The organism is Microvirga vignae (assembly GCF_001017175.1).
Lineage (GTDB): Bacteria > Pseudomonadota > Alphaproteobacteria > Rhizobiales > Beijerinckiaceae > Microvirga > Microvirga vignae.
Window position 1 is genome coordinate 1 of the sequence record NZ_LCYG01000003.1, and the last position, 57671, is coordinate 57671.

General features: G+C 62.2%; 50 protein-coding genes and 2 pseudogenes (1 of these 52 running past the window's edge). 32 read left to right on the top strand and 20 right to left on the bottom strand.

All coding sequences use genetic code 11. The features are described from left to right. Nucleotides 1–265: 265 nt before the first annotated feature. Nucleotides 266–1897, top strand: a complete 1632-nt coding sequence (locus AA309_RS00345; protein WP_047186997.1) for an alpha-D-glucose phosphate-specific phosphoglucomutase — start codon at nt 266–268, stop codon at nt 1895–1897. 23 nt (nt 1898–1920) lie between these two features. On the opposite strand, the gene AA309_RS00350 is transcribed toward AA309_RS00345, so the two are convergent. Further along, nucleotides 1921–2334: a VOC family protein gene (locus tag AA309_RS00350; protein ID WP_047187075.1), complete on the bottom strand. Its 414-nt coding sequence runs from the start codon at nt 2332–2334 to the stop codon at nt 1921–1923. 354 nt (nt 2335–2688) lie between these two features. On the opposite strand from AA309_RS00350, the gene AA309_RS00355 reads away from it, so the two are divergent. Next, complete coding sequence (locus AA309_RS00355) at nt 2689–3069, top strand: hypothetical protein (protein ID WP_047186998.1); 381 nt, start codon at nt 2689–2691, stop codon at nt 3067–3069. Here AA309_RS00355 and AA309_RS00360 read toward each other — a convergent pair. Further along, nucleotides 3009–4127 carry a LacI family DNA-binding transcriptional regulator gene (locus tag AA309_RS00360; protein ID WP_052954409.1) on the bottom strand — a complete coding sequence of 373 codons (1119 nt, stop codon included), beginning with the start codon at nt 4125–4127 and terminating at the stop codon, nt 3009–3011. The two genes, AA309_RS00355 and AA309_RS00360, sit on opposite strands and share 61 nt — an antisense overlap. Before the next feature lie 331 nt (nt 4128–4458). Here AA309_RS00360 and AA309_RS37530 point away from each other — a divergent pair. From AA309_RS37530 to AA309_RS00395, 8 genes and pseudogenes are all read left to right on the top strand, one after another. Then, nucleotides 4459–4884, top strand: a pseudogene (locus tag AA309_RS37530) (ATP-binding cassette domain-containing protein); the annotation flags it as partial. 324 nt (nt 4885–5208) lie between these two features. Further along, a pseudogene (locus tag AA309_RS37535) lies at nt 5209–5910 on the top strand (ATP-binding cassette domain-containing protein); the annotation flags it as partial. Continuing rightward, nucleotides 5907–6905 carry an ABC transporter permease gene (locus AA309_RS00370; protein WP_047187000.1) on the top strand — a complete coding sequence of 333 codons (999 nt, stop codon included), beginning with the start codon at nt 5907–5909 and terminating at the stop codon, nt 6903–6905. The pseudogene AA309_RS37535 and the gene AA309_RS00370, both read left to right, overlap by 4 nt. Nucleotides 6906–6972: 67 nt before the next feature. Further along, complete coding sequence (locus tag AA309_RS00375) at nt 6973–7923, top strand: substrate-binding domain-containing protein (RefSeq protein ID WP_047187001.1); 951 nt, start codon at nt 6973–6975, stop codon at nt 7921–7923. A 127-nt stretch (nt 7924–8050) separates the two neighbouring features. Continuing rightward, complete coding sequence (locus AA309_RS00380) at nt 8051–9109, top strand: sugar phosphate isomerase/epimerase family protein (RefSeq protein WP_047187002.1); 1059 nt, start codon at nt 8051–8053, stop codon at nt 9107–9109. Between the two features lie 13 nt (nt 9110–9122). Further along, nucleotides 9123–10298, top strand: coding sequence for a Gfo/Idh/MocA family protein (locus AA309_RS00385; protein ID WP_047187003.1), 1176 nt, complete (start codon nt 9123–9125; stop codon nt 10296–10298). A 165-nt stretch (nt 10299–10463) separates the two neighbouring features. After that, nucleotides 10464–10871 carry a Fur family transcriptional regulator gene (locus tag AA309_RS00390; protein WP_047187004.1) on the top strand — a complete coding sequence of 136 codons (408 nt, stop codon included), beginning with the start codon at nt 10464–10466 and terminating at the stop codon, nt 10869–10871. A gap of 200 nt (nt 10872–11071) precedes the next feature. Then, a complete protein-coding gene (locus AA309_RS00395) occupies nt 11072–11524 on the top strand; it encodes a Fur family transcriptional regulator (RefSeq protein ID WP_047187005.1) in 453 nt (150 codons plus the stop codon). A gap of 259 nt (nt 11525–11783) precedes the next feature. On the opposite strand, the gene AA309_RS00400 is transcribed toward AA309_RS00395, so the two are convergent. Then, on the bottom strand, nt 11784–14867 hold the full coding sequence (locus AA309_RS00400) for an efflux RND transporter permease subunit (RefSeq protein WP_047187006.1): 3084 nt from the start codon (nt 14865–14867) through the stop codon (nt 11784–11786). Between the two features lie 11 nt (nt 14868–14878). Further along, complete coding sequence (locus AA309_RS00405) at nt 14879–16012, bottom strand: efflux RND transporter periplasmic adaptor subunit (RefSeq protein WP_047187007.1); 1134 nt, start codon at nt 16010–16012, stop codon at nt 14879–14881. A gap of 143 nt (nt 16013–16155) precedes the next feature. Here AA309_RS00405 and AA309_RS00410 point away from each other — a divergent pair, with 143 nt between their 5' ends. After that, nucleotides 16156–16725 (top strand): TetR/AcrR family transcriptional regulator, encoded by a 570-nt coding sequence (locus AA309_RS00410; protein ID WP_047187008.1) that lies wholly within the window; start codon nt 16156–16158, stop codon nt 16723–16725. An 11-nt stretch (nt 16726–16736) separates the two neighbouring features. Here the strand turns inward: AA309_RS00410 and AA309_RS00415 are convergent, their stop codons facing one another. Genes AA309_RS00415 through AA309_RS00425 form a run of 3 tightly spaced genes read right to left on the bottom strand, consistent with a single transcriptional unit; the run spans nt 16737 to nt 19953 of the window. Next, on the bottom strand, nt 16737–17909 hold the full coding sequence (locus tag AA309_RS00415; RefSeq protein WP_047187077.1) for a CaiB/BaiF CoA transferase family protein: 1173 nt from the start codon (nt 17907–17909) through the stop codon (nt 16737–16739). Between the two features lie 5 nt (nt 17910–17914). Beyond that, nucleotides 17915–18721, bottom strand: a complete 807-nt coding sequence (gene dapB, locus AA309_RS00420) for a 4-hydroxy-tetrahydrodipicolinate reductase (protein ID WP_047187009.1) — start codon at nt 18719–18721, stop codon at nt 17915–17917. Between the two features lie 32 nt (nt 18722–18753). After that, nucleotides 18754–19953, bottom strand: coding sequence for an acyl-CoA dehydrogenase (locus AA309_RS00425; protein WP_200901912.1), 1200 nt, complete (start codon nt 19951–19953; stop codon nt 18754–18756). A 145-nt stretch (nt 19954–20098) separates the two neighbouring features. Here AA309_RS00425 and AA309_RS00430 point away from each other — a divergent pair, with 145 nt between their 5' ends. Then, the gene (locus tag AA309_RS00430; RefSeq protein ID WP_047187011.1) at nt 20099–20995 is read left to right on the top strand and encodes a LysR family transcriptional regulator; all 897 of its coding nucleotides are present in this window, start codon (nt 20099–20101) and stop codon (nt 20993–20995) included. Here AA309_RS00430 and AA309_RS00435 read toward each other — a convergent pair. Next, nucleotides 20986–22173: a multidrug effflux MFS transporter gene (locus AA309_RS00435; protein WP_047187012.1), complete on the bottom strand. Its 1188-nt coding sequence runs from the start codon at nt 22171–22173 to the stop codon at nt 20986–20988. The genes AA309_RS00430 and AA309_RS00435 overlap by 10 nt on opposite strands. 480 nt (nt 22174–22653) lie before the next feature. Between AA309_RS00435 and AA309_RS35005 the strand changes: the two genes are divergently transcribed. The 6 genes from AA309_RS35005 (at nt 22654) to AA309_RS00460 (ending at nt 28690) form a co-directional block, all read left to right on the top strand. Further along, the gene (locus tag AA309_RS35005) at nt 22654–22800 is read left to right on the top strand and encodes a hypothetical protein (RefSeq protein ID WP_160310376.1); all 147 of its coding nucleotides are present in this window, start codon (nt 22654–22656) and stop codon (nt 22798–22800) included. 305 nt (nt 22801–23105) lie between these two features. Next, on the top strand, nt 23106–24707 hold the full coding sequence (locus tag AA309_RS00440) for an ABC transporter substrate-binding protein (RefSeq protein WP_047187013.1): 1602 nt from the start codon (nt 23106–23108) through the stop codon (nt 24705–24707). A 65-nt stretch (nt 24708–24772) separates the two neighbouring features. After that, nucleotides 24773–25783, top strand: coding sequence for an ABC transporter permease subunit (locus AA309_RS00445; protein ID WP_047187014.1), 1011 nt, complete (start codon nt 24773–24775; stop codon nt 25781–25783). Further along, on the top strand, nt 25780–26691 hold the full coding sequence (locus tag AA309_RS00450; protein ID WP_047187015.1) for an ABC transporter permease subunit: 912 nt from the start codon (nt 25780–25782) through the stop codon (nt 26689–26691). The genes AA309_RS00445 and AA309_RS00450 overlap by 4 nt, the downstream gene beginning before the upstream one ends. A gap of 2 nt (nt 26692–26693) precedes the next feature. Continuing rightward, complete coding sequence (locus tag AA309_RS00455; protein WP_047187016.1) at nt 26694–27710, top strand: ABC transporter ATP-binding protein; 1017 nt, start codon at nt 26694–26696, stop codon at nt 27708–27710. After that, nucleotides 27707–28690, top strand: coding sequence for a peptide ABC transporter ATP-binding protein (locus tag AA309_RS00460; protein WP_047187017.1), 984 nt, complete (start codon nt 27707–27709; stop codon nt 28688–28690). Before AA309_RS00455 ends, AA309_RS00460 begins: the two co-directional genes overlap by 4 nt. A 95-nt stretch (nt 28691–28785) precedes the next feature. Here AA309_RS00460 and AA309_RS00465 read toward each other — a convergent pair whose 3' ends face one another. Beyond that, entirely contained in the window at nt 28786–30810 is a 2025-nt protein-coding gene (locus AA309_RS00465; RefSeq protein WP_047187018.1) for an AI-2E family transporter, read from the bottom strand. A 98-nt stretch (nt 30811–30908) separates the two neighbouring features. Between AA309_RS00465 and AA309_RS00470 the strand changes: the two genes are divergently transcribed. Both AA309_RS00470 and AA309_RS00475 read left to right on the top strand, forming a co-directional pair. Beyond that, complete coding sequence (locus AA309_RS00470) at nt 30909–31772, top strand: dienelactone hydrolase family protein (RefSeq protein WP_244470209.1); 864 nt, start codon at nt 30909–30911, stop codon at nt 31770–31772. A 164-nt stretch (nt 31773–31936) separates the two neighbouring features. Next, a complete protein-coding gene (locus tag AA309_RS00475; protein ID WP_047187019.1) occupies nt 31937–34006 on the top strand; it encodes a M3 family metallopeptidase in 2070 nt (689 codons plus the stop codon). A 299-nt stretch (nt 34007–34305) separates the two neighbouring features. Here AA309_RS00475 and AA309_RS00485 read toward each other — a convergent pair whose 3' ends face one another. The 3 genes from AA309_RS00485 to AA309_RS00495 form a co-directional block, all read right to left on the bottom strand. After that, nucleotides 34306–35316: an aldose epimerase family protein gene (locus AA309_RS00485; RefSeq protein WP_047187021.1), complete on the bottom strand. Its 1011-nt coding sequence runs from the start codon at nt 35314–35316 to the stop codon at nt 34306–34308. A 4-nt stretch (nt 35317–35320) separates the two neighbouring features. Continuing rightward, complete coding sequence (locus tag AA309_RS00490) at nt 35321–36202, bottom strand: SMP-30/gluconolactonase/LRE family protein (RefSeq protein WP_047187022.1); 882 nt, start codon at nt 36200–36202, stop codon at nt 35321–35323. 77 nt (nt 36203–36279) lie between these two features. Then, on the bottom strand, nt 36280–37515 hold the full coding sequence (locus AA309_RS00495; RefSeq protein ID WP_244470210.1) for an amidase: 1236 nt from the start codon (nt 37513–37515) through the stop codon (nt 36280–36282). 111 nt (nt 37516–37626) lie between these two features. Here AA309_RS00495 and AA309_RS00500 point away from each other — a divergent pair, with 111 nt between their 5' ends. From AA309_RS00500 to AA309_RS00535, 8 genes are all read left to right on the top strand, one after another. After that, nucleotides 37627–38832 (top strand): ABC transporter substrate-binding protein, encoded by a 1206-nt coding sequence (locus AA309_RS00500; RefSeq protein ID WP_047187023.1) that lies wholly within the window; start codon nt 37627–37629, stop codon nt 38830–38832. A gap of 48 nt (nt 38833–38880) precedes the next feature. Beyond that, nucleotides 38881–40728, top strand: a complete 1848-nt coding sequence (locus tag AA309_RS00505) for an ABC transporter permease (RefSeq protein ID WP_047187024.1) — start codon at nt 38881–38883, stop codon at nt 40726–40728. Next, nucleotides 40725–41519 (top strand): ABC transporter ATP-binding protein, encoded by a 795-nt coding sequence (locus AA309_RS00510; protein WP_047187025.1) that lies wholly within the window; start codon nt 40725–40727, stop codon nt 41517–41519. The genes AA309_RS00505 and AA309_RS00510 overlap by 4 nt, the downstream gene beginning before the upstream one ends. Beyond that, on the top strand, nt 41516–42229 hold the full coding sequence (locus AA309_RS00515; protein ID WP_047187026.1) for an ABC transporter ATP-binding protein: 714 nt from the start codon (nt 41516–41518) through the stop codon (nt 42227–42229). Before AA309_RS00510 ends, AA309_RS00515 begins: the two co-directional genes overlap by 4 nt. A gap of 132 nt (nt 42230–42361) precedes the next feature. After that, the gene (locus tag AA309_RS00520; protein ID WP_047187027.1) at nt 42362–42676 is read left to right on the top strand and encodes a 2Fe-2S iron-sulfur cluster-binding protein; all 315 of its coding nucleotides are present in this window, start codon (nt 42362–42364) and stop codon (nt 42674–42676) included. Nucleotides 42677–42749: 73 nt separating this feature from the next. After that, nucleotides 42750–43793 (top strand): NAD(P)/FAD-dependent oxidoreductase, encoded by a 1044-nt coding sequence (locus AA309_RS00525; RefSeq protein ID WP_047187028.1) that lies wholly within the window; start codon nt 42750–42752, stop codon nt 43791–43793. A gap of 67 nt (nt 43794–43860) precedes the next feature. Next, entirely contained in the window at nt 43861–45099 is a 1239-nt protein-coding gene (locus AA309_RS00530) for an allantoate amidohydrolase (protein ID WP_047187029.1), read from the top strand. Continuing rightward, nucleotides 45096–45536 (top strand): GNAT family N-acetyltransferase, encoded by a 441-nt coding sequence (locus AA309_RS00535; RefSeq protein ID WP_150117338.1) that lies wholly within the window; start codon nt 45096–45098, stop codon nt 45534–45536. The genes AA309_RS00530 and AA309_RS00535 overlap by 4 nt, the downstream gene beginning before the upstream one ends. A gap of 155 nt (nt 45537–45691) precedes the next feature. On the opposite strand, the gene AA309_RS00540 is transcribed toward AA309_RS00535, so the two are convergent. Next, the gene (locus AA309_RS00540; protein ID WP_047187081.1) at nt 45692–46207 is read right to left on the bottom strand and encodes a GNAT family N-acetyltransferase; all 516 of its coding nucleotides are present in this window, start codon (nt 46205–46207) and stop codon (nt 45692–45694) included. A 77-nt stretch (nt 46208–46284) separates the two neighbouring features. On the opposite strand from AA309_RS00540, the gene AA309_RS00545 reads away from it, so the two are divergent. Beyond that, nucleotides 46285–46590, top strand: coding sequence for a hypothetical protein (locus tag AA309_RS00545; RefSeq protein ID WP_047187030.1), 306 nt, complete (start codon nt 46285–46287; stop codon nt 46588–46590). A 49-nt stretch (nt 46591–46639) separates the two neighbouring features. On the opposite strand, the gene AA309_RS00550 is transcribed toward AA309_RS00545, so the two are convergent. The 5 genes from AA309_RS00550 to ugpB form a co-directional block, all read right to left on the bottom strand. Then, complete coding sequence (locus tag AA309_RS00550; RefSeq protein ID WP_047187031.1) at nt 46640–48271, bottom strand: HAL/PAL/TAL family ammonia-lyase; 1632 nt, start codon at nt 48269–48271, stop codon at nt 46640–46642. Nucleotides 48272–48641: 370 nt separating this feature from the next. Continuing rightward, nucleotides 48642–49721, bottom strand: a complete 1080-nt coding sequence (locus AA309_RS00555) for a sn-glycerol-3-phosphate import ATP-binding protein UgpC (RefSeq protein WP_047187032.1) — start codon at nt 49719–49721, stop codon at nt 48642–48644. A gap of 118 nt (nt 49722–49839) precedes the next feature. Then, complete coding sequence (gene ugpE / locus AA309_RS00560; protein ID WP_047187033.1) at nt 49840–50685, bottom strand: sn-glycerol-3-phosphate ABC transporter permease UgpE; 846 nt, start codon at nt 50683–50685, stop codon at nt 49840–49842. Further along, nucleotides 50685–51566: a sn-glycerol-3-phosphate ABC transporter permease UgpA gene (gene ugpA / locus AA309_RS00565; RefSeq protein ID WP_047187034.1), complete on the bottom strand. Its 882-nt coding sequence runs from the start codon at nt 51564–51566 to the stop codon at nt 50685–50687. Before ugpA ends, ugpE begins: the two co-directional genes overlap by 1 nt. Nucleotides 51567–51688: 122 nt before the next feature. Then, complete coding sequence (gene ugpB / locus AA309_RS00570; protein ID WP_200901913.1) at nt 51689–52996, bottom strand: sn-glycerol-3-phosphate ABC transporter substrate-binding protein UgpB; 1308 nt, start codon at nt 52994–52996, stop codon at nt 51689–51691. 207 nt (nt 52997–53203) lie between these two features. Here ugpB and AA309_RS00575 point away from each other — a divergent pair, with 207 nt between their 5' ends. Then, nucleotides 53204–53950 carry a hypothetical protein gene (locus AA309_RS00575; protein ID WP_150117339.1) on the top strand — a complete coding sequence of 249 codons (747 nt, stop codon included), beginning with the start codon at nt 53204–53206 and terminating at the stop codon, nt 53948–53950. Between the two features lie 104 nt (nt 53951–54054). Here AA309_RS00575 and AA309_RS00580 read toward each other — a convergent pair whose 3' ends face one another. After that, the gene (locus AA309_RS00580; RefSeq protein ID WP_047187037.1) at nt 54055–55263 is read right to left on the bottom strand and encodes an NAD(P)/FAD-dependent oxidoreductase; all 1209 of its coding nucleotides are present in this window, start codon (nt 55261–55263) and stop codon (nt 54055–54057) included. Further along, the gene (locus AA309_RS00585; RefSeq protein WP_047187038.1) at nt 55260–55688 is read right to left on the bottom strand and encodes an Lrp/AsnC family transcriptional regulator; all 429 of its coding nucleotides are present in this window, start codon (nt 55686–55688) and stop codon (nt 55260–55262) included. The genes AA309_RS00580 and AA309_RS00585 overlap by 4 nt, the downstream gene beginning before the upstream one ends. Before the next feature lie 256 nt (nt 55689–55944). On the opposite strand from AA309_RS00585, the gene AA309_RS00590 reads away from it, so the two are divergent. Beyond that, nucleotides 55945–57078 carry a saccharopine dehydrogenase family protein gene (locus AA309_RS00590; protein WP_047187082.1) on the top strand — a complete coding sequence of 378 codons (1134 nt, stop codon included), beginning with the start codon at nt 55945–55947 and terminating at the stop codon, nt 57076–57078. A gap of 225 nt (nt 57079–57303) precedes the next feature. Then, on the top strand, nt 57304–57671 hold the 5' portion of the coding sequence (gene amaB, locus AA309_RS00595; RefSeq protein WP_047187039.1) for an L-piperidine-6-carboxylate dehydrogenase. 1180 nt of this gene lie beyond the right edge of the window; the window shows 368 of its 1548 coding nt (coding positions 1–368); its start codon is at nt 57304–57306; its stop codon lies off the right edge, out of view.

Sequence of the window (57671 nt, forward strand, 5' to 3'; positions counted from 1 at the left end):
GCCACTGACCCCCGCAGCCGAGAGCAGTAGCCGAGACAGCAGCCGAGACAGGCCCGGGACACCACCCCGGGCCTTTTCTTTTATTAACCATGCGTGAAGAAATGCCCTACCCACCGGTCGCCATAGGATCTTCATCTTACCTTCATCTCGGCAGTGGCATCTGAAGGCCGCGGCCCTAAATTGGGTTTCTGATCCGATTTCAGGGTCGCACCGAGACTTCAAGGACAGGCCGGCCAGAGCCGATACAAGGAAGTGGCAAGCACCGATGGCGATCACCCGCGTTCCGACCACCCCGTTTTCCGATCAGCGCCCCGGCACGTCGGGCCTGCGCAAGAAGGTGAAGATTTTCCAGCAGCCTCGTTATGTGGAGAATTTCATCCAGGCGATCTTCGACAACGTGGAAGGCGCGAAGGGTTCGACCCTGGTGATCGGCGGCGACGGACGCTTCTTCAACGAGGAGGTGGTTCAGACCGCGCTCAAGATGGCGACGGCCAACGGCTTCGGACGCGTCCTCGTCGGACAAAAAGGCTTGTTGTCCACGCCAGCCGTCTCCTGCGTGATCCGCAAACACAAGGCCATCGGCGGTCTCGTGCTCTCGGCCAGCCACAACCCCGGTGGGCCCGACGGCGACTTCGGCATCAAGTTCAACATGTCCCATGGCGGACCGGCACCGGAATCCTTCACCGAGGCGGTGTTCAAGCGCGCCAGCGCGATGACCGAGTACAAGATCGTCGAGAATCCTGATGTCGATCTCACGCGCATCGGTGGAACGAAGATCGGCGACACCATCGTCGAGGTGATTGATCCGGTGGCCGATTACGTGGAGTTGATGGAGAAGCTCATCGACTTCAACGCCATATCGCAGCTCTTCCGCTCCGGCTTCCGCATGCGCTTCGACGCATTGAACGCCATCACCGGTCCCTATGCCAGAGCCATTCTGGAAAGCCGCCTCGGCGCGCCGGCCGGCACAGTGGTCAACGGCGAGCCGAAGCCCGATTTCGGCGGCCATCATCCTGATCCGAATCCTGTCCATGCCCATGACCTGATGGAGCTGATGATGGGCCGGGACGCACCCGATTTCGGCGCAGCCTCCGATGGTGACGGCGACCGCAACATGATCGTGGCGCGCAGGCTCTTCGTGACGCCGAGCGACAGCCTTGCGATCCTCACGAGCCACGCCCATCTCGCGCCGGGCTATGCGAAGGGTCTTTCGGGCGTCGCGCGCTCCATGCCGACGAGCCGCGCCGCCGATCGCGTGGCGAAAAAGCTCGGCATCAACTTCTTCGAGACGCCCACCGGCTGGAAGTTCTTCGCCAATCTCCTCGATGCAGGACTGATTACGATCTGCGGCGAGGAGAGCGCCGGCACGGGATCCAACCATATCCGCGAGAAGGATGGGCTCTGGGCCGTGCTGCTGTGGCTCAACATCCTGGCCGTGACGAAGAAGCCGGCGGATCAGATCGTGCGCGAGCACTGGGCGACGTATGGCCGCGACTACTACACCCGCCACGATTACGAGGAGCTCGAGACCGCACCGGCGAACGAGCTGATGGACAATCTGCGCGCCAGGCTTGCGACCCTTCCCGGTCAGCGCTTCGGCGAGCTGACGGTGCAGGAATGCGACGACTTCGCCTACACTGATCCGGTCGACGGCTCCGTGACCCCGAAGCAGGGCATCCGCATCCTGTTCAAGGAAGATGCGCGCGCCGTCTTCCGGCTGTCGGGCACCGGCACGTCCGGCGCGACGTTGCGCGTCTATCTCGAACGCTTCGAGCCGAACGCTGAGCGCCACAATCTGCCGACAGCCGAGGTGCTCGCTCCCGTGATTGAAGCCGCTAACGCGATCGCGGAAATAGAGCCGCGTACCGGCCGTGACGAGCCGAGCGTCATCACCTGATACTTCTCATGAGCTTTGGGCGATCAATAGGTCGCCCAAAGCCCTGGCGTTGCCAGTTCCAGCACGTGTCCGTCCGGATCGTGGAAATAGACGCTCGTGCCGCCGCGCGACCAGGTAACCTTGCTGGCAATCGGAATGTCGCGTGCGCGCAGTCTCTCCTCCCAGGCGACAAGTTCTTCACCTGAGATGGCGAAGCCAATATGAAGCGGCCCCTGCCCGTCATGACCGGGAATAGTCCCGCCGGGTGTCGTCATGTCCTGGGCTGACGCTCCACGCAGGAAAAGAAGCAGCACGCTTCTCCCGCCGACATCGAAGGCGCACATGCGCTGGTTCTCGAACAGGAGCGGCAATCCGAGATCGCCCTCATAGAAAGCTCGCGCTCGTGTCAGGTCGTCCACGTAGAGGGCAGTTTCGAGAACGGAGTTCAGCTGAGGCATCGGCAGCTCGCGAAGCAATGTTGCATCAATTTTGATCAGCCCTATTTTAAGGCGCGCCGGCTTCCCCTTACAGAGCCAGCTTTTTCATAGGCGAAAAAATGGGCAGTTTTGCTGACCTTTTAATCTTGCGAACTTAATGAGCAGCTCCTAGTTATTGCAGTGCAGCACGGCGATTGGCGTTGCCCTGCTGCTGCCCTTCTTGGGCGTTTCCTCCCTAAACTTCGGGCCGCTGTCACCAGCGGCCTTTTTTCTTGGGTTCAGAACGGGTTGAGGCCGGAGGTCTCACCTCAGGAACCTCGAGGAACCTCGCGCACTCCCCGTGGTTTCCCATCAAGAGAGTCCGGGAGAGTTTCGATGTCCACCCGTTCAGACGACCCAAATCACAGAGACATTCCGCGCACGCACACCATCAAGCCGATGGACGCGCCGCCCATGAATGCGGGCTCGACCTCGGCGCAGCTGAAGGGCGACATCGACAGCGGGCGCACGGGTGACAAGAACGAGGTGTTCGACCCAGCGCTTTCCCCTCTCGGCACGGATGACGAGGCCGCCGGTGTTTCACCGAGCTCAGATCAGGTCGATCTCGCGCGCCATCAGGAAAGCGTGGCCCGCTGGCAAAATGGCAATGATAGGGACAGCTACGCCCACCAGCACTCGCGCAAGGCACTTTATGCCTATGTCGGCTTTATCGCCCTCGTTCTCGTGCTCTTTGCCGGCGCCTTCTCGATGTTCTGAGGCGACGCGACACTGTCGCGGATGATCAGTTCGGTTTCCAGGCGAATGCGCTTGGGCGACGGACGGCCCTGCAGGAGATCGATGAGGACCGCGGCCGCCATCTGCCCCAACTCCCGCCGCGGCTGATGGATCGTGGTCAATGCAGGTTCAGCCACGGCCGCGAACTCGATGTCGTCAAAACCAGCCACGGATATATCTTCCGGAACCTTCAGCCCTGCGGACAGCAGCGTGCGCATCAAACCGATCGCCATCTCGTCGCTGGTGCAGAAAACGGCTGTCGGGCGCGTCGAACGCGCCACAAGATCCTGACCAGCCTTCACACCGGATTCGATGGTGTAATCGCCTGGAAGAACGAGCGCGGGATCGAAAGGAAGGCCCGCTGCCTTCAAGCCATCCCTGTATCCAAGGAAGCGCTCTTTCTCGAGGACATTGCCGGCGGGGCCGCTGAGATAGGCGATCCTCCGGTGGCCCGACGATGCGAGATGCTGGGTCATGCGGTTTGCCGCGGCGCGGTTGTCGATCTCGATCTGGGGAATGTCGGCTGAGGGAATAGCTTCGCAGAGTGCCACGAGCGGAATGCCGATCTTGGCGGGCATTCCCTCTCCCTCCCGGGTCTGCCCGAAGAGATGACCGTTGAGGAGAATCGCGCCATCGACACGCCCCGCGGCGGTGAAGGCTGCGAAATGCGCTTCCTTCTCGGGCGAGCCGTCGAGATCGCTGATGATCATGCCGTAGCCCGCCTCGAACAGCCTCTCCTCGATGCCGCGCAGGATCTTGGAGAAGAACGTGTTCGACAGGTCCGGCAGGACGACGAGCACCATGTAGGTCTTTTGGGAGCGGAGCGACCGTGCGGCGGGATTGGGCACGTAGCCGGTCTTGGCGATAGCCTCCAGCACGCGGGCGCGCGCCTCCGGCGATACCCGCTCCGGCGTGGCCAGCGCCCGGCTCACCGTGGCCGTCGAGACATCGGCGAGCTTGGCCACATCCTGGATGCGCACCGCGCGGTGGCTTGCAGCGCCGTCCTCTTCCTGTCTGTCTGAGACCCCGCTCTCGTCCATGAGACTCCCCTACCTTGGTTCTGTTTGACAGAACCTTCCGTTTCGGTAAAGTTCTGATGTAATCGTTTACATGGTGGCATTGCCAAAGAATGGCATGCTCCTAGTTCGATAAGACAAGTCCCGCCAGAGGACCACGCGAGAAATCGGAGGAAACGAATGCCAGCACGCACCTTATTCGGCTGATCGCCACTCCTTAAGAATTGCCTGAACCACCGCTGTCGCGACCGCGTCAGCGAACGGTGTCGCTTACCCGGAGCCGCGCATGGATTCCGTTCTTCGCGCAGAGAACATCTCGAAATCCTTCGGACCGATCGAGGTCCTGAGCGGCATTTCGCTCGATCTGCGGCCTGGCGAAATTCATGCAGTCATCGGCGAGAACGGCGCGGGCAAGTCGACCCTCATGCGCATTCTCTCCGGGCATCTCGCCCCCACGAAGGGCAATCTCTATCTCAACGAACAACCGATCACCTTCGCTGGACCGACGGATGCGGAAAGCCATGGCATCGTTCTGGTGCACCAGGAGATCCTGCTCGCCGAGGATCTGACGGTTGCGCAGAACCTATTTCTCGGCCGTGAGATCAAGCGCTTCGGCTTCGTGGACGACAGGACGATGCGTGAGCGCACGCGCGGCATCCTGGCGGAACTCGGCACGAGGATCGATCCGGATCACGAGGTGCGCCGCCTCTCGATTGCCGACCGTCAGCTGGTGCAGATCGCGCGTGCTCTTCTAGTGCCGCACAAGGTCGTGGCCTTCGACGAGCCGACCGCCGTTCTCACGCCGATCGAAGCCGAAAGCCTCTTCGCCATCATCCGCAGGCTGCGCGAGCACGGCGTGGCGGTACTCTATATCTCCCATCGCCTCAACGAGGTAAAGGCCATCGCCGACCGGGTGACGGTTTTGCGCGATGGGCGCCATATCGCAACGCGCGACATCGAAGGTCTCGAACCCCTCGGTATGGCTCGCCTCATGGTCGGGCGCGACATGTCCAAGCTCTATCCCGACAAGCCGGCCACCGCGTCCGATCAGGTCATTCTGTCGGTCCGGGACATGGCCGTGCCCGGCTATGTGGAAAACGCCTCCTTCACCTTGAAGCACGGTGAGATCCTCGGCTTCGGCGGGCTGATCGGCGCCGGCCGTACGGAGCTTTTTGAAGGCCTCGTCGGTCTGCGTCCGAGCCTGGGTCAGATCACTCTCCGTGGCGAGACCGTGCATTTCCGCGATGCGCGCGAGGCCATGGCGGCGGGGATCGTCTATCTCTCCGAGGATCGCAAAGGCAAAGGCCTGCTGCTGCAGCAGAACTTGAGAATCAACCTGTCCCTCGCGGCCCTCGACAAGTTCACCCGCGGCTCGCTCATCGATGTCGGTGCAGAAGAGAAGGCGCTCGACGGCGCGATCAAGGATTTCGACATTCGCACCAGAAGCCGGGACCTCCTGGCGGGCCAGCTCTCCGGCGGCAACCAGCAGAAGCTCCTGCTCGCCAAGATGATGCTGCTTCAGCCGCGCATCATCATCATCGACGAACCCACACGAGGCGTCGATATCGGCACCAAGGAACAGATCTACCGTTTCATCGCGGGGCTCGCCGAGAACGGCCTTTCCGTCATCGTCATTTCATCGGAGATGCAGGAACTCATCGGCCTCTGCCACCGTGTGATCGTGATGCGCAACGGGCGCGTCGCGGGCGAGGTCGCGCAAGCCGATCTCTCCGAGGATTCCATCGTTTATCTCGCCACTGGCGTTCATGAAGAAAGGGCGGCGGAAATCGCCGCAGGCCACGCATGACCGAAACCGTGCTTCGCACCGGCGCCGAGAAGCGCAGACTCAAGATCGACATGCGGGCGCTTTCGCCCTTCATTGCCCTTGTCGTGCTGGCGATTGCGGGGGCGCTCATCAATCCCGACTTCCTGACCGCATCGAATATTCTCAACGTCGTCACGCGCTCGGCCTTCATCGCCATCATTGCAGTCGGCGCCACCTTCGTGATTGCCGCCGGCGGCCTCGATCTCTCGGTCGGCTCCATGGCGGCCCTCACGGCGGGCGTCATGATCCTGACCCTGAACTCGCTTGGCGGCGCCGATGTCGGCACGCTTGCCATCGGCATGCTGGCGGCCATTGGCTTGAGCGCTGCGTGCGGCCTCGCCAACGGACTCATCGTCACGTTTGGACGCATCGAGCCCTTCATCGTCACGCTCGGCACCATGGGCATCTTCCGCTCGCTCGTGGTGTGGCTGGCTGCGGGCGGCACCATCACGATGCGCAATTTCGAGCTGCGCGAGCTCTATCGCCCGGTCTATTTCGGCAGCATCTTCGGCATCCCCGTGCCGATCATCGCCTTCCTGGTCGTCGCCGCCATCGGCGCCTTGATCCTCTACCGCACCTCCTTCGGGCGGCATGTGGTGGCGCTGGGCTCCAATGAGGATGTGGCGCGCTATTCCGGCGTGCCGATCTGGCGCGTGCGCACCCTCGCCTACATCATTCAGGGCATCTGCGTCGGCATCGCCGTGCTGGTCTATGTGCCGCGCCTCGGCTCCGCCACGCCGACAACCGGCCTGCTGTGGGAATTGCAGGCGATCACCGCCGTCGTCATCGGCGGCACGGCACTCAAAGGCGGCGTCGGCCGCGTCTGGGGCACCGTCGTCGGTGCGGTGATCCTCGAACTCGTCGCCAACATCATGGTGCTGTCGAACTTCGTCTCCGAGTTCCTCGTGGGTGCGGTTCAAGGTGCCATCATCATTATCGCCATGCTCGTACAGCGGTCAGTCCACCGCGGGCGATGAACCGGGGTGAAGTCCACCGGACAAAAAGGACGAAGGGCTTGAAACCAAACCCCTCAGGGAGGAACAGATGAAAACAACGCTTCTGAAAATCGCAGTCGCAGCCGGTCTCATGACCGGGGTCGCGACAGGAGCGATGGCACAGCAGAAGAACGTGACGATCGCCGTCTCGATTCCGGCCGCCACCCATGGCTGGACCGGCGGCGTGGTCTATCACGCGCAGGAAACCGCCAAGCAGCTCGAGAAGGGCTATCCAGGTCTCAAAGTGATCGTGAAGACGTCGCCCGATGGCGCAGCCCAGGCGAACGCCCTTGACGATCTGATGGCTCAGAAAGTCGACGCTCTCGTCGTCCTGCCCTTCAACTCGGACGAACTGACGAATCCGGTCCGCGAAGTGAAGAAGCGCGGCACGCTTGTGACGGTTGTCGACCGTGGCCTGAAGGACGCATCGATCCAGGACATCTATGTCGCCGGCAACAACCCTGAATTCGGCCGCGTGGCGGGCAAGTATTTCGTCGACAACCTGAAGCAGGGCAACGTCGTCGTATTCCGCGGCATTCCCACCGTGATCGACGAGGAGCGCGTGTCCAACTTCGAGAAGGCCCTCGAAGGCTCGGGCGTGAAGGTGATCGACAAGCAATACGCCAACTGGAACCGCGACGACGCCTTCAAGGTGATGCAGGACTTCCTCTCCAAGCATCCGAAGATCGACGCCGTGTGGGCCTCCGACGACGACATGGCGCTCGGCGTCATGGAAGCGATCCGTCAGGCTAAGCGCGAGGACATCAAGTTCGTTCTCGGCGGCGCCGGCATGAAGGACATGATCAAGAAGGTGATGGACGGCGACAAGATGATTCCGGCCGACGTGTCCTATCCGCCGTCGATGATCTCCACCGCCATGGGTGTCACGGCTGCGCATTTCTACACCAACGCGCCCATGCGCGGCACCTACGTGCTCAACGCTCAGCTGATCACGAAGGACAATGCCAAGGAGCACTACTTCCCCGACTCGCCGTTCTAAGCGGCTCAACGCCCTCGCCCCTCTGCATCGGGGGGCGAGGCAACGGCAAGCTGCACGCCCACGCACGCGTCTGCAGCTTTCCCTTGCCTGTTTCGATTGTCACAGCCGCCACCTTGGGAGTTCACCCATGAAGACCATGAAGGGCCCGGGCCTCTTCCTCGCCCAGTTCGCAGGTGATGAAGCGCCGTTCAACTCGCTCGATTCCATCTGCCGCTGGGCCGCCTCCCTCGGCTACAAAGGCGTTCAGATCCCCACCTGGGATGCGCGCCTTTTCGACCTGAAGAAGGCTGCCGAGTCGGAAGCCTATTGCGACGAAATCCAGGGCGTCGTCCGCTCTCACGGCTTGGAGATCACGGAACTCTCCACACATCTGCAAGGCCAGCTCGTTGCCGTGCATCCGGCCTATGACGAAGCCTTCGACGGCTTTGCGGCACCGGAGGTTCGCGGCAACCCGAAGGTGCGGCAGGCCTGGGCGGTCGAGCAGATGCTGATGGCAGCAAAAGCCTCGAAGCGCCTGGGCCTCAAAGCGAGCGTCACCTTCCCCGGAGCGCTCGCCTGGCCCTTCATGTACCCTTGGCCGCAGCGTCCGGCCGGTCTCATCGAGACGGCATTCGAAGAGCTTGGCCGCCGCTGGAAGCCCATTCTCGACGCCTATGAAGATGCGGATTGCGACGTGGCTTACGAAATTCATCCCGGCGAGGACATCCACGACGGCGCAACCTTCGAACGCTTCGTCGATGCTGTGGGCGGGCACAAGCGCGCCTGCATCAACTACGACCCGAGCCATTTTCTGCTGCAGCAGCTCGACTATATCTCGTTCATCGATCTCTATCATGAGCGCATCAAGGCGTTTCACGCGAAAGACGCCGAGTTCAACCCTTCCGGACGCGTCGGCGTCTATGGCGGGTATGAAAGCTGGATCAACCGCGCGGGCCGCTTCCGTTCGCTGGGGGATGGACAGGTGGATTTCAATGCCATCTTCTCCAAGCTCGCGCAGTACGATTACGAGTCCTGGGCCGTGCTGGAGTGGGAATGCGCTTTGAAGCATCCGGAGGACGGTGCGCGGGAAGGTGCGGAATTCATCAAGGCCCACATTATCCGCGTGACGGAGAAAGCCTTCGACGATTTCGCGGCTGGCGGAACGGACGAAGCGGCCAATCGCCGTCTGCTTGGCATCAGCGCTTGAGGGAGGTGACGCCATGACCATTGCAGGATCGCGCGATCAAAAGCTCAACCGCCGCCTTCGCCTCGGCATGGTCGGCGGCGGACGTGGCGCCTTCATCGGCGCGGTGCACCGCATCGCCGCCCGTCTCGACGACCGATGGGAGTTGTCGGCCGGTGCGCTCTCCTCGGATCCAGAGCGGGCGCGCCTTTCGGGCGAGGATCTGCTTCTGCCATCCGATCGCATCTATGGCAGTTTCGAGGAAATGGCGCAGCGGGAGGCGGCGCGGGAGGACGGGATCGATGCGGTTGCCATCGTCACGCCGAACCATGCGCATGCTTCCGCAGCCGAAGCTTTTCTGAAAGCCGGTATCCACGTGATCTGCGACAAGCCTCTCACCACGACGCGTGAGGAGGCTGAACGGCTTGCGGAACTCGCGAAAGAGTCGGGCCTGATCTTTGCCGTCACCCACAACTATACGGGCTACCCGCTGGTGCGGCAGGCCCGTGCCATGGTGGCGGAAGGAGCGCTCGGCGCCATCCGCGTCGTGCAGGTGGAATATGCGCAGGACTGGCTTGCGACGCGGCTTGAAGAGACCGGCAGCAAGCAGGCCGAGTGGCGCACCGATCCCTCCCGCTCAGGCCCTGCGGGAGCGGTGGGTGATATCGGCACGCATGCGTTCAATCTCGCCGAGTTCATTGTCGGCGATGAGGTCGCTTCGCTCTCTGCCGAACTGCACACCTTCGTGGAAGGAAGGAGGCTCGACGACAACGCCCATATGATGCTGCGCTTTGCTTCAGGTGCGAAAGGCATGCTCTGGTGCAGTCAGGTGGCGGCGGGCCTGGAGAACGGCCTTCGCATTCGCGTCTATGGCGCGGAGGCGGGTCTCGAGTGGCACCAGGAAAATCCGAACGTGCTGCTCTTCTCGCCTCTCGGTGAGCCACCCCGCATCATCCGTCGCAACGGCTATGGCGCCAGCGAGGTGTCGCGAGCCGCCTCGCGCATTCCGGGCGGACATCCCGAAGGATATCTGGAGGGTTTCGCGCAGCTTTATACGGATGTGGCGGAGCAGATCGGCGCGCGGATCGAGGGCCGTGAGCCCAATCCCTTCTCGCTGCAGGTACCGACCGTCGAGCACGGCGTGCGCGGCGTGCGCTTCATCGAGGCGGCGGTCCGATCGTCGCAGGAAAGGGCGGCCTGGGTGGATATTTAAGCCTTACCCATGCCCGCAATCCCGCCGCAGCCGGCGGGACTGCGGGTGTGCCCGGCAGGAAGATGGACCCTCGTAAGGGCGGGTTGTTGTCTCCTGCCTTGAAATCAGTCCCGTAATCATGACGTATAGGATCGACCAAACCTTCTTTGGAAAACCGATCCCGTCATGGCCGCGAACCATCACCACCATGCCCTTGAGGAGCTGAACGACACGCAAAAGCGCGTTCACCGGATCCTGACCGCTGCTCAGAATCCCCTTTCGGCCTATGAGGTGCTGGACAAGATGCGCGCCAAGGGTGCGGTCACGCCGCCGACGGTCTATCGCTCCCTCGACAAGCTTATCGAGAAGGGCTTGGCCCACCGGCTTGAGAGCCTCAATGCCTATGTGGCCTGCAAGCACCCCCATCACCACGAGATGGCGGCCTTTGCCATCTGCGAGAGCTGTGGCCTTGTCACGGAATTCAGCGATCCGAACATCAATGAACGCCTCTCGCAATGGAGTGAGGATCACTCGTTCTGTTCCAAGAAAGTTACCGTAGAGATCCGCGGCCTCTGCGAAGCCTGTTCAAAGTAACATTATTCGTTGGAACTTGCTACCGGATCTATGTTATTATAGATCGTAACATGCTTCTTTGAACGACTTGTCTGCCAAATCGCCAGCTTCCGCAAAGGAATATGCAGAATTGCAAGAGGTTATTGCAACGATAGCACATTGTCCGCCAGACGCTTGCCCTATATGAATATGTAGGTTTTGAAATAACAGGAGCGTCGCCCATGAGCACCCGTGCCCTCAGGAAAGAAGAAGAAGAAAACCTCCTTCGCCGTGCAGACGATCTGTGCCGTCAGAACAATCTTCGGCTGACGCCGATCCGTGAGCGGGTTTACCGCGAGCTGGTTCAGAGCGGCGGCCCCGTGGGAGCCTACGATCTCGTAGACCGTCTCAGCAGCGACAAGAAGCGCCTGGCTCCGGTCACGATCTACCGTGCTCTCGACTTCTTGCGCGATGCGGGCCTCGTTCACCGCCTCGCCACGCAGAACTCCTACGTGGTCTCCCATGGTCAGCCTGAAGTGAACGCCATGAAGATCATGTTCGTGGATTCCAAGACGGGCGAGACCATCGAGGTCCACTCCACGGAAGTGGCCGAAGCCGTTCGCAAGGCGGCCGAGCAGGCCGGCTTCAAGTCGATCTCGCCCTTCATGGAAGTTGAAGGCGAACTGGCCCGCTAGAGCATCGGACCCAAAAGTGGAATGCACTTTTGAGTCCAATGCTCCCTTGTTTAACTGCGCATCGTTGAAAGCGGAAAACCGGGTTCAACTTTTCGCTGACGTGGCCCTTCGGGTCACTGGCGCGAACCTTCGGTTCCGCAGGATGCGCCAAGGCCTGTTTCACTGAATACGAGAAAGGCGAAGGCCCTGGTCGCCTCCGCCTTTTCTCTTTGGGCGGCATCATGAAAAAGGTGGGGCAAAGCTGCCCGACCTTTTCTTTCTACTCCGCTGCCAGAGCCTGATGGTGAGCGCGTGTCTCGCTCGCCCTCCCGCTCCGCACGGTTTCCCTGGATATGTAGGTGTAGAACATCGGCACCACGAAAAGTGTGAAGATCGTGCCGATGGACATACCGGCTGCAATCACGAGACCCATGGAGAAGCGGGCCGCCGCACCCGCGCCGCTGGCATAAAGCAGCGGAGCGACGCCAAGCACCATGGCGGCCGTGGTCATGAGAATCGGGCGCAGACGGACGCGGGCGGCTTCCTGAATCGCCTCACGTTTGCTGACGCCATGCTTCGCCTTCAGATCGTTGGCGAATTCCACCATCAGGATGCCGTGCTTGGTGATCAGGCCCACCAGGGTGATCAAGCCCACCTGGGTGTAGATGTTGAGCGTCGCCAGACCGAGATTCAGGAAGATCATGGCGCCGAATACGGAGAGCGGAACCGACATCATGATGATGAACGGATCACGGAAGCTCTCGAACTGCGCCGCCAGCACCAGATAGATCACGATGATGGCGAGACCGAAGGCGAGCAGAATCGAGCTACCTTCCTGCACCTCGAGACGGGACTGGCCGGCATAATCCTCATAGAAGCCCTGAGGCATGACCTCCTGCGCGATGGAGCGCAGGGTGGCCAGACCTTCGGATGTGGTCACGCCGGGCAGAGGCAGCGCCGAGATGGTCGCGGCATTGAGCTGATTGAACTGCTCGATGGATGCCGGCGCGGCGTCCGTCGTGATGCTTACCAGAGCGGAGAGCGGCACCATGGAGCCGTCGGACGCCCGCACATAGTACTGGCCCAGCAATTCGGGGTTCAGACGATCAGACTGACGAACCTGGCTCACCACGTCGTAGCTGCGATTGTCTCGATCGAACTTGGAGATCGGAGCGCCGCCGACGAGCGCGCCGAGCGTGGTGCCGATCTCGCTCACCGGCACGCCAAGGGCCGCCGCGCGGTCGCGATCGACCGTGATGCGCGCACGAGGCGTCTCGTAAGAAATCGAGTTCTGCACGACGATGAACTTGCCGGACTTCTGCGCGCGCTGACGCACCTGCTCGGCAACCTCGTAGGCCTGCGACGGATCGCCGATGGTGCGCAGCACGTACTGGATCGGCAGGCCGCCGCCTGCGCCCGGGAGAGACGGAGGTGCGAAGACGAAGGCCTGGACACCGCCGTTCTGATCCAGAAGATTCTGGATCTCCTGCTTGGTCTGCGCTCCCTTCTTCGCGCGCTCGTCCCACGGCTTCAGCTTGAAGCCCACGAAGCCGCCGCCGCCGCCATCGATGCCGACGATGAGGAAGCTCGCGTCGATCTCAGGAATCTTCTCGGCAGCCCCCGTGAACTGCTTCGAAAATTCCTGCGTGTAATCCGCGGTCGCGTATTTCGGCGCGTTGACGAGACCGAGATAGGCGCCCTGATCCTCTTCCGGCGCGAGTTCCGAGGGGGTCTTCGAGAACAGGAAGCCTGTCGTCGCAAGCAGCACCAGCACGATGATAAGCGTGACCCAGCGATAATCCAGCGAGCCCTTCAGGCGACGCCCATACCAGTTCTCGAGTCGCGTGAACGTACGGTCGACGAAGCTCGCGAACCGGCTCTGTGCCGCGTGAGGCTTCAGGAGCTTCGAGGACATCATGGGCGAGAGCGTCACCGCGATGATGCCCGAGATGATCACCGAGCCGGCCAGCGTGAAGGCGAACTCGCGGAAGAGCGAACCCGTCAGGCCTTGCGTGAAGCCGATGGGCGCATACACCGCCGCCAGCGTGATCGTCATGGACACGATGGGAAGGAAGATTTCCTTCATGCCTACGATGGCCGCATCGACGGGTTTGAGTCCTTCCTCGATGTGACGGTGGATGTTCTCCAGCACCACGATGGCGTCGTCGACCACGAGACCGATGGCGAGCACCATCGCCAGCAGGGTCAAGAGGTTGATCGAGTAGCCCAGCGCAAAGAGGAAGAAGCACACGCCGACGAGCGAGAGCGGGATCGTGACGATCGGGATCAGCACCGATCGGAAGGAGCCTAAGAACAGCAGAATCACGATCACGACGATGAGCGCAGCTTCGCCGATGGTCTTGAACACCTCTTCGATGGAGGCCGAGATGAAGTCTGACGCATCGTAGACGATCTGCACCGTCATGCCTTTGGGCAGGGTCGGACGGATGCTTTCGATCTCCTTGGTCACTTGATCGGCAACCGTAAGCGGGTTGGCAGACGGTGTCGGCGTGACGCCGATGAAGGTGCCTTCCTTGCCGTTGAAGCTCACCTTCACATCGGTGCTTTCCGGACCGAGCTCCACATCGGCCACGTCGCGCAGACGCACGACCTGATCGCCATTCGAGCGGATCGGCAGCGCGCCGAAAGTCTCGGGCGTCTGCAACGTGGTCTGCATCTGCAGCGAATAGGCCACGTATTCGTTCTGGGTCTTGCCGGGTGCAGCGAGGAAGTTGTTGGCGCCGATGGCCTGCACCACGTCGCCCGCGGTCACACCGCGTGCAGCGAGGCGTACGGGATCGATCCAGACGCGCATGGCGAAGTCGCGCCCGCCCAGGATTTCGGCGTTGCCGACGCCTTCGAGCGTGGCAAAGCGCGGCTGCACCACGCGGGTGAGGAATTCCGACACCTGTTCGGGATTCATCTCCGTGCTTGCGAAGGTGATGTACATGAGGGCGAAGGTCTGGCCTGTGCCCTTCACGATCACCGGATCCTCAGCCTCGGAAGGAAGCTGCGCGCGCACCTGCTGCACCTTGGCGGTGACTTCGGTGAGCGCCGCGTTCGGGTCCGTGTTCAGGCGCATGCGCACGGACACCGTGCTCACGCCGAGGCGGCTCTGCGTGGTGACGTAATCGACACCTTCAGCGCTCGATACCGACTTGGCGATGGGCGTGCTGATGAAACCCTGGATCAGGTCGGCGCTCGCGCCCGTATAGGCCGTGGTGATCGTGATCGTGGTTTCCTCGACCTCAGGATACTGACGCACCTGAAGGCTCATCAGACCCTGCGCACCGAGCAACAGGATCAGGAGGCTCACCACCATCGACAAAACGGGGCGGCGTATGAAAAGTTCTGTGAAACTCATGGCGTTTTTGCCTATTGCCCGTTTGCGAGCTTGGTCGCGTCGAGCTTCGTCACGTCAATGGTGTTGTCGATCTTCACCGTCGAGCCGGCCTGCAGCTTGTTCTGCCCCGAAGCCACGACCTGCTGACCGGGCGTGATGCCGGAGAGGATCTCGAGCGTGCCCCCGCGGCGGCGGCCGGTTTTCACGAAAACCTGTTTGACCACCTGAACCTGGTTGCCGGCCCGTTCTTCCTGCTCGATCGTGTAGACGTAGTCGCCGTAGAGGCTGGTGATAACCGCCGTCTGTGGCACCGTAATGACGTTGGGCTGCTCCGGCAGGATCACTTCGACGTGGAGGAACTGCCCCGGCAGGATGGCCCTGTTCTTGTTGTCCTCGATGAGAGCCTGCACTGAGACGAGGCGCGTCTTCGGATCGACGCGCGGATCCTTACCTGTCACGCGCCCCTTGTAGGGAAGATCTGCCTCGCTCACGCCCACTCGCACGTCCTGGCCGAGCTTGACGTCGTCCGCCAGCTGTTCAGGAACCGTGAAGTCGACCTTCATGGAATCGAGATCCTGGAAGCTTGCAATCACCGATCCAGGTTGGAGATATTGTCCGACATCGACCCGCGGAATGCCGATCACACCCGAGAAGGGCGCCTTCAGGGCCTTCTGCTCAAGGGTGGCTTCCAAGCGCGCAAGGCGCGAACGCGCCGCAGCAAGCACGGCGCTCGCCTGATCGAAATTGGCTTCGGTGCCGAAGCCGCGCGACGACAGCGTCTTGGCGCGTTCGAAGGCGCTCTCGGCCGTCTTCACAGCCGCCTGAACGTCCTGAATGTCCGCGCGCTCGACGGTATCGTCGAGTTGGACGAGAACATCGCCCTCGCGGACGTTCTGGTTGGCCTTGAACTTGATTTCCTTGACGATGCCAGCCGTCTCGAAGGCAAGCTCGACGCCGTTCGCCGCCTTGGCGGTGCCGATAGCAGCAATGCTCGGCGTCCAGCTCCTAGCCTCCACCTTGGCAGCCGATACCGTTTGCGCCGGGGGCTTCATGTTGGCAAAGAACTGAGTGATCATCTTGTCCCGGAAGATGTTGAACCCGATCAGCCCGGCACAGAGCAAGATCGCGAAAAGGAAGACGAGACTGACTACGATGCGCCGTTTCATGGGCTTTTTCCGAGAGTTAGGACCCGCAAGGCGGGCTACAGACTTGTAAGATGAAGGTGCGGCATTAGCGCAACTTACTATTGACGCGAATGCCGTGGCATCATTTATATACCGACTGGACGGTTTAGTTGCAAGAGTTGCCAATGTTGGGAAATGTCCGAGGCCGCAAGAGTTCCCGCGAGAAGATTCTCGACGCGGCCGCGGAACTTGTTGCCGAGATCGGCGCCGGTCGCCTGACCCTCGATGCCGTGGCCGAGCGGGCCGGGCTCAGCAAGGGCGGGCTTCTCTATAATTTCCCCAGCAAGGATGCGCTGCTGCAGGCCATGATCCAGCGCATGATCGACCAAGTATCGGATGCCAAGGAAAGCCTGCGCGCTCAGATGGCGCCCGGCCCTAACCTGGAAGCGCGTCTTGTCGCAACCACTCTTCTCAATATGTGCTGCGGCGGCAAGATGCAGGAGGTCGCCACAGGGCTCATGGTAGCCTCAGCGGAAAACCCGCGCCTGCTCGATCCTGTCCGTGGAGTTATTTCTGCAACATTGGAACAGGTGAAGGCGAATTCCGATGATCTGGATGCCGCGCTTCTGGGTTGGCTGGCAGTGGAGGGACTGAGCAATCTCGAGATGCACAATCTCAGCCCCTTCTCGGATCAGGACCGCGAGCGGATCGTGCAGGCGATCAATCGCCTGCTCACGAAGGGCATCGCGAAATAGGCCCTTAAGCTTTAAGCCATCCAGGATGGATCGTTCAGCACTTCATCCGTATGCTCGCCGAGACGCGGCGAGGGACGCGCGGCCGCCATCGGCTCTCCGTTCATGACGATGGGCGAACGCACGGACGGAATCGCGCCGCCTTTCGCAACGGGTGAAGGCAGATCGATCTTCATGCCGCGCGCGACCACCTGAGGATCAGCGAACACATCCGCAACCGTGTTGATCGGACCAGCCGGCACGCCCTGCTTTTCGAGGGCAGACAGCAAAGCCTCGCGCGTTGATTTAAGCGTAAGCTCGGTGAGGAGCGGCACGAGTTCGGCGCGATGCCGCACGCGGCCCGCATTCGTGGAGAAGCGCTCGTCCTGCGCGAGCTCGGGGTTCCCGAGAACGGCCACGAAGCGGGAAAACTGACCATCGTTGCCCACGGCCACGATCACGTGACCATCAGCCACCGGGAACACCTGATAAGGCACGATGTTGGGATGCGCATTGCCCATGCGCCGGGGAGACTTGCCGGAGGCGAGATAGTTCATCGCCTGATTGGCGAGCACGCTCGTCTGCACGTCGAGCAACGCCATGTCGAGATGCGCACACTCCCCCGTCTGATCGCGACGGCGAAGGGCCGCGAGAATGCCGACCACCGAATAGACGCCGGTGAAGATATCGACGTAAGCGACGCCGATCTTCTGCGGCTCTCCTTGAGGATCGCCGGTAAGATCCATGATGCCCCCCAAGCCCTGGATCATGAAGTCGTAGCCCGCACGCGACGCATAAGGCCCGTTCTGTCCGAAGCCCGTGATCGAGCAATAGACGAGGCGTGGATTGACGGCTTTCAGACTCTCGTAATCGAGACCGTACTTCTTTAGCCCGCCAACCTTGAAGTTCTCGATCACGACATCCGCATGAGCCGCGAGCTTGCGTACCAGCGCCTGTCCCTCGGCACTTTCGAAGTCGACAGCGATCGAACGCTTGCCGCGATTGCAGGAATGGAAATACGCTGCCGACAGATCGCCGCCATCGGCCGCCTCGACAAAGGGGGGGCCCCAGCCGCGCGTGTCATCGCCCGCACCCGGCCGCTCCACCTTCACCACATCTGCGCCGAGGTCGGCGAGGAGCTGTCCCACCCAGGGACCAGCGAGAATGCGGGCGAGTTCGAGGACTTTGAGACCTGCAAGCGGTTTCATGAAAATCAATCCATCACGGCATCGAGGCCGCGCTTCAATCCAACGAAAGACGAGACGCGGCGGGCCGCCAGAAGCGTACCGGCAACGTAAGGCGCAGCCGATGAGCCTGCATCGTGACGGATCACGAGCCGCTCATTGTCGGCACCGAACACGGCCTCGCATGAAAGCACGAAGGAAGGCATGCGCAGCGAATGAACCTGCACCGGCTCCCTTGCGCCGAGAGCACCACCACGCGTTTCGCGCACACCGGTGAGTTCGTTCACCGGCTTTGAGGTCGCAGACTGGCGCACTTCGCTCAAGAGTTCCGCCAACTCGCGCGCCGTGCCCGAAGGCGTATCGGGCTTCTTCGCCGAAGCGTAGTCGATGACCTCCATATCGGGCACGTAGCGCGCAGCTTCGAGAGCAAAGCGGCGCAGCAACGTCGCGGTGATGGAGAAGTTGCCGGCCGCAAGAACGCCCCGCCCGGCCTTGAGCGCATGCCCATCGATCTCCGCATAATCTTCTGCGGAGAGACCCGACGTGCCGATCACCACATGATGGCCCTGCGCCAGCGCCGTCAAAGCGTGCGCCTTCACGGCGCCGGGCTTGGTGTAGTCGATCACCACGTCGGACGGCGCTTTCAAGGCCTCTTCGAGCGTTGCGCTGATCGCAACGCCAAGGCGGGGAAGACCGGCAGCTTCGCCGGCGTCTTGGCCCGCAGCGCTGCGGCTGACCGCGCCTGCGAGCTCCAGATCGTCCGAGGCCGCAATCGCAGCCACCAGTGCCTTGCCGACCCAGCCCGTCGATCCTGCCAGGGTGACCCGAAGAGGCATCGCCCTTTCCTTTCTGAGAAGAATGCCTGCTCTTAGAAGAACGCCTGCAGACCCGTCTGCGCGCGGCCCAGGATGAGAGCGTGCACGTCATGCGTGCCTTCATAGGTGTTTACGGTCTCCAGGTTCTGCGCGTGACGCATCACATGGTATTCTTCCTGGATGCCGTTGCCGCCGTGCATGTCGCGGGCCATACGCGCGATATCGAGCGCCTTGCCGCAATTGTTGCGCTTCACGAGCGAGATCATCTCGGGAGCCATGCGGCCCTCGTCGAACAGACGGCCGACGCGCAGCGAGGCGTGAAGGCCGAGGGTGATCTCGGTCATCATGTCGGCAAGCTTCTTCTGCACGAGCTGGGTCGCTGCGAGCGGCTTGTTGAACTGCTTGCGGTCGAGCGTGTACTGGCGGGCGCGGTGCCAGCAATCTTCCGCCGCACCCATCGCGCCCCAGGAGATGCCGTAGCGTGCGCGATTGAGGCAGCCGAACGGCCCCTTCAGGCCCGACACGTTCGGCAGCAGCGCATCCTCGCCCACCTCGACGCCGTCCATGACGATCTCGCCCGTGATGGAGGCGCGCAAGCTGAGCTTACCGCCGATCTTTGGCGCAGAGAGGCCCTTCATGCCCTTCTCCAGCACGAAGCCACGGATCTCGTTGTCGTGGGCTTGCGACTTTGCCCACACCACGAACACGTCCGCGATCGGGGAGTTCGAGATCCACATCTTCGAACCCTTCAGGCGATAACCGCCGTCGATCTTCTCGGCGCGAGTCTTCATGCCGCCAGGATCGGAACCCGCATCCGGCTCGGTGAGGCCGAAGCAGCCCACGAACTCGCCCGAGGCGAGCTTGGGCAGGTACTTCCGGCGCTGCTCCTCGGAGCCATAGGCATAGATCGGGTACATCACGAGGGAGGACTGCACGCTCATCATCGAGCGGTAGCCGGAATCGACGCGCTCCACCTCACGGGCGACGAGACCGTAGGCGACATAAGACGCGCCGGCGCAGCCGTATTCCTCAGGGAGGGTCACACCCAAAAGGCCGAGTTCGCCCATCTCGTTAAAGATCTCGCGATCCGTACGCTCTTCCCGGTAGGCCTCGATCACGCGCGGCAGGAGCTTTCCCTGGGCATAGGCGCGCGCCGTGTCACGGATCATGCGCTCGTCGTCGGTGAGCAGCTCATCGAGGAGCAACGGGTCTTCCCACTTGAGCTTTGCGATTTCCTGATGTGCACCTGCCATGATGAGCATTCCTCTTGTGAGCCGACGCGGAAGGCTGTTCCGGAGCGCCGGGTAAACCTCTTGAATTTTGCCGGAAAATCGCGCTGGACAGGCCCGATGTAAAGCGACATCTTCGCAGCAGGTTATTCGGAATTGGAATGAACTAGTGCTCCGTCGCGGCTTCCTGCCCAATATCGGCAATCTTCTCGCCTTCGAGGCCACGGCCCGGCATGGCAGCGTCTCGCGCGCCGCCGAAGAGCTGAACCTGACCCAAAGCGCCGTCTCCCGGCAGATCCAGCAGCTGGAGGATTCGCTCGGCGTTTCCCTCTTCAGCCGCTCCCGTCAGCGGGTGGTGCTGACCGATGTGGGACGTCTTTATGCCTCCCAGGTACGCGGCACGCTGACTGAACTCTCGGACGCCACCCATCAGGCCATTGCGCTCTCAGGCACAAAGGGTGTTCTGAACCTCGCGACGCTTCCGACCTTCGGCACCCGCTGGCTCATTCCGCGCATTCCGCATTTTCTTAGCCTTCACCCGGACGCGACGGTGAATTTCGGCGTACGCCTCGTGCCCTTCGATTTCGCCACCGAGCCTTTCGATGCCGCCATCCACTTCGGCGAGCCGCATTGGCCTGGCGCGATCTGCGAGTTGCTTCGACGGGAGGAGGCCGTGCCCGTCTGCAGCCCGGCCTATCGGGAGCACGAGAAGATTCGGTCTCCTCAGGATCTCGCCCGCGCGACGCTGTTGCAGCAGAGCACCCGGCCGACCGCCTGGGCCGAGTGGTTTGCGAGCGTGACCGTGGAAGCGGGCAATTCGATCCGTGGTCCGCGGTTCGAGCAATTCGCCATGGTAGCGCAAGCCGCGGCCGCAGGACTCGGCGTCGGGCTCATTCCGAACTTCCTGATTGCAGACGAGCTTGCCTCAGGGCGCCTCGAGGTTCTTTTCCCTCAAAGCATCCTGAGCGTCGGCGCCTATTATCTCGTCTATCCCGAACACAAGGCGGAAGCGCCTCTGGTGCGTTCCTTCCGCGATTGGATTCTTGAAGAAAGTCATCAGGGATAGGCGCGCTTCGGCTTCAAGGTGCGCATGCTTAAGATAAAGGCGGCCCAGCCACAGAACACGATGGCCCCCGCCATGGACAGCGACGTTCCGTTGTAGAGCGCGCTCGTGAGCGCAATCATCACCGCACCCGTGCTGAGCTGCAGCGTGCCCATGAGCGCCGATGCGGTTCCGGCAATCGGTCCATGCTCTTCCAAAGCCAGAACCGCTGTCGAGGGGATGACATAGCCGAGGCAGCCGAAGGAAAGGAACAAAAGGCCCCAGAGGACATAGGCATTGTCGATGCCGGCCAGTGTCAGAATGAACAGCAGGCTCACCAGAGCGACGAAGCCGGAAATGGCCGTGCGCACCAAACGCTCGGCACCGAACCGGCGCATGAGAATGCTGTTGAACTGCGCGCTGCCGATGAAGGCGATCGCGTTCGAGGCAAAGATCATGCTGTAGTGCGAAGGCGAAAGACCGTAATGCTCAATGAAAATCACGGACGAGCCGGCAAGATACGCAAAGAAGCTCGCCTGGCTGAAGCCGCCTGTGAAAGCGATGCCTAGGAAGCGGCGGTCTTTCAAAAGAGTCTTGTAAGTGGAGAACGCTTGGCCGATGCCTCGTTGCCCTGCACTCTCGGGTCGCGTCTCCGGCAGCAGAAAAAAGAGCACGGCCATGCCGGCCAGACCGATCGCCGCGATGGCCCAGAAGATGTAGCGCCAGCTGTAGAACGCCGTCAGCGTGCTGCCGGCGAGCGGAGCGAGGATCGGCGATACGCTGAAAACCAGCATCGTGGTCGCCATCAGGCGAGCGGCTTCGTGACCGGTATGCAAGTCGCGAATGATCGCCCGTGGAATCACCATGGCGGCGCAGGAGCCGACGCCCTGCAGGAAGCGAAAGGCGATGAGCATTTCGACGTTCGGCGCGAAGCTGCAGCCGATGCTGCCGAGGACGAAGAGCCCCAAGCCCGCATAGAGGGGCGGCTTGCGGCCGAAACGGTCGGAGAGCGGCCCATAGGCCAGCTGGCAGACGGCGACCGCCAGGAAGAAGCTCATCAGGCTCATCTGCACGGCGCTGACATCGACTTGAAGCTCGCGGGCAATGGCCGGGAAGGCAGGCAGATACATGTCGATGGCGAAGGGTCCGATAGCGGACAGCATTCCGAGGACGAGCGCATTGCGCAGAAAGGCGGATCGCATGGCAAAGGCTTTCGTGGCCTAAAGCTTACGGGAAGCTGGATTGAGAAAACGGCCCGGCAAAAAGGGCATCAACTCGGGCAAACAACGTCTCGAGGGCGTGCCCGGGTCGATGGTCGAAGGCCACGCGGCGAAGGACACGATCTTGCTTTTATGTCCCAGGCGCCACCCGTCAAGCGGGCCCATCCAAGTTTCGTGGGACAATGTTCCACCAATTGGACGATTACTTACCCTTCGTTAGCTATGTTTGGCCATGTCTGGTTAAAGATTCACCGGATGCGCAAGCCCATCCCGGCGGCCAGGCCGGCCGTTCGAGCATCGAACCCAAAAGTGGACTTGCACTGTTGGGATCGATCCGATGCTCAGTCTGTAGAGGTGCGCATCGTTGGTTGCGACGCGAAGGGCCGCGCTAGCGAAAAACCGGGTCCACTTTTCCGCACGATGCGCTAGCAAAAGACAACCGCCTCAGCCGAGGCCCTCGCGGTGGTTGAGCGGCTGGTGCGCAACTCGAACGAACCGGGTCTCGTGCTGATCCTCGCCTGGTACAACTGCCACCACGGCATCCCGCGCGGGCTCTTGAGCTGGAAGCCGGGTGACGAGCCTCCCGCTTATGGCCTCGCCCTCTCCTGACCAGGGCTCCCCCTTGCTCCCAGGCCGAAGCTGCTGCCGATCAAGCACCCTGACCGTTCGGAAGAGCCCTCAATTTGTCTGTGGCTGTGGATGGAACAGGCTCCCGACCGCCCCGAAGCCCACAGAATCGCGGAAATTTGAAATGGCCCGGTTTTTGAAAAAACTGCGTGAAAACGGCACGAAATGGTAAATTTCTTCTAAAAATTAGCCAAGGTTGCCGGGATAGATTGACATTTTTGGGGCTTCGCACCTTAACTCCGTCACAGAACGGCCACGTGTAGTGCCGTCTCAGAGGACCTAGATAAATGAAGAAATCAGCCCTTTTCGCAGCCATCTGCGTTCCGGCTTTCCTGGCAGCAGCCCCGCTGGCCGCCAAAACCCTCGTGTACTGCTCCGAGGGCAGCCCGGAGAACTTCTACCCTGGCATCAACACGACCGGCACCTCGTTCGACGTGAACGAGCACATCTACGACAACATCGTGGATTTCGAGCGCGGCGGCACCCAGGTCGTTCCCGGCCTCGCTGAGAAGTGGGACATCTCTGCTGACGGCACGGTCTATACCTTCCACCTCCGCAAGAACGCCAAGTTCCATTCCAACAAGAACTTCAAGCCGACCCGCAACCTGAACGCCGACGACGTCCTGTTCATGTTCGAGCGTCAGTGGAAGGAAGAGAATCCTTACTTCAAGGTCACGAGCCCGAACCACTCCTACTTCACCGACATGGGCATGCCCAAGCTGCTGAAGTCGGTCGAAAAGGTGGACGACTACACCGTGCGCGTCACGCTCAATCAGCCCGAGGCACCCTTCCTGTCGAACCTCGCCATGCAGTTCGCCGGCGTGCAGTCGAAGGAATACGCCGACGCCATGCTGAAGGCCGGCACCCCTGAGAAGATCGACCAAGAGCCGATCGGCTCCGGCCCGTTCTACCTCGTCCAGTATCAGAAGGACGCCATCGTCCGCTTCAAGGCCTTCCCCGAGTACTGGGGCGGCAAGGCGAAGATCGACGACCTCGTGTTCTCGATCACGCCGGATGCCTCCGTGCGCTGGGCCAAGCTCCAGAAGGGCGAGTGCCACGTCATGCCGTATCCGAACCCGGCTGACCTCGAGGCCATGAAGAAGGATCCGAACGTCACGGTCATGGAGCAGCCCGGCCTGAACGTCGGCTATCTCGCCTATCAGACCACGAAGAAGCCCTTCGACGACGTGCGCGTCCGCAAGGCCTTCAACATGGCCATGAACAAGAAGGCGATCGTCGACGCCGTGTTCCTCGGTTCTGGCATTCCGGCCAAGAACCCGATCCCGCCGTCCATGTGGTCGTACAACGACTCCGTGAAGGAAGACGAGTACAACCCGGAAGCTGCCAAGAAGCTCCTGGCGGAGGCTGGCTACCCGAACGGTCTCGAGACCGACCTCTGGGCCATGCCGGTTCAGCGTCCCTACAACCCGAATGCCCGCCGCATCGCCGAGCTGATGCAGGCCGACCTCGCCAAGATCGGCGTGAAGGCTGAGATCAAGAGCTTCGAGTGGGGCGAGTACCGCAAGCGCGCTCAGGCCGGCGAGCACCAGATGGCTCAGCTGGGCTGGACGGGCGACAACGGCGACCCGGACAACTTCCTGCACACCCTGCTGGGCTGCGCCTCGGCGCAGAGCGCTTCGGGCTCGAACATCGCCAAGTGGTGCTACAAGCCGTTCGACGATCTCGTGACGAAGGCGAAGGTTGTGACGAACCAGGCCGAGCGCACCAAGCTCTATGAAGAAGCTCAGAAGATCTTCAAGGAGCAGGCTCCGTGGTTCACGGTGGCTCACGCCGTGCAGCTGAAGCCGGTCCGCAAGGAAGTGGTTGACTTCAAGCTCTCGCCGTTCGGCCGCCACACCTTCTACGGCGTCGACATCAAGGGCAAGTAAGCCTTTTCACTCAACCTACGGCGGAGCGGCTTCCTTCAGCCGCTCCGCCTTTTTACGTTCAGACGATGCTCAGATTCATTTTTACCCGCGTCAGCCTGATCATCCCGACCTTTATCGGGATCACGCTGCTTGCCTTCTTCCTGATCCGCCTTGTCCCGGGCGATCCGATCGAAACACTCGCGGGCGAGCGCGGCATCGATCCCGCCCGCCACGAACAGCTCCGCAAGGAATACGGATTCGACCAGCCGATCCTCGTGCAGTACGGCATCTATCTCTCCCGTGTCCTGCAAGGCGATCTGGGCAAGTCGATGATCACGCAGGAACCGGTCCTCAACGAGTTCTCTTCGCTGTTCCCGGCGACGATCGAATTGGCTCTCTGCGCGATTCTCTTTGCGCTCATCATCGGTCTTCCAGCGGGCATCATCGCTGCCATCCGGCGAAACTCGATCTTCGATCATGGCGTGATGGGTGTATCGCTTGCCGGCTATTCCATGCCGATCTTCTGGTGGGGTCTCATCCTCATCCTGCTCTTCTCGGTGCAGTTCGACCTGACACCGGTCTCGGGCCGCATCGACGTGCTGTATTACATCGAACCGATTACGGGCTTCCTGCTGATCGACACGCTGCTCTCCGATGAGGTGGACGCCTTCTGGTCGGCGGTCCAGCACTTGATCCTGCCCACCATCGTGCTGGGCACGGTTCCGCTCGCGGTGATCGCCCGCATGACCCGCTCCGCCATGCTGGAAGTTCTTGGCGAGGATTACATCCGCACCGCCAAGGCGAAGGGTCTCTCGCGCTTCCGCATCGTGGCTCTGCATGCCCTGCGCAACGCCCTGATCCCTGTCGTCACCGTGATCGGCCTGCAGATCGGCGTGCTGTTCACCGGCGCGATTCTGACTGAGACGATCTTCTCCTGGCCCGGCGTGGGCAAATGGCTTATCGACGCCATCTTCCGCCGTGACTATCCCGTGCTGCAGGGCGGCGCTCTGCTGCTCGGCGTCGTGGTGATGAGCGTGAACCTCCTCGTCGACCTCGCCTACGGCCTCATCAATCCTCGCATCAGGCATACGCGATGACCACTGAAACCATGGAAGCTCCGGCCGTCGCAGTGCCGACGGCCACCCCTCCCCACCCCCTGCGTGAGTTCTGGGGCTATTTCAGCGCCAATCATGGCGCTGTGGCCGGCCTCGTGATCATCGTGGCCGTGGTGCTCGTCGCATTGCTGGCGCCGGTGATCGCACCGCATGATCCGAACCTCACGAACACCGCCATCGCCCTGCAGCCGCCGTTCTGGCAGGCGGGCGGCTCGATCTCCTATCCGCTCGGCACGGATCCGATCGGACGCGACATCCTCTCCCGTCTGATCTACGGCGCGCAGCTGTCGCTCCTCATCGGCATCGCGGTGGTGACGCTCTCCATCGTCATCGGCACGGTGCTCGGCCTCGTCGCGGGTTTCTTCCGCGGCCTGACGGAGATCTTCATCATGCGCCTGATGGACATCGTCCTCACGCTGCCGAGCCTTCTGCTCGCCATCGTGATCGTGGCGGTGTTGGGCCCCGGCCTCATGAACGCCATGCTCGCCGTCGCCCTCGTGATCTTGCCGCATTACGTGCGTCTTGCTCGCGCCGCAGTGATCACGGAAACCTCCAAGGACTACGTGATGGCGGCCCGCGTGAGCGGCGCCGGAACGACCCGCCTGATGTTCAAGGAAGTGCTCCCGAACTGCACCGCACCGCTCATCGTGCAGGCTTCGCTCGGCATCTCCACCGCAATCCTCGACGCCGCGGCCTTGGGCTTCCTCGGCCTCGGCGCGCAGCCGCCGTCGCCGGAATGGGGCACCATGCTGGCCGATGCCCGCGAGTTCGTGCTCCGTGCATGGTGGGTCGTGACCTTCCCCGGTCTTGCGATCCTCGTCACGGTGCTTGCCTTCAATCTTCTGGGCGACGGTCTTCGTGACGCCCTCGATCCCAAACTGAAGCGCTGATCATGGCTCTTGTCGAAATTGAAAATCTGTCGGTCGAATTTCCGACCCAAGGCGGCATCATGCGTGCCGTGGACGGCGTGAGCCTCAAGCTCGAAGAGGGCGAGGTTCTCGGCGTCGTGGGCGAATCCGGTTCCGGCAAAAGCGTGACGATGCTGGCCCTCATGGGCCTCATCCCCTTCCCCGGCCGCGTGAGGGCCGACAAGCTCACCTTCAACGGCCGCGACCTCCTGACAATCTCCGAGAAGGAGCGACGCAAGCTCACGGGCAAGGACGTCGCCATGATCTTCCAGGAGCCGACCACCAGCCTGAACCCGTCCTTCACCGTCGGGTTCCAGCTCACCGAGACACTGCGCCTGCATGAGGGCATGGATCGCAAGGCGGCTGAGCGCCGGGCCATCGAGCTCCTCAGCCAGGTTGGTATTCCCTCGCCGGAAAGCCGCCTCTCCGCGTATCCGCACCAGCTCTCCGGCGGCATGAACCAGCGCGTCATGATCGCGATGGCGATTGCGTGCAATCCGAAGCTTCTGATCGCGGACGAGCCCACCACCGCTCTTGATGTGACGATTCAGGCGCAGATCCTCGATCTGCTCATGAATCTGCAGAAGGAGCGCAAAATGGGCCTCGTCATGATCACGCACAACATGGGCGTCGTCGCCGACACCGCTCAGCGCGTGATGGTGATGTATGCGGGCCAGATCATGGAGGAGCGCTCCGCTGCCGACCTCTTCGCCTCACCGCAGCACCCCTACACCGCAGCGCTTCTCGCTGCGCTCCCCGAGCGCAGCGAAGGCGGACGTCTTGCGACGATCCCCGGCGTGGTGCCCGGTCTCTACGATCGTCCGAAGGGCTGCCTGTTCAGCCCGCGCTGCGCCTATGCCACCGAGCATTCGCGCAATGTGCGGCCCGAGTTGCGTCCCTGGGCCAGTGGCCATATCCGCTGCCATTACCCGCTCGGCGATCCGAACCGGAACGCCGCCATCCATCACGATCATCCCCTAAAGACGGAGGCCGCGTCGTGAGCGCTCCCGTTGTTGAAGCCAAGAACCTGAAGCAGATCTACAAGATCAAGCGCGGCCTCTTCAAGGAACCCGCTCAGCTGCAGGCTGTCGGCGGCATCACGTTTTCCATCGAGCCCGGCAAGACGCTGGCCGTCGTGGGCGAATCCGGCTGTGGCAAGTCCACGCTTGCCCGCATGGTGACCCTCATCGAAAAGCCGACGGAGGGACAACTCTCCCTCGATGGCATCGATGCGGTGAACCCGCCGTCGAACTACGCCAAGGAGCTGCGCCGCATGGTGCAGCTGGTGTTCCAGAATCCTTACGGCTCGCTCAACCCGCGCAAGAAAGTTGGCACGATCCTGGAGGAGCCGCTCGTCATCAACACCAGCCTCTCCTCGGCCGAACGCAAGGAGCGGGTGCGCGCGATGATGGCGAAGGTGGGCCTGCGTCCCGAGCACTACAACCGCTATCCGCACATGTTCTCCGGCGGCCAGCGCCAGCGTATCGCGATTGCGCGCGCGCTGATGCTCTCGCCGAAGCTCGTGGTGGCGGACGAGCCGGTCTCGGCGCTCGACGTGTCGATCCAGGCGCAGGTGCTGAATCTTCTCGCCGATCTGCAGCAGGAGATGGGTCTCGCCTATCTCTTCATCTCGCACGATCTCGGCGTCGTCCGGCACATCGCCCATGACGTGCTCGTCATGTACCTTGGCCATGCGGTCGAGCATGGGCCGAAGGAGAAGATCTACGCCCGTCCGCTGCATCCCTATACGCAGGCGCTTCTCTCCTCCACGCCCGGCATCACTGGCGTGAAACGCAAGCGCATTGTGCTGAAAGGCGAGCTCCCCTCGCCTCTCAACCCGCCGAAGGGTTGCGTGTTCTCGACACGCTGCCCCTATGTGACGGATCGCTGCAAGGTGGAACGCCCACAGCTTCGCGAGCTCGACGGCCGGCAGGTCGCCTGCCACTACGCCGAGAACTTCCTGAAGGAACAGGCGGCTTAGAGCATTTTCCGGCGAAGTGGATCCGGTTCGCCGTCAGAAAATGCGGCAGAACAACGAAGAGAGCCGATTCCACCCCAGTGGAAACGGCTCTAAATTCAAGCGGGCAGCGGCAGGCGCTTTCCTGCCGCTGCCCCGTTGGCTGCCTGACCCGTCGTGACGGCTTCAGGCAGCTGTTCCTCTCCCGTGGCGGCCTTCAGGCATTGCACCACCGCATCGCGCATCGACGAGACGTAGTAATCCGCTCCCAATGTCGCGCGCATCGTCTCACTTTTCAAAACCGCATCTTCCGCAGGCCACAGGCCCACGAGAATGGGCGCCTTGGGCGCCTTCTTCCTCAAGCGCCGCAGCAGATAGCGCAGATGCGCGGGCGTGCCGCTGATCTCCAGATAGCTGATGCACACCATCTGCACGCCGGTCATGTCGAGATTGTAGATCGCCGAGCGTGACACCGCTTCGTGAGGGACGAGACGGCTCCCGAGCCCATGCTTATTCAAGAGCTGCGCCAGCATCTCGGATGCCGCCTCGTCGAGAGGACCGCGACCTGCGATGCACATGACGGCGCCTTCGGCTTTCCACGCCTCGGAGATCTTATCCTCGTGAGGCATCTCGCCAACGACGGCGGGCCCCTTGATCGCAGGCTTCTCGCTTGGCGGGGGCGCCACCGGCTCATCCGCGGTCTCATGCGGTGGCGGCTCGACATCCTCGTGAGAGCCAAGATCCTGCACGAGGGCCTTGATCACATCGCGTACCTGATCAAGCTGGCGATGGGTCAGCACGCCACGTGTCGCGTCATTGGCAGCAAGTTGAAGCCCTTTGAGAGCCACCTCATCGTAGTAGGATGTGAGTGAGCGCTCTTTCAGCAGAATTTCTGCCGAATCCAGTGCCTCGTCGGGATCGCCGGCGAGCATGCGCTGATAGAGATTTTCTGCGGGCGTCAGAGCAGGTCTATCGCCAAGCAGCACATCAAGAAATTCGAGCCGCTCAACGTGGCGTCCCAGCACCACGAGGCACAGGGTGAGAGGCGTTGCGATGAGCAGTCCCACCGGGCCCCAGATCCACGTCCAGAAGATCGCCGAAATAACGACGGCGAAAGGCGACAGGCCGGTGCTCTGCCCATAGACGATGGGCTCGACCACGTGACCCATCAGGGGTTCGCCGATCACGAACAGAGCCAGCGTCATGAGGGCCATGGACCAGCCGGGATCGACGGCGGCGGCAAGAAGAATCGGAGGGGCGGCGGCCACGAACGAGCCAATATAGGGCACGAAGCGCATGAGCGCCGCGAAAACGCCCCACAGGGCCGGGCTCGGCACGCCGATCAGCCAAAGGCCGATACCGGCAACCAGGCCGAAGGCCGCGTTTAGCGCAAGCTGAGTGAGGAAGTAGCGGCTCAAGCGTCGCGCGCCATCGTCCATGGCCGCCGTGGTGCGGTGCAGGTCGCTCGAGCCGAACAGGCGGATCATGCGGTCACGCAGATCCTCGCGCTGCATGAGGATGAAGACCAGCACAACGAACACAATGCCCATGGTGGCCAGAGGCTCGAGCAGGGGCAGCAGGAAATTGCGTGCGACCTGCGCCGGTGTGGGCTCCGGCTCATGCACCTCCACAGGCATCGGCTTCGGCTCTTCCGGCGCAGGTGCTGCTGCGCTGGGAGAGGCAGGAGCCTGTGCTTCCGCAGGCTGCTCTCCCACGGCCTTGTCGAATCGACGGCCGAAATCCCGGAGCATGGTCGGCAGCTTGCCCAACGTTCCCTCCCGCAGGGAGCCGACCTTTCTCTCGATTGTGGTCTGATAGCGCGGAATGTCCGAGGCAAGGCCTGCCAGCTGGAACCCGATGAGGCCGCCAAGAGAAACGATGATCCCGAGCGTCACGAGCACCGCGATGATGACTGACGTGACGCGGCCCAGATGCCATTTGCGCATCAGGTCGACGAAGGGGGCGAGCACGAAGGCGAGCAGGATCGCGAGCACCACGGGCAGGAAGACATCCTGTCCCACATAGAGCGCTGCCAGTATGACCACGCCTACCGCAAGGGTCAGCAATCCGGACAGGCCCGGAACGCCGGGAGGCTGAATCTCCGTCTCTGAGGGTGGCGGGACGGGTAAGCGGGCGGGAGGCATCGTTGTTCAGTCTCTGCTGGCAGCGAGGATATCTCGCCGGTCAGCAAACAACGTATGGACCCGCAAAACGATCCTTGGCCGTTCAGGCCGAGGCAAACTTGAGACCTTTTGCCATCTGGGGGCCGGGGCCGTTCATCCCCATCTCAAGACTATCCCAGGTCTATTCCCGCGAACTTCAGCCCATGTCGCTCACGAGACGCAGCCTTCTGGTCGGTGCGGCTCTTGCCGCCTCTTCCCCTCTTCATGCCCAACAGGACCAAGCCCAAAAGATGCCGGTGACGGAGAAACGCAACACCTTCACGAGCGGTGGCAAGACCATTGCCGTCGAGACCTTTCAGGCTGCCGGCGGCGCAGCCCGCCCTTCCGTGCTCATGCTGCACGGTGCGGACGGGTTGAGCTACAACACGGAGTATCGCCAGGGTGCTCGGGGCGTGGCCGCAGCCGGCTATCAGGTGCACCTTGTCCATTACCTGGACCGCACAGGCGAGAAGCGGGCCTCCTTCGCCACCCTGTTCCAGAACTTCATGCCCTGGATGAACACGGTGCAGGATGCGCTGACCTTTGCGTCCAACCACCCTGGAGCGGATGCAAGCCGCATCGGCATCATCGGCATTTCGCTGGGTGCGGCGCTCGGCCTCGCCGTCTCTTCGACAGACCCGCGCGTGAAGACGCTCGTGAACTATTTCGGTCCTCTGCCCCAGGGCGCGGTTGCCACCACCTCGCGCCTGCCGCCGACCCTGGTTCTGCACGGCTCAGCCGATCCCATCGTGCCGGTGGCGAACGCCTATGCGGTTGAGGCACTGCTACGCCAGCAGAACGTGCCGCATGAGGTGAGGGTCTATCCAGGCCAGGGCCACGGCTTCCGGGGAGCGGCGGAAAAGGATGCCACGCAGCGGGCGCTCGCCTTCCTGCACCGTCATCTGGCCGGCGCCGACACGGCGCCTCTTCCGATGGGCGGCTAGAGCCTCGGACAAGAAAAGTGGACTTGCGCTCTTGGGATCGATCCGATGCTCCCTTCATAGAGCAGCGAATCGTCATGCGCGGAAAACCGGGTCCACTTTTCCGCACGATGCGCTAAGGTCGCTACAACTCAATCAACCCAAACTCCCAGCGGAGCATGTCGGCAATGGCATCCAGCGCGAATCTCTCGAGCAATCCCCTTCTTTCCACTTGGAACACGCCCTTCACCCTTCCACCCTTCGAGAGCATTCGTCCTGAGCATTACAAGCGTGCCTTCGACCACGCGTTAGCGGAACAGCAATCTGAGATCGCAGCAATCGCCGGGAGCACAGAGGAGCCTACCTTCGCCAACACTATTGAGGTTCTGGAACGCAGCGGCGCTACCCTCAAGCGCGTGGGTGGCGTGTTCTTCAACCTCGCAGGATCGCACACCAACGAGGCGATCCAGGCCGCCGAGCGCGAGATGGCGCCGATCCTCGCCAAGCACCGGAACAGCATTTTCATGAACGAGGCGCTCTACAGGCGCGTTGCTGCTCTGTACGACAAGCGTGAGAGCCTCGGCCTCGATGCACAACAGACTCGCGTCCTCGACCGCTACAACACCATTTTCGTGCGCGCGGGCGCAAAGCTCGGACCGGAGGAGAAGAAGCGTCTGGCCGCCATTACCGAGCGCCTAGCAAGCCTTGGCACGCAGTTCTCGCAGAATGTCCTGGCGGACGAGAAGTCCTATCAGCTCGTGCTCGAGACCGGAGAGGATCTCGCAGGCCTTCCCTCGTTCCTGCGCGAAGCAGCAGCGCAAGCCGCGGAAGAGCGCGGGTTGAGGGGCAAATACGTCATCACCTTGTCGCGCTCCAGCATCGAGCCTTTTCTGCAGTTCTCCAAGCGCCGCGACCTTCGCGAGCAGGCTTTCAAGGCCTGGGCCTCACGCGGCGACAATGGCAACGCCACCGACAACAAGGCCATCATCGCCGAGATGGCGGCTTTGCGCGTCGAGCGCGCGAAGCTCTTGGGCTATGAGACTTTCGCCGATTTCAAACTCTCCGACACCATGGCGAAGACCCCGGATGCCGTGCAGAGGCTCCTGAGCGACGTGTGGACGCCCGCTCGTGCTCGCGCCGAGGCTGAGCGTGATGACCTGCAGGCGCTGGCACAGTCACAGGGCGACAACATTGCTATCGAGCCGTGGGACTGGCGCTTCTATGCGGACCAGGTGCGGATGGCGCGCCATAACCTCGATGAGGCGACGATCAAGCCTTACTTTCAACTCGACCGGATTATCGAGGCTTCGTTCGAGACCGCGCATCGGCTCTTTGGTCTGAGCTTCCAGGAACTGAAGGATTTTCCGAAGTATCATCCGGACATTCGTGCTTGGCAGGTGCTGGATGCGAATGGCAATCACGTTGGTATCTTCATCGGCGATTATTTCGCACGTTCATCCAAGCGCAGCGGTGCATGGATGAGCGCCTTCCGCTCCCAGGAGAAACTCACGGGCGACGTGCGGCCCATCATCGTGAACGTCATGAACTTCGCCAAAGGTGGCGCGGGCGAGCCCTCGCTCCTGAGCTTCGACGATGCGCGCACGCTCTTCCACGAATTCGGCCATGGTCTGCACGGCCTTCTCTCCAACGTGACCTACCCGCTCCTGGCTGGCACGGCGGTCTCGACAGACTTCGTGGAATTGCCCTCTCAGCTGTACGAGCACTGGCTGTCGCAGCCGGATATTCTCCGTCGCTACGCCACCCATTACCGGACGGGCGAGCCGATTCCGGAGGAATTGCTCGAACGCCTGATGGCCGCGCGAAACTTCAACCAAGGCTTTGCCACGGTGGAATATCTCGCCTCCGCCTTCGTCGATCTCGAACTTCACCGCCGCAAGGACGTGACAGGGCTCGATGTCTCCGCCTTCGAGAAGGAGATTCTGGAGAAGATCGGCATGCCGCGCGAGATCATCATGCGTCATCGCACGCCGCACTTTACTCACGTCTTCGCGGGCGACGGCTATTCCGCGGGCTATTACAGTTATCTCTGGTCGGAGGTGCTGGATGCCGATGCCTTCATGGCCTTCGAGGAAACGGGCGACGTCTTCAACAAGGACATGGCGGAGAAGCTGAAGCGCTTCATCTATTCCGCCGGCAACCTGCGCGATCCGGCGGAGGCCTACACGGCCTTCCGGGGCCGTCTGCCCACGGCTGACGCGCTTCTGGCCAAGCGCGGACTGGCAGCGCTGTGCGAATAGCGGGCGTGAAAACGCCTGCTAGACCAAAGTGGGGAGAAGCTGCTTCATGCGGCGCGTAAAGCGGAAATGCATCCGCACATTTTGCGGCGGGTTTCTCGGCGGAGCTACTTCCTTGGGCTGAAGAGACGAAGCGGAAGGGCTTTGACGCAGGACGCTCAAGAGGAAAGCCATTCCCTTGGGATCGGTTTCCAGGGCTTTCGCATCGAGCACAGGCATAGGGAGCATTCCCTTCTTGGTTGGTGTTTTTTACGGAACGCAACACAGCAGGAAAAACGGCCAACTTGTGGCAAAGTTCCCGACTAGATGGAGAACCTGAGCTCACTGACCTGCTTTGAAACCTGCCCCGGCTCGAGAATTGACGACGGAAAATGGGCGATATTGGGGCTATCCGGAAACCGCTGAGGTTCCAGGCAGAGGCCTGCATGACGGCCATATTGCGCGCCGTTGAGGCCGGAAACGGGCATGTTGATGAGATGACCCGCATAGAACTGGACGCCCGGCTCGGTCGTCCAGAGTTCCATGTTCAGCCCATTCCCCGGAGATTTGAGAACCGCCGCCTGACGGAGTACCCCATAAGAGCCGCGCAGCACGTAATTCGTATCGTAGAGGGTGTCGTCGTTGATCAACTCGGCGCCAACGGGCCTTAAACTGGTGAAATCGTAAGCCGTATCCGCCACGGGCCTGATTTCGCCTGTGGGAATGAGATCGGGATGCGTCGGCGTGATGTAATCGGCCGCGATCATTAGCTGATGGGAGAGAATGTCCGCGCTGCCATCCAGATTGAAATAGCCATGCGTGGTGAGATTGACCGGGGTCGGGCGGTCGGTGATGGCCGTCAGTTCGATCCGTACTGTGGCCAAAGGCAGCAAGGTATAGGTGCAGGTGGCGATCAGGCGTCCCGGATAGCCCATGTCTCCGTCTTCGGAGACGAGGCTCAGGGTGACGCTGGACTCGCTGTGCTCGACGAGGCTCCAGAGCCGCGTGCCGAAGCCCCTGGAGCCGCCATGAAGCTGATTGGGTCCCTCATTCGCGTCAAGCTTGTAGGTTTCATCATTCAGCGTGAACCGGGCCCCGCCGATGCGGTTGGCATGACGTCCCACGACGGCTCCGAAATAGGGCGAGTGGGCGATGTAATCCTCGATGGAGTTCAGCCCCAGCAGCACCCTCTGCGGCCCGTTCCCCGTCGGCACGACGAGGTCGCGGATCACGGCACCCCAGGTCAGCACGCGCATCTCAACCCCGTCGGGGCCGGCCAGCGTGATCTGCAGGACATCCTCTCCATCGACGGAGCCGAACCGTTCGATCGCCATGATCTCACCCTTCGAAGATGTTGGTCTTCAGGCCTCTGATGCCGCCGGTCTCGACCTTGAAGAGATGGCCCGCCATGGGATCCTCATGGGGATCGCGGCCGATGGCGGCGGTGGTGATGTAGAGCGTGGTCAGGTCCGGCCCGCCGAAGGCGCATTTCGTGACCTGCGCGGTCGGCACCGGTACGGTACGCTCCACCGATCCGTCAGGAGCAAAGCGCGTGATGCGCGAGCCACCCCAGTGACAGACCCAGACATAGCCTTCCGCATCCACGGCCATGCCGTCCGGATGGCCCCAACCTTCCTCGAAATGCACAAAGCGCCGCCGCTCGCCCACTTGGCCCCCGCTCATGTCGAAGGCATAGATCATGCCGTTCACCGTATCGGTGGCATAGAGAATCTGCCCGTCATGACTGAAGGCGGGGCCGTTGGTGACGATGAAGCCGGAATGGAACCGGCTCAGTTCCTTTCCATCCCAACGCCAGAAGGAGCCGCTCTCGTCCGTCTCCTCATCATGCATGGTGCCGAAATAGATCGCGCCATCCGGCCCCGCATATCCGTCGTTGATGCGGTTGCCGGGAAGGTCTTTTTCCGGCGCAATGATGGGCTCGGCTTCGCCCGTCTTCAGGTTGAAACGGGAAAGGCCTGACTTGAAACCAGCCACCACGACATCGGGATCGGGGGTGAGCGCGATGAAGCCGATGCGCTCCGGTGCCGCGATACGCGAATGCTCGTTCGACTCCGGATGGTAGCGCCACACGGCCGGGTTCTTGATATCGACCCAGAACAGGGTGTTGGCGCGCTCGTCCCACACAGGCCCTTCGCCGAGCACGCAGGCGCTTGCCACCGCCACATGTGGCGTCTGAGGGTGAACGATGGGATTTGTCATGATGTCCCCTTTTCAAATCAGGCGGCCCGCCGTCATCCGCGCCTGCCGGTAACGAGCACAGGGCGGACGCGGTTCAATCAGGCGGAAGCCGCATCCGCGATTCGCTTGGCCAAGGTCACGAGGCTCAAATCCGAGCCCGCCGGTCCCATAAGGGACAGGCCGAACGGTGCGCCGAGGCGCGAGGCGAGCGGGATCGAGACCTGCGGCAGCCCGGAGAGCCCCGACAGGCAGAGCAGGTTCAGGGCGTTGTTGCGATAGTCGTTGAGCGCCTCGTCGCTCTCGGAAAGCAAAGGTGCCACGTCCGGCATGGCCGGCAGAATCAGCACCGTGTCCTGAGCCAGCAGGGCGCTGAAGCGTGCCCGGAAGGCGCTGCGAATCACCTGCGCCTCGACCACTTGAGAATCGGTGACGCCGCGGGAGAATTCGAAACGGTCCGCCACGCCTGGTCCCAGAGGCGGATGGTAGCGCTCGATCATCGGCCCGTCGACGCCCCAGGCCTCCCGGCTCTGGATGTAGCGCATGGCCCAATAAAGAGCGGTGAAGCCTTCGGTGGCGACAGTCACATCCTCGGATGCGCCAAGCACCGCCTCGACTTGGCGGACGGCGGGCTCGAGCGCCTCCTTCGCCTCTCGGCCCAGAAGGCCGAAGGCATCCCTGGCCAGAAGAATCTTTGGGTTGGCTGACAAGGGGTTGCCGTCGGACCCGAGCATGACCTCACCCACCCGCACGAAGGTCGCGCCGTCGCGGGTGAAATATCCGCAGGTGTCGAAGGAGGGCGCGAGATCGTGGCAGAGTTCCAGGCTCACCCGGCCATGGGTGGAGCGGATGCCGAAGAGGCCGCAATGGCTGGCTGGCGCACGCACGGAACCGCCCGTATCGGTCCCGAGCGCGAAATCGCAGAGGCCGTTGGAGACGGCTGCCGCCGAGCCTGAGGAGGAGCCACCGGGAATGCGATTCGGCGCGCCACCATTCACAGGGGTTCCGAAATGGGCGTTCTTGCCGCTCATGGAGAAGGCAAGCTCGTCCGTGATCGTCTTGCCGACGAGCCGCGCCCCGGCATCGAGAAGCCTTTGCACGATCGGTGCCGTGCGGGTCTTGATTCCGGACATCGCCAGCATGTGGGGCGATCCGCAGCTCGTCGGGTAGCCCGCGACATCGAACAGGTCCTTGGCCGCAAAGGTCAGCCCGGAGAGAGCCCCGCTCGCAGCATGAGGCACGGCAGCAGCCGGATAGGGCATGAAGGCGCGGGCGGGATCGGCATCGAGAAGCATGGGATCACAGAGCTTGAGGGAACGAGGCAGCGAATGTGTCATTCCTCCCCTGGAACAAGCAAGGCATGAATCCGTGAACCTTGGCAGTTTGGGCTTTCTTCGGGCTATGATCGGCCCTACATCCACGCCGATCCTTGGAACAGGAACCGCATCATGACGAAGGCATCGATGACCCGCTGGCTGGCTCTTGGACTGGCGCTTGCGTTCGCAAGCCCCTCCGCTGAGGCGCAGCAGGCCCCGATCAAGCTCGGCGAGCTCAATTCCTACGCCCGCTGGGCCGCCTTTACGGTGCCTTACCGCAACGGCTGGCAGATGGCGCTGGAGGAGATCAACGCCAAAGGCGGCGTGCTCGGCCGCAAAATCGAGATCGTCTCCCGCGACGACGGCGCGACCACGGGCGATGCTACGCGCGTGGCGGACGAGCTGGTGAACCGCGAGGGCGTGTCCCTGCTCTTCGGCTCGTTCCAGTCGAATGTCGGCGTCGCCATGGCGGATTACGCCAACCAGAAGAAGATCCTCTACATCGCCGCGGAACCCCTGACCGACGCCGTCACCATGGCGCAGGGCAACCGCTATACCTTCCGCATCCGTCCCAGCAATTTCATGCAGGTCGGCATGCTGGTGGATCAGGCAAAAGCTTCCGGCGCGAAGCGCTGGGCGATTGTTGCGCCGAACTACGAATACGGCCAGTCGGCGGCGGAAGTGTTCAAACGCCTCATCAAGGAGCGCGTGCCCGGAGCCGAGATCGTCGCCGAGCAGTATCCGGCGCTCGGCAAGATCGAGGCGGGTGCCACCGTCTCCGCGCTCGAACAGGCCAAGCCCGACGGCATCTTCAACGTGCTCTTCGGACCCGACCTCACGCAGTTCGTGCGCGAGGGCAACACGCGCGGCCTCTTTGAAGGCGCAACGGTTCTCTCTCTTCTGACCGGCGAGCCTGAATGGCTTCTTCCGCTGAAGGACGAAGTGCCGGAAGGCTGGACGGTGACGGGTTACCCTTGGGACGAGATCACCGATCCCAAGCACAAGGCCTTCATCGACTCCTATCGCGCTAAGTTCAACGATACTCCGCGCCTTGGTTCGCTTTTGGGCTACATGGTCCTCCATATGATCCGCGATACCATCGAGCGTGCAGGCTCCGTTGAGACCGATGCGCTGATCAAGGCGCTGGAGGATGCGAAATTCGACTCCGTCATCGGCCCCGTCACCATGCGTGGGCTGGACAACCAGTCCACCATGGGCGCCTGGGTTGGCAAGCTCGTGCTGAAAGGCCCCAATGGCGGTATGAAGGATTGGACCTACAAGGACGGCACGTCGTTCATGCCGACAGAAGCCGAGGTGAAGGCGGTGCGGAAGGATTGATGGCTTGACGGCAGAGCGCGCAATCGACGTCCGTTGAGAGGATCGGCCATGGACCTTTCCTTCCTCGCCATTCAGGCTCTCAACGGGCTCTCCAGCGCCTCGTCGCTCTTCATCACCGCCTGCGGCCTCACGCTCGTTTTCGGCGTCACGCGGATCGTGAACTTCGCGCACGGTTCGCTCTACATGATCGGCGCCTATACGGCTGCGACGCTCGTGCCGCGGCTGCTCGAACTCTCCTTCGGTCCGGCGACGTTCTGGGCCGGCATTCTCGCCTCCGCCATCATCGTCGGCCTGATCGGCGTCCTGATCGAAGTTCTGCTCCTGCGCCGCATCTATGGCGCACCGGAGCTGTTTCAGCTGCTCGCCACCTTCGGCGTGGTGCTGGTGGTGCAGGACCTCACGATCCTGATCTTCGGCCCCGAGGACATTCTCGGGCCCCGTGCTCCAGGCCTGCGCGCACCGGTCGAAATTCTCGGGCGACGTTTTCCGTCCTACGAACTCGTGCTCATCGCGGCCGGTCCCATCGTGCTCGCGCTCGTGTGGCTGCTCCTGCGCAAGACACGCTTCGGCGTTCTGGTGCGCGCGGCAACGCAGGATCGGGAGATGATTGCGGCGCTCGGCGTGAACCAGGCGCTGCTCTTCACGGGGACGCTGTTCCTCGGCGCATTTCTCGCAGGTCTCGGCGGCGCACTCCAGATTCCGCGCGTCTCGGCCAATGCGGGCATGGATCTCTCGATCATTGCCGAAGCCTTCGTCGTCACTGTCGTTGGCGGCATGGGCAGCGTGCCCGGTGCATTTCTGGCGGCGCTCATTATCGGCGAGCTGCAGGCCTTCGGTATCTTGATCTTTCCGAAGAGCACGCTTGTCGTCGTCTTCCTGCTCATGGCTGTCGTGCTCGCCGTCCGCCCTTATGGTTTCTTCGGACGTCCCGAAGTGATCGGCGGCACGCATGCGGTGGGCATCTCAAGCCAAAAGCACTCTCCTTTCGCGCCCCTGACGATCCTCGCCGTCGTCGGCACCCTCGCAAGCCTGCCGCTCATCGGCGATGCCTATGTGCTCAAGGTCGCCACCGAGATCCTGATCTTCGCGCTCTTCGCCTTCAGCCTGCAGCTTCTCATCGGCGTCAGCGGAGTCGTAAGTTTCGGCCATGCCGCCTTCTTCGGATTAGGGGCCTATGGCGCGGCGCTTGCCGTGAAGTGGTTCGCGCTGCCAATGGAGGCCGCACTTCCTGCCGGGCTCTTTCTCGCGGCAGTCGGAGCCCTGATCATCGGCGCTTTCGTGGTGCGCCTGTCGGGCATCTATCTCGCCATGATGACGCTTGCCGCTGCGCAGATCATCTTCGCCGTTGCCTTTCAGTGGGTCGATGTCACCGGAGGCGATAACGGCATCGTCGGCGTGTGGCCTTCCGCCTGGGCGAGCCGGCAGGTGTCCTATTACCTCTTCACGCTTGCCGTCACCGCAGTGACCGTTCTGTTGTTGATGCGCATCATCAACGCACCATTCGGCTATTCGCTACGTGCCGCAAGGGATTCCGAAGCTCGGGCCGAAGCCATCGGCCTGAAGATTCGCCAGCATCGCTGGCTGGCCTTCACGATCTCAGGCGCAGCCGCCGGTCTCGCCGGTGGAATTTACGCCTTCTCTCGCGGCTCCGTGGATCCGACCCTGCTCGGTATCCCGACATCCGTGGATGCGCTGACGATGCTCCTCATCGGCGGCATCCAGACCGTCACCGGCCCGCTCGTGGGTGCCGGTGTTCTGCATGTGCTGCGCGATCAGATCATGCCGCTCACGTCCCTGTGGCGCCTGCTGCTGGGCCTGAGCATCATCGCCATCGTGCTCATCTTCCCGCGCGGTCTCGTGGGCACCGTTCGCACATGGCGGGAGGAACAGGCATGACGCTTCTCTCCGTACAAGACTTGAGCAAATCCTTCGGCGGCGTGGCGGCGGCGCGGGACGTGAGCTTCATGCTCGAACGGGGCGAGATGCTTGCCATCATCGGGCCGAACGGTGCCGGGAAATCCACCGTTTTCAACATGGTTGGCGGACAGCTGCGTCCCGATCATGGTGCTGTTCTGCTTGATGGGCAGAACATCACGCTTGCCTCACCGCAAAAGCGTTTTCGTCTTGGCGTCGGGCGCACCTTCCAGGTGGCGCAGACTTTTCTCTCCATGAGTGTGGCCGAGAACGTGCAGATGGCCCTTGTCAGCCACAACCGGAAAAGCACCGCGCTCTGGGCTCCGGCACGCATGCGCTATCACGAAGAGGCACTTGCGCTGCTGGAGCAGGTGGGCATGGCGGAATCCGCCGATCACCCTTGCTCGGCGCTGGCCTATGGCGACGTGAAGCGCGTGGAACTCGCCATTGCACTGGCGGGGCGACCGAAGCTCCTGCTGATGGATGAGCCCACCGCCGGCATGGCGACACGGGAAAGGGCCGCCCTGATGGATCTGACCGCTGAGATCGCGGACGCGAAGGGGATCGGCGTTCTCTTCACCGAGCATGACATGGATGTGGTGTTCGGCCATGCGGAGCGAGTGATCGTCCTCGTGCGCGGGCGGATCATCGCCACCGGCTCGCCCGAAGAGATCCGCCAGATCGAGGAAGTACGGCGTGCCTATCTGGGCGACGACCATGCGCTGGAAAAGCCGAAAGGGGTGAGCCCGGCGGAAGGGGTGAGCCCGGCATGAGCGAGCCGCTTCTCGAAATCTGGAATCTCACCGCTTCTTATGGCCGCGCCCAGGTGCTGTTCGGCCTGACCTTCGGGCTCAATGCAGGCGAGGTCCTGGCGCTCATCGGGCGCAATGGCGCAGGAAAGACCACCACCTTGAAGGCCATTATGGGCCTCGTGCCCGCAACGGCCCAAAAGGCCACCTTCAAGGGCCGCTCCCTCGCACGCCTTCCCACCTACAAGATCGCCCGCCTGGGGCTAGGCTATGTCCCAGAGGATCGGCGCATCTTCACCGACCTGACGGTGGAGGAAAATTTGGAGGCAGGCCGCAAGGCGGCGGGTCCGGGCCGCTCCCCCTGGACGCCGGAGCGGCTGTTCCGGCTCTTTCCCAACCTGGCCGAGATGCGGGGGCGGCGTGGCAATCAGATGTCCGGCGGCGAGCAGCAGATGCTCACCATCGCACGCACCCTCATGGGCAATCCGGATGCCATTCTGCTGGACGAGCCGTCCGAGGGCATCGCCCCCGTGGTCGTACAAATGATGGCGGAGGCGATCCGGGCCATGAAGGCCGAAGGCGTGGCCGTGCTCCTTTCCGAGCAGAACTGGGCCTTCGCGGCCGGCATCAGCGACCGCACCATCGTGATCGAACGCGGCGAAATGCGCTTCCAAGGCTCCATCGACGAGCTCATGACCAACGAGTCCTTGAGGGCGGAGACGCTAGGGATCTAGTAATGGCCCAGATACGGAAACAAACGTAGCCCTTAAACCATTGACGCGACGGGCCGAAAAGTCGATATCCAGCCCAAACGGCGCGGGCTCCCGCGCCATTCCTCTGACCCTACGCTAAGGAATTCCCGCTTCATGGGCGTCATCCATGTGACCGACCGGGCCGGCCAGCGCCATACCCTCGAGGCCATCGAGGGTTGGCGCGTGATGGAGATCATCCGGGATTGGGGCTTGCCCATCGAAGGCCTGTGTGGCGGGGCCTGCGAATGCGCCACCTGCCATGTCTTCGTGGACGAGACGTGGCTGGACAGGCTCTATCCCCCGACCGAGGAGGAAGAGGACCAGCTCGACACGGTGGTGACGAAGCCCAATTCCCGCCTTTCCTGCCAGATCATCTGGACCCCCGAACTCGACGGTCTGGAGGTCACCCTCGCCCCGACGGGCGGCTGAACCGTCATCCCTGCCGCATTGCCAAGACTATGAGACCGTGCTTTTCGAAACGGTCTCTCGAAGGAGCCTGTTTATGACCGACCATATCGAAACGGATGTCGTCATCATCGGTGCCGGGCCCGTGGGCCTGTTCGCCGTGTTCGAATTGGGCCTCCTCGACATCAAATGCCATCTGGTCGACATCCTGCCGAAGGTGGGCGGCCAGTGCGCCGAGCTTTATCCGGAAAAGCCGATCTACGATATTCCGGGCTTCCCGATGGTCACGGGCCAGGGGCTCGTTGACAACCTGATGGCGCAGATCGAGCCTTTCCACCCCACCTTCCACCTCAACGAGATGGTGGAGAGCCTGGAATCCATCGGCACGCCCGAGGCTCCGCGTTTCCGCCTGAAGACCTCCGAGAACGGTACGACCTTCGAATGCAAAGCGGTGATCATTGCGGCAGGAGGCGGTTCGTTCCAGCCCAAGAAGCCGCCGATCGACAATATCGAGGCCTATGAGGGCACTGGCGTCTTCTACGCCGTGCGGCACATGCAGATGTTCCGCAACAAGAAGGTGCTGATCGTCGGCGGCGGCGATTCCGCCCTCGACTGGACCGTGAACCTGCAGCCCATCACCAAGCGCCTCACGCTCCTCCACCGCCGCGACGCTTTCCGCGCCGCGCCGCATACGGTGGAAAAGATGCGCTCGCTTGTCGCCTCCGGCGACATGGACCTGCATCTCGGCCAAGTGGGCTCGCTGAAGGGCGAGGCTCCCGTGCTCGAAGGCGCCGTGATCCGTAAGGACGACGGCTCCGAGTTCACGGTGGATTGCGATGTGATGCTGCCCTTCTTCGGGCTCACCATGAAGCTCGGCCCTGTCGCCGATTGGGGCCTGAACCTCCACGAGAACCTGATCCCCGTCGATACGGAGAAGTTCGAGACCAGCGTTCCCGGCATCTTCGCCATCGGCGACATCAACACTTATCCGGGCAAGCTCAAGCTCATCCTCTCCGGCTTCCACGAGGGTGCGCTCGCGGCCCAGAAGGTGCACCGCTACGTCTATCCTGAGAAGAAGCTGCTCTTCCAATACACGACGTCCTCCACCAGCCTGCAGAAGAAGCTGGGCGTCGCGGCCTGATCAGAGTTCATGGAGATGGGCCCGCTCGCCTCTTGCGGAGCAGGCCCGTTCCTGAAACTCTCTCCCTATGACAAATCGACCCGATCTCACCCTCGGCCGCCGCGTGATGGCGATGATCGAGGATCTGGCCCGGCATACGGACGAGTATGGGAGCCTGACGCGTCTCTATCTCTCGCCCGCCCATCGCGCCGCAGCCGATACGACGCTGGAGTTCATGCGCGAAGCCGGGCTCAAGGCCCATATCGACGCGCTCGGTTCCGTGGTGGGCCGCCTGGACGGCGCCAATCCGGAAGCGCCTGCCCTCCTCATCGGCTCCCATATCGATACGGTCGTGGATGCCGGCCGCTATGACGGCAATCTCGGCGTCGTGCTCGGCATCGTCGTGGCCGAGGCCCTGAAGGCTGAAGGCCTTACGCCCTCCTGTCCCATCGAGATCGTGGCCTTCGGGGACGAGGAGAATGTCCGCTTCCCCACCAATCTCTCCACGTCTTATGCTCTTGCAGGGCGCTACGATCCGGCCTGGCTCGACGGCAGGGATGCGAACGGCATCAGCTTACGGGATGCGCTGCTCGAATTCGGCGGCGACCCTCTCGGCATCGCAGCCCTGGCGCGCGACCCGGCGCGTTACCGCGGCTATCTCGAAGTGCATATCGAACAGGGTCCGCAGCTCGAGGCGCGCAACCTTCCCGTCGGCATCGTCTCTGCCATCAACGGCATCACCCGCGCCCGCGCCTATGTGATCGGCGAGGCGGGACACGCGGGCACCGTGCCGATGAACATGCGTCGCGATGCGCTGGCAGCGGTTGCCGAGATGATCGGCATCGTGGAGCGCGCAAGCTCCACACGTCACGACACGGTCGCGACCGTGGGCGTGGCCCAGGTGCAGCCCGGTGCGATCAACGTCATTCCGGCACGCGTCGATTTCACGCTCGATGCCCGCTCGCCCGACGATGCGGTGCGCCATGCCATGGTGCAGGACATCGTCACCGAATGCGAGGCCGCCGCTCAGCGGCGCGGCGTCTCGCTTACGCTCGAGCCCTTCATGGAATCGCCCGCCACACCCATGGACAAGGATCTCATGGCGCAGTTGGAAGAAGCCGTGAAAAGTTTACGCATCGAGCCGATGCGCCTTGTCTCGGGCGCGGGGCACGATGCGGTGGCCATCGCGAACCTCTGCCCGGCCGCCATGCTGTTCGTGCGCTGCAAGGGCGGCATCAGTCACAACCCGGCCGAGTCGATCACGCTCGAGGATGCGGACACGGCGGCCCGCGTCTTGTTTCAGGCCGTCAAAAGGATTGTCGCTTGAACTTCCATCTCGAGCTTCTCCCGAAGCCGCACTCCATCGTCCGCCAGATCATTCTCAACGGCCTCAGCGACTTCAATCGCAACGCTTTCATGCCGGATCTGAAGACCGAGGATCTGGCTGTCGTCATCCGCGCCGTCGACTCCAGGACCATCGTCGGCGGGTTGTGGGCTCATACCGGTTGGGAATGGCTGACGATCGAGCTGATCTTCGTGCCGGAGAGCCTGCGCAAGCAAGGGATCGCGCGCAGCCTGATCGCGATGGCGGAGAAAGAGGCCATCAGGCGCGGGTGCCATTCCGCGTGGCTCGACACGCTCAACTCTGAGGCTCTCGCTCTCTACGAGCGGCTTGGATACGGGTGCTTCGGCGAACTCAAGGATTTTCCGAAAGGCTCGAGCCGTTTCTTCCTGCAAAAGAAGCTCGCTGCTGAGGTTTCTTAGAGCATCGGATGAGAAAAGTGGACCTGCACTTTTGGAATTGATCCGATGCTCTCTTCATAGAGCAGCGCATCGTTCGGGGCGGAACCGGAGGTCCGCGTCAGCGACCCGAAGGGCCGCGCTAGCGAAAAATCGGGTCCACATTTCCGCGCGATGCGCTAGCCGCGCCAATCCTCCGAGAGGACGGCCCACCGCTCGTGATCACGCCATTCGCCATTGATCTTGAGATAACGCGGCGAGTAGCCCTCCTGCCGGAAGGCGAGACGCTTCACGAGCGCGCGTGACGGCTCGTTGCCGGGCTGGATGTTGGCTTCCAGGCGATGGAGCCCGAGTTCGTTGAAGGCATGTGTCACCACGAGGCCAACAGCCTCGCTCATCAGGCCGCGTCCATTCATGCCCGCAACGGCGTAATAGCCCATATACGCATTCTGAAAGAAGCCGCGCACGATCTCGCTGAGGTTGATGACGCCGACGATCCTGTTGCTCGCGCGCTCGCGCGCGATGAATCCAACGGATCTGTCTCCATCGCAACGGGAGAGATAGCCCTGGAAACTTGCAAGATCGCGGCAGGGCGACACCCATGGTTCATGCAGCGCAAGGCTCGCGAGATTGGCCGAGACCAGTTCGGGTCCATCGGCCGACCGGACATGGTTGATGATAACGCGCGGCTGCATGCTATTCATCCCTATTTCAGGAACCATGACTTAGACATTGAAGTTGTCGTCCGTCCCTTGCAACGAAAGATAGGATCATGCGAGCGTCCATCATCCCTGCCATCGCTATTGTCTTCAGCGCCGGTTTTCTTGCCTCCGCCCCGGAAGCGCAGGCCCGTTTCAGCCCGCAGCAGATCGAAGCGCCTTCCCTCGTCGAGAACGTGGCCTGCGTCACCCGCCGCGTCCGAACGGTGCGTCCGAACGGTCGCGTCGTCTATCGCACCGTCCGCAACTGTGGTGTACCGGCCTGGCAAGTCAGGCCTACCCGCTGCCGCGTCGTGCAGGAACGTGTCTATCGTCCGAACGGCAATGTGATCGTACGCAACGTGCGTCGCTGCCGCTGATCCAAGAACGCCTGACATCTCAGGGGCTCGGATCATTCCGGGCCTTTTCCTATTCCAATGCTCCAACCGCACTCTCGACCGCCTCCACAACGGCGCCGGAACGCACGAGGTCGAGCGCCTGGCGCATCTCGGTCGCGTACCAGCGGTCGCCATCCAATGCCGGTGGAATGACAGCGCGGATCGCCTCCATCGCAGCGCGTGAGCCCGCGCCGAGAGGATAATCCTCGGCGAGCGGTTCCACGAGCGTGAGGGCTTGCGCGGCCATCAGCAACTCGCCGGCCACGATCTGCTCCACGTTCTCCACGATGATGCGCGCTTTCCGTCCGCACCAGGTGGAGTTGGAGATGTGGTCCTCCGCGTTGGACTTGCCGGGGATGGAATCCACTGAGCCGGGCGTGGCAAGACCGCGGTTTTCCATCACCAGTGCCGACATGGAGCACTGCACGGTAGCAAAGCCCGTGTTCAGTCCGCGCTTGCCGGCAAGCAGATTGCGCGGCAGGCCGTAGGACATGGTGGGATCGATGAGGCGCGCGAGGCGGCGCTCGGAAATCGCCCCGAGATCGGCCATGGCAATGCCAAGGAAATCCATGGCCTGCGCCATGTACTGCCCATGGAAGTGACCGCCGGAGATCGACACATAGCCGCCCTGGCCATCATCGAAGATGAGCGGATTGTCCGTGGCGGAGTTCATTTCCGTGCCGACGATGCGCTCCACATACTCTACCGCCTCGACGGCCGGCCCGTGAACCTGCGGCGTGCAGCGGAGTGAATAGACGTCCTGCACACGGGGGGCAGCGGGCGTTCCGGGCTGGCGCGGCTCGTCGGGGAAGACGATGTCGCGCGCACCTTGCGAGCAGCGCTTGGAGCCTTCGAGAATGCGCAGCAGATTGCGTGCCACGCGCGCCTGGCCCGGGTGCGGACGCGCCTTGTGCACACGCGGATCGAAGGCCGCAAGCTCGCCACGCATGGCTTCGAGCGACAGGCACATGGCAACATCCGCATGCTTCAGGATACGGCGCGCATCGCTGGTGGCGAGAGAGGCGAGTGCAAGCGATGTCGTGGAGCCGTTGATGAGTGCGGACGCATCCTTCGCGCCAAGCTCGAAATCGGGCTCGAAGCCTGCCGCACGGATCGCTTCGCGCGCAGGCATCACGCGGCCTTGATAGACCATGTGAGCCTCTTCGAAGCCGCAGACCGCGCCCGCCATGTGAGCGAGCGGCGCGAGATCGCCGGAAGCGCCGACCGAACCCTTTTGCGGGATGATCGGGTGCAAGCCAGCGTTGAGGAAAGCGAGCAGCCGCTCGACCAGCTCGACTCGCGGGCCGGAATAGTTCGACGCAAAGGCATTGGCGCGCAACAGCATCATGGCGCGCGTCACGTCTTCCGCGAAAGGTTCGCCGAGGCCGGTGGCGTGGGCATAGACCGTCTTCTGCTGATAGGCTGCCATGTCGGCGATCAGAACGCGCTGATCCTTGAACAGGCCGACGCCGGTGTTGAAGGCATACATGAGCGGTGCGTCGTCATGCATCCAGGTGCGGTCGATATAGGCCCTCGTCGCCGCAATCCGCTCCCGCGCCTCGGGCGCCAGTTCCGCTTGCGCAAAGCGCCCTTGGGCATCGGGTCGTGCCACGCGCACCACATCCTGAATCTGAAGCGTCGCTCCATCGAGCTTGACCGTCATGGCTATCCCTCACGTTCTTCTTAAAGGGATAATCGGGCAGCCTTAAACGCGCAACAGCCGCCCGGGAGGGCCAGGGTTGGGAGTGGTGTGACCGAGTGAGCGATTGAACGAGATCCCTCCCCGTCATCCCCGGACTTGCTCCGGGGATCCACGTCTTCCTGGCGCGACGGTTCCTCAAGACGGGGATGGCCGGCACAAGGCCGGCCATGACGAGGTCATGTTATTGCGCTTTCTGGATGTGGCGCCGCGCTCCGACTTTCCGACCCCACCCTTCTTCCCTCTGCCGCACGTCGGGAACTCCCGACTTGCGCAAGCCAAAGCGGATATCGGGAACACCCGGGATTCGTGGGAAGGGAAGAGCGCAGAACTCTCAGAACCGGCCCAGGCGCTTCGTTGTCTGCGGATCGAAGAGATGGACGTTTGCCGGGTCGATGGACAGGGTCAGCTTGCGGGTTTCCGCCGGGATCTGGCCTGTCGAGGCCTGCACCACGAAATCCGTGCCAGCGACCTTGCCGTGGAAGAGCTGGGTGGCACCAAGCTCCTCGACGAAGTCCACATCCATGCCGAGGCTGCTGGAACCGGCAGCGCCGCCTGCCTGCACGTCCTCGGGACGCAGGCCCACTTCGATGGCCGACCCTGGAGCGAGGCCTTCGCGCATATCCGTGACGGCGATGGTCTGACCGCCGACCGACACGCGGCCGGGACCCTCCACCTTGCCGGGCAGGATGTTCATGGGCGGGGAGCCGATGAAGGTGGCGACGAAGCGGGTCTCGGGACGGCGATAGACCTCAGCCGGAGAACCGACCTGCTCGATCTGGCCACCGGACATCACCACGAGCTTGTCGGAAAGCGTCATGGCCTCGACCTGATCGTGCGTCACGTAGATCGAGGTCACGCCGAGAGCCTTCTGCAGACGCTTGATCTCCACACGCATCTGCACGCGCAGCTTGGCGTCGAGATTGGAGAGCGGCTCGTCGAAGAGGAACACCTGGGGCTTGCGCACGATGGCGCGGCCCATGGCGACGCGCTGACGCTGGCCGCCCGAGAGAGCGCGCGGCTTGCGATCGAGGAACGGCTCGATGGCGAGGATGCGAGCTGCTTCCTTCACGCGCTTCTCGATCTCGTCCTTCGGCGTCTTACGATTGCGCAGGCCATAAGCCATGTTGTCGTAGACGCTCATGTGCGGATAGAGCGCGTAGTTCTGGAACACCATCGCGATGTCACGATCGGCAGGCTCCACCTGGTTCACGACGCGGTCGCCAATCCTGATGTCGCCGCCGGAGATCGTCTCCAGGCCCGCAATCATGCGAAGAAGAGTGGACTTGCCGCAGCCCGATGGGCCGACGAGCACGCAGAAGGAACCGTCCTCGACGTCGAGCGATACGCCTTTCACGGCTTCCACATTGCCCGCATAGATCTTTCGGACGGTATCGAGCGTAACCCCTGCCATTGGTTCATTCCTTTTCACGTCAGCCGGCGCTTGAGAGAAGCATCAGGCTGGAAAATTCCGATATTCCCTTGATGCCCCTCCCGCCCAAGCAGGAAGGACGACGCGCGAAGCTCGCGCGTCACTTTTCCGTTTCGACGAGACCCTTCACGAAGAGCCGCTGCATAAAGATGACGACCAGCACCGGCGGCACCATCGCGAGCACCGCCGTCGTCATGGCGATCTGCCACTCGGTGAGCGCGTCCGTGGTCGTGATCATCTTCTTGATGCCGATGACGATGGTCTGCATCGAGCTCTTGGTCGTGATCAGCAGCGGCCAGAGATACTGGTTCCAGCCGTAGATGAACTGGATCACGAAGAGCGCCGCGATCGTCGTCATGGAGAGGGGAAGGAGCGTGTCCTTGAAGAAGCGGAACGCGCCCGCGCCATCGATCTTGGAAGCTTCCAGAAGCTCGTCGGGAATCGTCATGAAGAACTGACGGAAGAGAAGAGTGCCGGTCGCGGATGCGATCAGCGGCAGGACGAGACCCGTATAGGTATCGAGCAGACCTAAGTCAGCGACGATCTTGTAGGTCGGATAGATACGCACTTCGACAGGGAGCATCAGCGTGATGAAGATGACCCAGAAGGCCGTCTTGCGGAACGGGAACTTGAAATAGACCACCGCATAGGCCGACAGGATCGAGATCAGGATCTTACCGAGTGCGATGCCCATCGCCATGATCATCGAGTTGATCATCATGCCCATTACGGGCTCGCGGGCTGCCTTGCCGCCATAGAACAGCGTGCGGCTGTAGTTCTCTGCGGCCTGATCGCCCGGAATCAGCGGCATGTTGCCGTTGATGATGGTGGCGGCATCGAAGGTCGATGCCATGATGGCCAGATAGACCGGAAAGGCCACGACGATGACGCCGACGACGAGCGTCAGATAGGCCATGAAGTCTCTAAAGGGACGATTCTCGACCATCAGTACTGCACCTTGCGTTCGACATAGCGGAACTGAATGGCGGTGAGCGCGATCACGATGACCATGAGGATCACCGATTGCGCGGCCGAGCCGCCGAGATCGCCGCCAAGGCGGCCATCCGCATAAACCTTGTAGACCAGGGTCGTGGTCTGACCGGCCGGGCCGCCGCCCGTCACGGCATCGATGATGCCGAACGTCTCGAAGAACACGTAGACGACCGTGACGACGAGAAGGAAGAAGGTGGTCGGCGACAGAAGCGGGAAGATGATCGTCCAGAAGCGACGCAAGGGGCCTGCGCCATCGATGGCCCCCGCCTCGATCACGCTCTTCGGGATCGCCTGCAGGCCTGCGAGGAAGAACAGGAAGTTGTAGCTGATATGCTTCCAGGTGGCGGACAGGACCAGCAGGATCATGGCATGATTGCCGTTGAGCATCGGGTTCCAGTCGATGCCGACCGCGCGGATCGGGCGCGCCAGGGTGCCGAGCGTCGGGTGGAACATAAAGATCCACAACACGCCTGCGATGGCGGGAGCCACGGCGTAGGGCCAGATCAGCAGCGTCTTGAAGGCATGTCCGCCACGCAGGCTCTTGTCGGCCTGGGTAGCGAGAAGAAGCGCAACGGAGAGCGAGAAGAACGCCACCAGGGTCGAGAAGATCGCGGTAGTGATCATGGCCCGGTAATATTCGGGCTGCTTGAACAGGTCGATATAGTTCTCAAAGCCGACGAATTCGGAAGCAAGGCCGAAGGCGTCTTCCCGCAGGAAGGACTGCCAGATGGCCTGAGAGGCCGGCCAGTAGAAGAAAATGACGGTGATCGCCATCTGCGGAAGAATCAGCAGAAGCGGCAGCGTCCAACCTGAAAAATGAGCTCGTTTTTCCATCGCGCTACGGTTGTCCGGTGATGGTGCAGATGACGGCATCAACCGGTCTGCGAGGTTGCCTCATAAGATCATCCCGGACAGCGTTCGGCTGCCCGGGATGAAAAATCGTTCGTCAGTCAGGCTTAGCGAACGGTGCGCTCGAACTGACGCAGGATCTGGTTGCTGCGGGAAACCGCGGCGTCCAGAGCGTCCTTGGCAGGCTTCTGACCGGCGAGAGCCGCCTCGATCTCCTCGGAGATCACGTCGCGGATCTGAACCATGTTGCCGAAGCGCAGACCGCGGGAATTCTCGGTCGGCTCCTTGTTGGTCAGCTCCTTCAGAGGCGTCTCGAGGACCGGGTTCTTCTCGTAGAAGCCCGAAGCCTTGGTCTTCTCATAAGCTGCCTTCGTGATCGGGAGATAGCCCGATTCCTGGTGCAGCTTCGCCTGACGGTCGGTGTCCGAAAGGAAGGCGAAGAACTTGGCGATGCCCTTGTACTCGTCGGCCGACTTGCCGCCCATGACCCACAGCGAAGCGCCGCCGATGATGGAGTTCTGCGGAGCGCCCTGGACGTCCGGATAGTACGGCATCGGCACCGAGGTGTAGTCGAACTTCGCGTTGGCCTTCACGTTGCCGTAGAAGCCCGAGGAGTTCAGGAAGATCGCGCATTCACCGGACGTGAAGCGGCCTTCGCTCTTCGAGTCGCGGCCCGAGTAGTCGTAGGTTTTGTCCTTCTGCAGATCGACGAGGTTCTGCAGGTGCTTCACGTGCGTCGGAGAGTTGAACTTCATCTCCGTGTCGAAACCGTCGAGGCCGTTGGCCTTGGTGGCCATCGGCAGGTTGTGCCAGGCCGAGAACTGCTCGATGTTGGCCCAGGTCGCCCAGGCGTTCGAGAAGCCGCAGGTTTCGTGGCCGGCAGCCTTGAGCTTCTTGGCGGCGGCGAACACGTCAGGCCAGGTCTTCGGGATCTCGTTGACGCCGGCCTTCTTCAGCTCGTCCTTGTTGATCCACATGACCATCGAGGAGGAGTTGAAGGGAAAGGAGAGCATCTCGCCCTTTGCCGTGGAGTAGTAGCCGGTGATCGCGGGCAGGTAAGCCTTGGGATCGAACTTCTCGCCGGCTTCGGCCATCAGCTGGTAGACCGGCTTCACTGCGCCCTTCGCGCCCATCATGGTCGCGGTGCCCACTTCGAAAACCTGCAGGATGTGCGGAGCGTTGCCTGCGCGGAACGCGGCGATGCCGGCGTTCAGGGTATCGGCATAGGTGCCCTTATAGCTGACGACGACCTTGTAGTCTTTCTGCGCGTTGTTGAACTCGTCGGCTAGCTTGTTGATCACCTCGTTGTTGGCGCCCGTCATGGCGTGCCACCAGTGGATCTCCGTCTGAGCGAAGGCGGAAGTGCTCGTCGCGAGACCGAAGGCCAGGGCGCCGAGAAGGGACTTCTTCATCATAATCATCTCTCCCATATCATCCCTCAGGGATGTTATTGTCGTTCACCATCCCCGCGCGAAAGCTGGATGACGTTTTAATGACACATCCATGACAATCATAGCCGGCTTCAAAATGGAAGCCCTTTTCATTGAAAAGACTTAACAACTGGGGATGGGAACAGGCCGGAAGTGCTCGTCGTTGACGGAGTATCCAAAGGTAAGAAGCCCATGCCCCAGATGATTACAGCCCTTTTTAAGGACCCCGCTCAGGCCCGTCAGGCGCTTCAGGCGCTCTTGGAAATGGGAATCGCCCAGCACCGGATCGTCGCGGTGGGCACCGAGGACGCCCGCGAGATTTCCTCGATCTCCGGCTTTCGAACCCTGTCTGCCCGCGACAACTCCCTGGAAGCCCTCCACGACCTGAACCTGCCGGGAGAAGACCTGCGCGTGTTCGAGAAAGGTTTGCGCAACGGCTGCACGATGATCGCCGCCCAGGTCGACCGCAATGACATGGAAGAAGCTGCACGGGTGCTGGAGATGTTCGATCCCGTGGATCTCGACAGCAGCAGCCGGGAATGGCTGAAGGCTGGAGAAGAAAAAGCCGGAGAAGAAAAAGCTGGAGAAGAACTTGGCGCCGGCCCGGGCGCACCTCTGGCCGCGGGCATCGCCGGCGGCGCTCAAGCCGGCCGGACCAATACAGGCTTGCTTCCCGGTATGGGCCTGATGGCGGAAGGCACGGATGATCTGGGTAGCGCCGATCTGCGCACGGACGAGACCGGCCAACCGAATGCGGGCGCACAGACCACGGCGGGAACGGGCGCACGCCGCAGCGACGAACGGGCGGACCGGGAGGGTGTGAACGAACTCGCCGTCGCCTCCCAACCCTCCCCGGATCAGCCCGGCCTGATGCAGCGGCACATGAACCGCGGCGGCCGGATCTGGGCCTATCGCACCTTCGACGAGGGCACGGTTTAGCGCATCGTGCGGACCCAAAGGGCCGCGCCAAATGATGCGCCGCTTGGAAAAGGGAGCATCGGATCGAATTCGAAAAGTGGATTCCGCTTTTCTCGTCCGAGGCTCTAGATCACGTTGCGCTCTATCAGCGGACGGTTCGCCAGGACGCGCTCGTAGCCGAGCTCGGAGAGATCGAGCGTGCGGTACCCACCATGGACGATCAGTTCGGAGAGGCCGCGTCCGACGGCCGGCGCCTGCTGCAGGCCGTGGCCCGAGAAACCGTTGCAGAGATAGAAGTTCTCGATTTCGTTCGTCGTGCCGATGATCGCATTGTGATCGAGCAGGCTCATGTCGTAGGGACCGGACCAGGCGCGACCGGGCTTGATGGCCTCGAAGGCGGGAATGCGGTGCGCGAGCGAAGGCCAGATGAATTCCTCGAAGAAGGAGAAGTCGATCTCCTGGCTTGCGGGATCCTCGTCGGACCAGTCGGGATCCACATCCGCTTCCGGCGACGCGCCGCAGATGAAGTGGCCCTCGCCTTCCGGGCGCACGTAAGCACCGGAGGTGTCGATGAGTAGCGGCAGGTTCTCCACCGGCTCCTTGCACGAGAAGGTGAACACGTAGCGGCGCTTCGCCTGTACCGGAATCGTGATGCCGGCCATCGCGGCAAGCGCAGCACCACCTGAGCCCGCGCAGTTGATGAGCGTGCCGCAGGCGATGCGCGTGCCGTCCCGCAAGCGCACGGCGACGACGCGGTTACCCTCGCGCTCCACTTCCGCGACTTCGCCCTTCACGTATTCAGCGCCGAGCGAACGAGCCTTCTTGCGGAAAGCCTGCAGGAGGCCCCAGCCGTCGAACCAGCCCTCGCCCGAGCGGCCCCAGGTGCCGGCAGCGAGGTCTTCCACGTTGAGCCAGGGGAAACGCTGCTTCAACTCGTCCGGCTTCAGGAAGAGAATATCCGCGCCTTCCGCAGCCTGCAGCGCCTGGTTCTCGCGGAGGATCTGCTCGCCTGCTCCGGACGCACAATAGAGATAGCCACCTTCCTTCAGACCGATCTCCGGCTTGTCGCCGTCGACGGTGAGGTAATCGGCGATGTTGCGCAGGAAGTGGATTCCATAAAGTGAGATGCGGATGTTCACCGCGCTCGAATATTGCTGGCGGATCGAAGCCGCCGACAAAGCGGAAGCCGACAGCTGATAGGTCGGATCCTTTTCGATGACGATGACGCGCCCCTTGAAACCGGAATCGGCCAGAAGATGGTAAGCGGTGGAGGAGCCCATGACGGCGCCACCCACGATCACGATATCGGCAATGCTTGAGGCAGAAGTGGTCATCGTTCGAATTTCGTTGAGAGGATGATGGAGGATTGCGTGCGCTCCACCCCTTCCAATGCGCCGATCTTGTCGATGGCGGCATCGAGGGTGGGAACGTCTTCCGCCTCTACCACTGCCAGAAGATCGAAGACACCGGCAACGGAATGAAGCGCACGCAATTCTGGCATGCGCTGCAGCGCCGTGGCAACAGCGGCGGACGCTTTCGGCGCGACGACGATGGTGACATGCGCCCGCACCACGCGCCGGCTGATCTCTTCCGCGAGTCTCAATGTATAGCCGACGATCACTCCGCGCCGCTCCAGGCTCTCCACCCGCGCCTGCACGGTCGTGCGGGACAGCTTGAGGCGGCGGGCGGCTTCCGCATGGCCGATGCGGGCATTCTCCCTCAAGAGGGCGATCAGGGCACGATCCGTGGCGTCGAGCATCACTTTGACCAGTTTTAACGGCAATATGCCGATAACTACTCGGCTTTCCGTCGGCTTGTCTATGGCGCTTTGCATGGCTTTGCCGTTCTCTCCCCTGATCACCGGCGCATCGTGCGGACCCGAAGGGCCACGGCAGTGAAAAGTGGACCCGGTTTTCCGCCTCAAACGATGCGCCTCTCGGAAGAATGAACATCGGATCGGACCCAAAAGTGGAATCCACTTTTGGGTCCGATGCTCCAGGGAGGTTTGAATGACCATGAAATCCATTCTCGTCATCGGCGCCGGCAAGATCGGTTCCACCATCGTCGACATGCTCAACGAGACCGGCGACTACGACGTCACGGTGGCCGACGCCTCTGAAGCTGCCCTTGCGGCTGTGGCCAAGAACGGCATCAGGACGATCCAGCTCGACTTCAATGACGCGGTGGCCCTGCAGAACGCCCTGAAAGGCCATTACGCCGTGCTGAGCGCCGCGCCCTATCACCTGACCGGCCATGTGGCCCAGGCTGCGCGCCTTGCCGACGTGAACTATTTCGACCTCACCGAGGACGTCGCCACCACCCGCATGGTGAAAGAGCTGTCGGAAGGCGCCGCCACGGCCTTCATTCCGCAATGCGGCCTTGCCCCGGGCTTCATCTCCATCGTGGCGCACGACATCGCAAGCCGCTTCGACAAGCTCGACACGGTGCGCCTGCGCGTCGGCGCGCTGCCCCAATATCCGTCGAACGCCCTGTCCTACAACCTCACCTGGAGCACGGACGGCGTCATCAACGAGTATATCGAGCGCTGCGAAGCGGTGGTCGACGGCCGCTTACGCGAAGTGCCCGCCATGGAAGAGCTGGAAGAGTTCTCCCTCGACGGCACCCGCTATGAGGCCTTCAACACCTCGGGCGGTCTCGGCACCCTGTGCGAAACCCTCGAAGGCAAGGTGCGCAACCTCAACTACAAGACGATCCGCTATCCGGGCCACTGTGCCCTGATGCGTGTCCTCCTCAACGACCTGCAGCTGCGCAATCGCCGCGAGGTTCTGAAGGACATCCTGGAGAACGCCGTTCCCGCCACCATGCAGGACATGGTAATCGTGTTCGTGACCGTGACCGGCGAGCGCGGCGGCCGCTATGTGCAGGAAACCTATGCCCGCAGCATCTACGGCCAGAAGGTCGCGGGCGTGCAGCGCACCGCGATCCAGGTGACCACGGCTGCCGGCATCTGCGCCATGCTCGACCTGCTGGTCGAAGGCAAGCTGCCGAAACAGGGTTTCGTGCGCCAGGAAGAGATCGACCTCGACACCTTCCTCGCCAACCGCTTCGGCCGCGTCTATGCGGGCGTGCGTCTGGACGAGGCCGGCGAACCGGCCGTGAAGAACATCCGCCTCGACGCCGTTGCATGACGACTTGGGCATGACGATTTGGAACAGGCTCTTGAGCTTCCACGGCTGAGAGCCCGTCCGGCTTCTTTCCGAAATCGCATGATCCTATTCGGGAAAAGCAGTTCCCACATTTTGCGATCATGCTTTAAGACGGTGGCCTGAAGGCCGCCGTCGTTTCTGTTTAAAGACAAGCGAAGGTGGTGGGCTTTGAATAAGGCCCGAACCCGTTTCCATGGGAGAATGACAATGTCCGCCCTGCAATCCGTTTCGCCCTCGTCCGCCAGCGTGGCGGAAGAAGCCCGCGCCATTCTCGCCCGTCTCGGCGTGCCGGACAGCGCTTTCGCCCCCACGGGCCGTCCCGCCCTCTCCCCGATCACGGGCGAGGTGATCGCCCATGTCCGCGAGACCACGCCGGAGGAGGCCAAGGCCGCGATCGGGCGCGCTGACGCCGCCTTCAAGGCCTGGCGCACGATTCCCGCCCCGAAGCGCGGCGAGTTCATCCGCCTGCTCGGCGAGGAGCTGCGCGCCGCCAAGGACGATCTCGGCCGTCTCGTGACGCTGGAGGCCGGCAAGATCGTCTCCGAGGGCCTCGGCGAGGTTCAGGAGATGATCGA

Excerpts from the sequence above, each read along its gene's own strand:
- AA309_RS00495 (WP_244470210.1), bottom strand. The coding sequence starts at position 37,515 with ATGACACATTCGCTGCCTCGTTCCCTCAAGCTCTGTGATCCCATGCTT.
- AA309_RS00545 (WP_047187030.1), top strand. The coding sequence starts at position 46,285 with ATGCGAGCGTCCATCATCCCTGCCATCGCTATTGTCTTCAGCGCCGGT.
- AA309_RS00585 (WP_047187038.1), bottom strand. The coding sequence starts at position 55,688 with ATGCTCGACGCCACGGATCGTGCCCTGATCGCCCTCTTGAGGGAGAAT.
- AA309_RS00390 (WP_047187004.1), top strand. The coding sequence starts at position 10,464 with ATGGCCGCGAACCATCACCACCATGCCCTTGAGGAGCTGAACGACACG.
- AA309_RS00490 (WP_047187022.1), bottom strand. The coding sequence starts at position 36,202 with ATGACAAATCCCATCGTTCACCCTCAGACGCCACATGTGGCGGTGGCA.
- AA309_RS00450 (WP_047187015.1), top strand. The coding sequence starts at position 25,780 with ATGACCACTGAAACCATGGAAGCTCCGGCCGTCGCAGTGCCGACGGCC.
- AA309_RS00360 (WP_052954409.1), bottom strand. The coding sequence starts at position 4,127 with ATGGACGAGAGCGGGGTCTCAGACAGACAGGAAGAGGACGGCGCTGCA.
- AA309_RS00465 (WP_047187018.1), bottom strand. The coding sequence starts at position 30,810 with ATGCCTCCCGCCCGCTTACCCGTCCCGCCACCCTCAGAGACGGAGATT.
- AA309_RS00530 (WP_047187029.1), top strand. The coding sequence starts at position 43,861 with ATGACAAATCGACCCGATCTCACCCTCGGCCGCCGCGTGATGGCGATG.
- AA309_RS00475 (WP_047187019.1), top strand. The coding sequence starts at position 31,937 with ATGGCATCCAGCGCGAATCTCTCGAGCAATCCCCTTCTTTCCACTTGG.
- AA309_RS00395 (WP_047187005.1), top strand. The coding sequence starts at position 11,072 with ATGAGCACCCGTGCCCTCAGGAAAGAAGAAGAAGAAAACCTCCTTCGC.
- AA309_RS00410 (WP_047187008.1), top strand. The coding sequence starts at position 16,156 with ATGTTGGGAAATGTCCGAGGCCGCAAGAGTTCCCGCGAGAAGATTCTC.
- AA309_RS00425 (WP_200901912.1), bottom strand. The coding sequence starts at position 19,953 with ATGGCAGGTGCACATCAGGAAATCGCAAAGCTCAAGTGGGAAGACCCG.
- AA309_RS00440 (WP_047187013.1), top strand. The coding sequence starts at position 23,106 with ATGAAGAAATCAGCCCTTTTCGCAGCCATCTGCGTTCCGGCTTTCCTG.
- AA309_RS00540 (WP_047187081.1), bottom strand. The coding sequence starts at position 46,207 with ATGCAGCCGCGCGTTATCATCAACCATGTCCGGTCGGCCGATGGACCC.
- AA309_RS00405 (WP_047187007.1), bottom strand. The coding sequence starts at position 16,012 with ATGAAACGGCGCATCGTAGTCAGTCTCGTCTTCCTTTTCGCGATCTTG.
- AA309_RS00515 (WP_047187026.1), top strand. The coding sequence starts at position 41,516 with ATGAGCGAGCCGCTTCTCGAAATCTGGAATCTCACCGCTTCTTATGGC.
- AA309_RS00580 (WP_047187037.1), bottom strand. The coding sequence starts at position 55,263 with ATGACCACTTCTGCCTCAAGCATTGCCGATATCGTGATCGTGGGTGGC.
- AA309_RS00385 (WP_047187003.1), top strand. The coding sequence starts at position 9,123 with ATGACCATTGCAGGATCGCGCGATCAAAAGCTCAACCGCCGCCTTCGC.
- AA309_RS00485 (WP_047187021.1), bottom strand. The coding sequence starts at position 35,316 with ATGGCGATCGAACGGTTCGGCTCCGTCGATGGAGAGGATGTCCTGCAG.
- AA309_RS00370 (WP_047187000.1), top strand. The coding sequence starts at position 5,907 with ATGACCGAAACCGTGCTTCGCACCGGCGCCGAGAAGCGCAGACTCAAG.
- AA309_RS00575 (WP_150117339.1), top strand. The coding sequence starts at position 53,204 with ATGCCCCAGATGATTACAGCCCTTTTTAAGGACCCCGCTCAGGCCCGT.
- AA309_RS00590 (WP_047187082.1), top strand. The coding sequence starts at position 55,945 with ATGAAATCCATTCTCGTCATCGGCGCCGGCAAGATCGGTTCCACCATC.
- AA309_RS00500 (WP_047187023.1), top strand. The coding sequence starts at position 37,627 with ATGACGAAGGCATCGATGACCCGCTGGCTGGCTCTTGGACTGGCGCTT.
- ugpA (WP_047187034.1), bottom strand. The coding sequence starts at position 51,566 with ATGGAAAAACGAGCTCATTTTTCAGGTTGGACGCTGCCGCTTCTGCTG.
- AA309_RS00520 (WP_047187027.1), top strand. The coding sequence starts at position 42,362 with ATGGGCGTCATCCATGTGACCGACCGGGCCGGCCAGCGCCATACCCTC.
- AA309_RS00435 (WP_047187012.1), bottom strand. The coding sequence starts at position 22,173 with ATGCGATCCGCCTTTCTGCGCAATGCGCTCGTCCTCGGAATGCTGTCC.
- ugpE (WP_047187033.1), bottom strand. The coding sequence starts at position 50,685 with ATGGTCGAGAATCGTCCCTTTAGAGACTTCATGGCCTATCTGACGCTC.
- AA309_RS00415 (WP_047187077.1), bottom strand. The coding sequence starts at position 17,909 with ATGAAACCGCTTGCAGGTCTCAAAGTCCTCGAACTCGCCCGCATTCTC.
- dapB (WP_047187009.1), bottom strand. The coding sequence starts at position 18,721 with ATGCCTCTTCGGGTCACCCTGGCAGGATCGACGGGCTGGGTCGGCAAG.
- AA309_RS00375 (WP_047187001.1), top strand. The coding sequence starts at position 6,973 with ATGAAAACAACGCTTCTGAAAATCGCAGTCGCAGCCGGTCTCATGACC.
- AA309_RS00380 (WP_047187002.1), top strand. The coding sequence starts at position 8,051 with ATGAAGACCATGAAGGGCCCGGGCCTCTTCCTCGCCCAGTTCGCAGGT.
- AA309_RS00355 (WP_047186998.1), top strand. The coding sequence starts at position 2,689 with ATGTCCACCCGTTCAGACGACCCAAATCACAGAGACATTCCGCGCACG.
- AA309_RS00550 (WP_047187031.1), bottom strand. The coding sequence starts at position 48,271 with ATGACGGTCAAGCTCGATGGAGCGACGCTTCAGATTCAGGATGTGGTG.
- AA309_RS00445 (WP_047187014.1), top strand. The coding sequence starts at position 24,773 with ATGCTCAGATTCATTTTTACCCGCGTCAGCCTGATCATCCCGACCTTT.
- ugpB (WP_200901913.1), bottom strand. The coding sequence starts at position 52,996 with ATGATGAAGAAGTCCCTTCTCGGCGCCCTGGCCTTCGGTCTCGCGACG.
- AA309_RS00510 (WP_047187025.1), top strand. The coding sequence starts at position 40,725 with ATGACGCTTCTCTCCGTACAAGACTTGAGCAAATCCTTCGGCGGCGTG.
- AA309_RS00525 (WP_047187028.1), top strand. The coding sequence starts at position 42,750 with ATGACCGACCATATCGAAACGGATGTCGTCATCATCGGTGCCGGGCCC.
- AA309_RS00350 (WP_047187075.1), bottom strand. The coding sequence starts at position 2,334 with ATGCCTCAGCTGAACTCCGTTCTCGAAACTGCCCTCTACGTGGACGAC.
- AA309_RS00505 (WP_047187024.1), top strand. The coding sequence starts at position 38,881 with ATGGACCTTTCCTTCCTCGCCATTCAGGCTCTCAACGGGCTCTCCAGC.
- AA309_RS00345 (WP_047186997.1), top strand. The coding sequence starts at position 266 with ATGGCGATCACCCGCGTTCCGACCACCCCGTTTTCCGATCAGCGCCCC.
- AA309_RS00400 (WP_047187006.1), bottom strand. The coding sequence starts at position 14,867 with ATGAGTTTCACAGAACTTTTCATACGCCGCCCCGTTTTGTCGATGGTG.
- AA309_RS00455 (WP_047187016.1), top strand. The coding sequence starts at position 26,694 with ATGGCTCTTGTCGAAATTGAAAATCTGTCGGTCGAATTTCCGACCCAA.
- AA309_RS00555 (WP_047187032.1), bottom strand. The coding sequence starts at position 49,721 with ATGGCAGGGGTTACGCTCGATACCGTCCGAAAGATCTATGCGGGCAAT.